A 47,145-nucleotide genomic window follows, 5' to 3' on the forward strand; every position below is an offset into this window, starting at 1 on the left:
CCCCTTGCACCTGGGTGAGGCTGGGAAACCAGGCAGACGCATATTGGCGCGCAGCAACGACTTCGATGGCTACAAGGCTCGTGAAAGCAATCACCGTGATCGAGCCCATGAGGTACCCCATCAGCGGTCCGTGGGAATATACCGGATACCGGATGATCCCTCCGGTTCTTGGCAGAGCAGCACCCAGCTCACAATAGACAATGCCCAGCAGCAGCACAGCAAAGCCACCAATAAGCCAAGACAGAATTCCGGCCGGCCCTGCGATGGAGGACACGTGACTGGCCGCAAAGAGCCAGCCGGAGCCAAAGGTTCCGCCCAACCCTATGAGGGTCAGATCGACAAGTGACAGGTTCCGCTTGAATCTACCCTAAGAAGGCATAGTTATTACCCTTTATAAGTTTTATAGGCAGGTGTTGAAACGCAACGGTGTTATGGTTGCGAGGGCGGCCGATCCGCTGGCCGCTTAGAATCGAGTTATTCGAAAGGGCTTGAGGTTGAGGTCACAAGGCATACCCATCAGCCGCTGACTAAGCAACCGCCCCGTAATGGCAGCCTGGGTAAGACCCAAATGCTGGTTACCAAATGCAAACCCGAGATGGGCATGATCCGGATGTACATCGATGACCGGAAGCGAATCAGGAAGCGTAGGCCGCTTTCCCATCCACTCACTGGCCTGATTGATCAACTCGCTACGGTGTGGAAATAACTGACGGGCATGATGGCGTAATGTTTCGAATCGAGCCGGCTGGGCCGGCAAGGTCAGCCCGCCCAGCTCGCTGATACCGACAACTCTGAAACCGCTATTTAGCGGACTTAAAAACACCCGACGATCAACCGAACAGACTGGGCGATTCAGAAAAGTTTCAGAGCTTTGCACGCTCAGGTGATAGCCCCGTTCAGCCATCAGCGGGACGCTCATGCTTAGCGTTTTTAGCAGTTCACCGCTGCTTGCGCCGGCACAAAGGGCCACCTTGGAGAACATTCGGGTTTCCAGGCCAAGCTGAAGCTCGATATGGTGAGCATCAACTACCCGTATCGCAGCAACTGGCTGCTGCATAAACACGCCGCCTGCTGAGGTATAGGCCTCAAACAGCGCCGCACCCAACCAGGCGGGATCACGTACACGGTAGGCTTCGGGAAAATGCAGGGCATGGCTCATACGGCCCGCTAGATTAGGCTCCATATCGTCCAATTGCTGTCTCCCGATTAGCTCTACAGGCTGATCCCATGCCTGCAGGTGCTTAACCTCGCGGCGAGCAGCCAATAGGCCCGCAGCCGACTCCCAGGCCAGCAGATAGCCGCACCTCACCAACAAATCGGATTGCCCAATGGAGGAAAGGCACGCTTGCCAAGCCGGTACTGCCTGGCGATTCAAGTCGGCCAAGGCTGTTCGGGAAGCATTGACCATGGCGGGACCGGCTGCCCGAGTAAAACGTGCAAGCCAGGGCAAACTGGCAGGAAGGTTCGCCTTGGGAATAACTAATGGCCCATGCCTGTCCAGCAGCAGACGTGGCGCACTTTTGAGTGTGCCCCAAGTGGATAATGGATCAATCGACTCCGTTGCAAGAAACCCGGCATTTCCCCAAGATGCGCCCTCACCCGGCCTGCCAGCATCTATTAACGTGACCTTACGGCCCTGCCGTTGCAGCGCTAGCGCCGTGCAAAATCCAACCAGGCCAGCCCCAATAACCGCACAGCGCAACGAATCTAAAGCCTCCATGATGCGCCTACCTGTTTGCCGATGAACGTTCATAGGCCAGTATGGCGGCAGCCAAGTCCTCCACAGAGGCGCCGACAGACTTGAACAATGTCATTGCAGCATCAGAACTCTCCAGCGCAGCGCGCCCCTTGTGCTTACCGTTGCAGAGGTCGCTGAATTCGGCTTGAATGGACTGCGGTGTGATAACGCCTTGTTTGATGGGGGTGATCAAATCACCCGTTTCGGAAAGTGTACCTTCGCGCGTGTCGACAAAAATTGCACAGCGGCGAACCACATCATCATCTGCCTCACGCATCTGAGGAGTAAAGCTGCCCACCAGATCCACATGCACCCCGGGGCTCAACCATTCGCCCTTAATCACAGGCTCATTAGCAAGCGTTGCACAACTAATGATGTCGGCGGCTACGGCAGCCTGCGCAAGTTCATCCGGCCGTACTGCTTGCGCTACTATTCCCTGCTGGATGAGTTCCTGGGCAAAACGCTCGGCAGAAACCTCGTTTCGATCGTAAATTCTGACCTGCTCGATCTGCCTTACCGAGAGATGGGCAGGAACAAGATAATGTCCCATACGCCCAGCCCCAACCATCAGCAGTGTTTTCGAGTCGGGCCGGGAAAGATACGTTGATGCCAGTGCCGAAGCTGCTGCGGTGCGGCGTGCCGTCAGTTCATTTCCGTCGAACTGACCTAGCGGGAGACCTGTCTTGCCACAGCTGAGCAGGTAATGGCTACTCAAGCCCGGCTTGCCTCGAGCGTTGTTACCAGGAAAGACATTGACCTGCTTGACGCCCACATACTCACCTTCGATCCAGGCGGGCATCAGCAACAACATGGCAGCAGGATCTCCAGGTACTTCGATACGGTGATGATGGCGCACCGGCGAGTGGGCCGTACGCGTGAAGATTCGGGAAAGGGCCTCGATAAGCGCAGGCCAAGGCAAGGCCTCAGCCAACTGTTTTGCGTCTAGATACATAGTAGGTGCTCGACATCAAACGAGCCCCCAGCCTAGTATGCTAATGCAAGCCTATGTTGACCCAGATTATGACAGCCTTGTCTCAAACTATTAGGTTTACGCACTGTGCAGACTTCCTTCCGAACTAATCTCATTGCGACCAGCCGTGGCGTCCATACCCATAGCTATCCCCAGATACTGATTGGTCAACAAGGAGTTATGCATTGTGAGCTGCCTGCCAACAGCGGAGAGGTCGCGCGTGGCGCCATTGGCCTCTTGCCCTGCGATACCGAACACCGGTATCGCGGTGCCTCCGAGCGGTGCCAGTTGCTGGTAATCGACCTCAACGTCGAAGACGCCTTCATCAAGGCCTTTGAGGAGGCCTGCACGGTCTCTATCGAATCGCGACTGCTGAGCGAGCCTGCTCTATTACCTCCAAGTCCGGGTGTGCTAAATCTGCTAAGCTGGACGGACTATCAGGTTCGCCACCTGAACAGCCATACCATGCCGGTACTTCAATATCAGTTGATCTCGGCTTTTCTAGGAGAATTGATACTACAGGGAGCATATACACCCGTTGCCTCTCTGAAATCAGGCAGGCTCGAAAAAGCCCGCCTTGATGATTATATAGATCATCATATGCATCGGCTTATAGAGAACGAAGAACTGGCCAACCTCTGCCATGTCAGCACAAGCCATCTGTATGTGTTGATCAAACAGCTCTCAGGCCTGAGCCCTCAGCAATACATAGCTGCCCGACGCATGCTCAAGGCACAACAGCTGATCAACGAACGAAAGTTTAATTTGATTACTATTGCTCACCGGGTGGGCTTCTCGGACGGCGCCAGTTTCAGCCGGGCCTTTCGCCGCCATTTTGGCCATGCTCCCAGCGCAGCGAATTAATGTAGCAAGGGGCTTTAAAACTGATCTGAGTCAAACATCCAATGTTAGCCAAGACTCCTACAATTAATCCGGCCTTTCCTGTGCGACAGACTTTTTCTGCTAAAGCGAGGCTATTTTGTAGGCAACAAAAAACCCGCCGAAGCGGGTTTTTGCTGACCGTGCTCGATATCCGTATCAAGCTGCCATCCTGGCTTGGTCATCATCCTTGACCTGACTGAGCGCGTCCTGCGCTCCATCCAATATGTGTAGATTAGGACATGACTTAGCTGAGTAATAGCGCTGCTTTTCCCACGCTTGTGTAAGCCTTTTGCTATAGATAAAGCAGCTTGGCCCTACACCAGACTTATGCCGACTAGAGCTCGCTGGCAAAGCGTTTGACTGCTCCCACGACCTGTTTTGCCCCCTCCTGAATCTCGACGATCGCCGTACCGGCTTGTGCAGCCAGATCCAGTCCCCGCGCGGCCTGTTCACGGCTGCTGGCCATGCCGCGTACGGCGGTTTCGGTCATTTTCTGATTCTGCTGCACGACGCCTACAATTTCTTCAGTCGCCGAGCTGGTACGCCCTGCCAGTTGTCGTACTTCATCAGCGACCACGGCAAAGCCTCGCCCCTGCTCGCCGGCACGAGCGGCTTCGATTGCGGCATCAAGCGCCAGCAGATTGGTTTGTGCAGCAATGCCGCCAATTGTCTGGACGATGGAGTTGATCAGCAGTGACTGCCGGTCTAGCGCTTCGATCCCCTCGGCAGCAGCCTGCATTTCAACCGAAATCTGCTGCATGGTTTCGACGGCATTATTCACGACCGCAGCGCCCCGCTGAGCGATGATGTCTGTTTGTCTGGAGATATCAAAGGCTATTCCGGCCGCTTCGCGCACCTCGGCTTCCCGAAGCACCTGATCCGTAACGACCGTTGCGAATTTCACGACCTTGTAAAGCCGGTTATGTGAGTCATAGACCGGGTTATACGTAGCCTCGAGCCAGACTTCGGCACCGTGACTATCGACTCGCCTGAAGCGGCCGGCAACAAATTCGCCCCGGTTCAGCTTGGCCCAGAATGCCTCATACTCTGCAGAGGATGCTTCTTGCTGTGTGCAGAAAATGCGGTGGTGCTTACCTGCTATCTGCGGCTCTGAATACCCCATCGTCCTGAGGAACAAGTCGTTAGCCTTGATCACCGTACCGTCAAGGTTGAATTCAATGACTGCCGTAGAGCGCAGCAATGCGTTGATGAAATGCTCGTTCTCCTTGGCAAGCTCGATGGTTTTGGTCACTTCCTTGCCAAAGCCCTGGATATAGGAAAGCTTATTCTCTTGGTCCCGTACAGGTTGCCAATGGATGTTTAGCCAAGCGAGCGCGCCATCCTTGCGGATATAGCGATATTCGTCACTGACCGGGAGCCCTTTGGCAACGGCTGCACGAAAGTTGTGGAAGCATGGCAACGTCTTCACATAGGGAGGCACAATATCTGCCATTGGACGTCCTATCACTTGGTCAGCCGAGTAGCCCAGCGTCTGAAGAAATTTGCTGTTGGCACTCTGAATACGGAACTCAGGATCAAGGGTCAAGGCGACCATGGAATCGTTCATTCCGTTGATGATCTGACGTAACGCTGTCAGCTCTTCGGCCTGGACTTGCAAGTCCTTTTTCAAGCGAGCATTGAACATGATGCACCGGCTAAACCAAGAAAGGGGTCGATGGTTAACGGCAGGGCTGGAGTATTTCTTGAGTAGCCAAAGGCAACTTTTTTCTTAATATCCAAGGTACATCAAATCGCTCTAGCTGAATGCTTTCAGCATAGAACTCATGAGCAACGGCGGCTAACTTGGTTACCTGTTTACTTTGCTCAAATGTGTCTTTTAAGTATGTACATATATATGGGCTGGTATTATAGCTTGATAAGTCTATTGAATGCGCCGTTGTTGGACGAGGCCACAGCAAAGGCTCTATAAATCGCACCATTGTCAGCGTCCAATGCACAAGAGACAGGCCATGCAGATCGACAGGATCGACCACCTTGTTTTGACCGTTCGCAACCTTGAGCGGACCTGTGACTTCTATACTCGTGTGCTGGGCATGGACGTCATCACATTTGGCGAAGGACGTAAGGCCTTGGCGTTTGGCGAGCAGAAATTCAACCTGCATGAAGCGGGAAAGGAGTTCGAACCCAAAGCCGAGAAGCCGACACCGGGTGCCGTCGACATTTGCCTGATTACCCGTATGCCTATTGAGGATGTCGTGACCCATCTGCATTCGACAGGCGTTACAGTGATTGACGGACCGGTACGGCGTACCGGTGCCACCGGAGCAATCGTCTCGGTTTATTTTCGAGACCCGGACGGTAACCTAATCGAGGTATCGAATTATTAGTTATCTTCAAAGGTAACTTTTACAAAAGCATCCTGGCAGCGAATCGATATCGTCAAAATTCGATTAGCGGCCAGGAGTACTGTAAGAAGATCCGCTTTCGCTACACGGAAGTCTTGGCCGCGTACGCATCCATTACACGGGCTGAATACACCATAGCCGCACCCGCATTGATTGCTACCGCTACGCCCAGCGCTTCGGCAATTTCTTCTTTACTGGCGCCTTTCTTGATAGCGGCATCGGTATGGACCGTGATACAGCCATCGCATTGACGGGTGACGGCAACGGCCAGCGCAATCAACTCACGCGTCTTGGCATCTAGGTGATTGGTCTTGTTACCCGCCTCGCTCAAGAGCGAGTAACCGCGCACAGTATCAGGGCTCAGCTTGCCAATTTCGCCAATGGTGCTAACCAGTTGCTTCTGATAGGTGTTCCAGTCGTACATCATGGTGACTCTCCTGCTATCGGTTGGAGTGATATGTTCCCAGTGTTGAAAAGCAGTATCGGGAACGTCTGTGCCGATAGTAGGAGTGCTTCGAGCGGGTAAACACCGCCATGACGCGATAACACTTTCACTCGATTCGAGAAAATAGTGTTATCAGGCAATACGTTTCGTATCGAGCATGGAATAGGCCTGAATCAGGTCTGCAAATCCCGACCTGAGCCACTCATACAGTAGCCTGACGCCAGGAGAGAATTGCTTGCGGTGCGGGCAAACCATATGCAGCGCACAGCTCTCGCCGGGAATCTCCGGCAGCAGGACCTCCAACCGCCCGGCTAATACATCTGCACTGACATCCAGCCATGACTTGTAGATAATCCCTTCGCCCTCAAGTGCCCACCGGCGAACAATATCAGCATCATCACTCATCAGTGGGCCTTTGACGACGATGGTTTCACGGCGACCGTTGACGTCGGGAAAGACCCAATTGTCATACACCCGACCATTGAGCATATAAAGCAGGCAAGGGTGCTCCGCCAGATCCTTGAGAGAGGCCGGCCGCCCGTGCCGCTCGAGGTAAGCAGGGGACGCGGCCAGCACCCGCCGATTCTCGGGCGCCAGTGGTAAGGCAATAAAGCTTGCGTCCTCCATCATCCCGTAGCGCAAGGCCACATCAACCGGATCGCGAAAGACATTCGCCACCTGATCGGACAGAAACAACCGAAGCGCAAGACGGGGATGCTCGCGGCGAAATGCCGTGAGTCGTGGCAGGAGCACGTTACGTCCCAGGTCTGAAGGTGCAGCCACCTGTATGACGCCCTCTAGTGCAGTGCTTTCCGGTTGAAGCCGCTCACGGCCTTCCCTGAGTGTACTGAGCACATCATTGGCATAGGGCAAGTACCGCTCCCCCTCCCCTGTCAGCCGGAGGCTGCGTGTTGAGCGCGCAAAGAGACGGATATCAAGCTCGCGTTCAAGACGCTGAATTGCAGCATTGACCTGCCCTGGCAAGAGATCCGCCTCTCTGGCCGCCGCCGAAAAACTGCCAAGCGCTGCCGTGCGAACAAACAAGGCCAGATCGTCGAAACGGATCATTTTCACTCCTCCTGAGAAAGTGCTGCTTGATTCTGCGGGTTTTTTTGGAGCTTGGCGACAGTGAAGATGCGGTCATGGCATGCAACGTCCCGATGCGAACGTAGCGACCCATCCCGTTATCCCGACACCACCTCAAGGAATTCTCATGCGCCGCTTACTCAATGAAGATACATCCGCCAAAGCCCAGTTCGAAAAAGACCGCGACACAGCCGAGAAGTGTACAGAGGCGAAGCCGTCATGCCATGACAAGAGCCCAACGCAGCCAACACTCGAAGCGGTAATAGAGCCGCCTTTCTGGATCACCAATGGTCTGCCTTGATCATCCACAAACCCATCCGGTTTCAGAATGGAGATATTCCATGCCCAACACTTCTCGTTTTTCCCTGGCCGCTACAGCGGCATTTGCGTTATCCGCACTGCTTGCTGGCTTTACCCCTCAGGCTCAGGCTGCTAGCAATCCCTTGATTGAGCCTCGTGTGCTGATTGTTGACCCGGCGGCACAAGCTGATGCATCGGTTCAGGCAGCACGCCGATATGGCACTTTCTGGGCCACAGGTAACGAAGGGTTGGCCCGGGAGGCGCTTGCGCCTCAGTTCATGGATCGCACCCTTCCGCCAGGCAGAGCTCAAGGAGTAGAAGGGCCTCTGGCGGCCTCGAAGGCTTTTCGCGCCGCCGTACCGGATCTGGATTGTCAGATCGAGCAGATGATCGTGGCGGGTGATCGGGTTGTTGCGCATCTGCGTTTTACCGGTCACTTCAGCGGGCAATTCCAGGGTATTAAAGGCAAGGGACAGCCGATTGATCTTATCGCGACCGACATCTACCGCATCGCCAATGGCCGCATCCAGGAGAACTGGCACATCGAAGATAACCTGACTCTTTTGCAGCAACTGGGTGTGGTTGGAACATAGCGGCTACACGCCAGACGTCATCTTTTTCCAGCCCCGGCTCCGTCAAGGAAACCGGGGCTTTTTTTTCCTGGAGGGTTCCCTGGCGCGGCGTCAAAGCACACATGCAGTATTGCTTTCCGCTTACTTCACTCCATTTTCACTGCGCCAGTGAAAGTCCTGCCCGTTTCGATGGCTGTTTGCTCCCGTCGTGAATCGCGATGATGGCTCCACGGTTAACGCCCCTGTTCGTATGTTCACTTATGGAGTCCAGCATGAAAGCGATTGCCTATACCCAGCATGGCCTGTCCATCGATGATTCTCGCTCGCTGGTTGATATCGAGCTGCCCACGCCAACCCCTGGTCCACGCGATCTTCTGGTTGAGGTTCAGGCCGTTTCGGTCAATCCTGTCGATACCAAAGTCCGTGGTGGCTCGGCTACTGACACGCCGCGTGTGCTTGGCTGGGATGCGGTAGGCATCGTACGTGAGGTGGGGTCAGAGGTGACACTCTTCCAACCGGGTGATGACGTTTACTATGCCGGCTCGATTACCCGCCCTGGCACCAACAGTGAGTTTCATCTGGTGGATGAGCGTATTGTAGGCCGCAAGCCCGCCTCGCTAGGCGCGGCCGATGCCGCTGCACTCCCTCTGACATCCATAACCGCCTGGGAATTGCTCTTTGATCGACTAGGCATCCCGGAGAATGGTGGCAAAGGCGAAAGTCTTCTGATAGTCGGCGCCGCAGGCGGGGTCGGCTCAATCCTGACGCAACTGGCCCGACAGCTCACCCAACTTACCGTTATCGGTACGGCTTCGCGCTCTGAAACCCAGGAATGGATCCGAGCGCTTGGCGCGCACCATGTGATTGACCATAGCCAGCCACTCACTGAGGAACTGGCTCGCATCGGTCTCAAGGAGGTCAGCCATGTTATCAGCCTGACTCATACCGATAGCCATTTCCCACACCTTATCGAAGTGCTTCGCCCACAAGGGCGCCTCGCGCTGATCGACGATCCCGATACGCTGGACGTAGTACCCATGAAGCGCAAATCCCTGTCATTGCACTGGGAGTTGATGTTTACCCGCCCGATGTTCGAAACACCCGACATGATCCGCCAGCATGAGCTGCTGAACCGGGTAGCGGAGCTTATCGACCAAGGCGTGCTGCGCTCTACGCTAGGAGAGCATTTCGGCCGGATCAATGCGCAAAACCTGCGCCGTGCCCACGCCCTTATCGAGAGCGGGAAGGCCAAAGGCAAGCTTGTCCTGGAAGGCTTTTAGCCTCTGATAAGGAGTAGCCCCATGTCACGTATTGCTGCAGTCAGCACGACAACATCCCTGCTTCCGAAGGACATGCTCGACATCGTGTCCTTCTGGCGGCAGGCAGGTCATGAAACCTGTATGTTCTCGTGCGATGACCAAGCTCCTCTGGCACATATTGACCCTGCCGGATTCGACGCCCTGGTAGTGCTTGGTAGCAGCGATACGCTTTGCCCACTCGGTTACAACGAGTCGCTATGGGATAGCGTGCAAGGCTTCGATGCCATCAAGAAGACGGTTGCTGGCATAGGGACTGGGGCATTGGTATTGGCCCATGCCGGCCTGCTGGTTGGCAAGCGTGCCACCTGCAATCCAACACCCGCTGTGATCGCTGACCTCAAACTACACGGCGCCCTATACAGCAATGAATCACCGGTCGTGGCCGGCTGGATCGTAACAGCGACACGAGGGGGCACTCATTCTTTTGCCGAAGCCGTTTTGGATAACTTAGCCGCCGCCAAGGCACCCCGTTTTCATTTACAAGGAGCCACCCAATGAAACATTTGATTCCCACCCTGCTGGCCGTAACCATTGCCGCCGTGAGTACGTTGTCGTTTGCGGCAGCTCCTGCATCACAGGACCTGCCACATGAGACATCCATTGGCCAGCTGGAACCTGTGTTTGCGTTCTATGACGCCATGCCGACCGGCGTTACGGTTTCCGAGCAAGGCCGCCTCTTTGTCAATTTCCCACAATGGGGTGACAACGCACCCTTCAGCGTTGGCGAAATACGTGACGGCAAGGTAGTCCCCTACCCTGATCAGGCCATCAATACGCCTGACCCAAAGGCACCGGCCAGGCATTTCATCAGCGTGCAAAGCGTTGTGGCAGACGGACAAGGACGCTTGTGGGTACTAGATACTGCTGCGCCGAAGTTCAGTGCTCCTCAACCTGGCGGCGCCAAACTGGTCGCGATCGACCTCAAGAGCAATAAGGTTGTGAAGACGCTGGTTTTCCCTGCCAACGTCATCCTGCCGAGTACGTATGTCAATGACATGCGCTTTGACTTCCGTACCGGGAAGGAAGGTACGGTGTATGTCACCGACTCGTCTGTCAGCGGGCCGGGCGCCATCATTGTCATGGATATCGCCACCGGCAAGGCGACTCGCCGCCTTGATGGAGACGTCTCGACCTCTGCCGACAAGCGTTTTATTCCTACCGTGGAAGGCGAAGCCATGCTGGCACGCGGCGCAGATGGAACCGCTAAACCGTTTGGTGTGGCATCCGATGGTATTGCCCTGTCGCCGGACGGTCAGACGCTCTATTTCAGCCCACTTTCGAGTCGCCACCTTTATGCAGTGCCAACCCGTCTGTTACGGGATGAGCATGTGGCTGAAGCACAGCTATCGGCTGCGGTACTGGATATGGGCGAGAAAGGCGCCTCCGATGGCCTTGAAGCCGATGCCAATGGCGCCGTCTATGCCAGTGACTACGAGCACAACGGTATTCGCAAACGGCTTGCCGACGGCACTTGGCAGACCATCGTCCACGATCCTCGTGCAATCTGGCCTGACACCCTGTCCATCGGGCCGGATGGCTATCTCTATTTCACGGCTAATCAGCTAAATCGCCAGGCTGGCTTTCATGGCGGCAAGGATCTGCGTACCAAGCCTTACAGCCTGTTCCGTGTGAAGATCAACGCCGCTCCGGCGCCAACCCGCTGATACGGGAGAGCTCATCATGCATAATCCGATTCGTATAGGTCATATTGGGCTGAGCTTTCATGCTGCCAGTGCCGCCGTGGTACAACGTATTGTTGAGCGTCATGGTTATCGCGTAGAGAGCGTAGCTGCTCCCCATGAAGCTATGTTCAAGCACTATGGCGCTGGAGAAGTGGACTTTTTGGTATCGGCCTGGCTACCGGCCAGTCATGGGGGCTATCTGGCTCCCTATGCCGAACAGACCCGTACCCTGGGCGTTCTATATCAGCCGTACTGTATCTGGGGCGTGCCGGACTATGTGCCTGCCGAGGCGGTGGCAAGCATCGATGATCTAAAGCGACCTGACGTTGCGGCACATATGAGTCTGCTGATACAGAGCATCAATCCGGGAGCCGGTATCAGCCGCTTTTCGCGTAACATCATTGAGCAGTATGGCCTTGATCAAGTTGGCTATCACTTCGCCAACGGTACGCAAGCCCAATGTTTCGAGCGATTCGAGCAGGCCGTAGAGCATCGCGAATGGATCGTCGTCCCCCTCTGGCACCCTCAGTTCCTGCATTACCGCTACGCCATCCGGGCGCTACACGAACCACACGGCCTTCTGGGCGGCCAGGATGACGCCACGCTGATTGTGCGCGAAGAAACGGCTGCCCATCTGGCACCGGCACTGCTCGATGAGCTTTCTCAGCTCTCGCTGGGAAACGCCACAATCAGCGAACTCGATTACTGGATCTGCCGGGAAGGGCTTTCGCCTCTGGAAGCGGCTGATCGCTGGCTGGCCCAATCTTTCACCTGACCTGAGAGAAGATACCTATGAATCTATCTACATTACTTAGTCAGCGGTACACCACCAAGGCATTCGACCCTTCGCGAAAGATACCGCACACCACGCTTGAAGAACTGCTTGGCTTGCTACGCCAGAGCCCTTCATCCGTAAACTCACAGCCCTGGCATTTCGTGGTTGCCTCAACTGACGAAGGCAAGGCTCGCTTAGCCGTCTCGACACAAGACACGTTTGCCTACAACCAGCCCAAGGTGCTCAATGCGTCCCACGTCATAGTGCTCTGCACACGCACCGATATGACCGAAGAACATCTTGGCGCCATCCTGGAGCAGGAAGATATCGCTGGTCGCTTCCGGTCTGAAGAAGCCAAGGCCACACAGGACAAGAGCCGTCGTCATTACGTGAGTCTGCATCGCTACGACCAGAAGGATTTGCAGCATTGGATGGAAAAACAGACCTACCTGGCCTTGGGAACGCTATTGCTGGGTGCTGCCAGTCTGGGGGTCGATGCCACGCCTATGGAAGGTTTCGACTCTCGCAGACTGGATGAAGAGCTCGGCCTTCGTGAACAGGGCTTCACGAGTCTGGTTCTGGTAAGCCTTGGCTATCGAGCCGATTCGGATTTCAACGCGAGCCTGCCCAAGTCACGCTTGCCAGCTGAGCGCCTGTTCACTTACGTGTGAACAAGCCAGGCGCCAGACAAAGAAACTGTTTGGCGCCTACCCTTTTGGATACAGGCATGAGCAGCTTGCCTTAATCACATATGCCGCTATCGCTCCAGCCAGTCGAATAACGCCTTGTATTGTTGGGTCAGCTTGTGGCCAGGGTCCAGATGGATAAGCGGCTTGCTCTGCTGGTGGGACTCTTTCATCTTGACCGACCCCATAAGGTACGTCGGGATAATCGGCATGTCCGTCTTTTCCAGTTCACCTAACAGCGCTCGGGGAACACCGGCATTGGCCTGGAACTGATTGACGACGATGCCTTCCACACGCAAACGATCACTGAAGTCCTCCTTGATCTCTTCAATATCAAGAAAGAGCTCACGTAACGCATTAAGCGAAAACGTATCGCAATCAAAAGGAATAAGGCAGCGGTCAGCTGCAATCAAGGCCGATACACTATAAAAATTCAGCGCCGGTGGTGTATCGAGATAGATACGATCGTAATCATCGATCAACTTCTCGAGGTATTTTCCCAGCTTCTGGATCTTATATTTGGCTTCGAGCTTCATCTGAATATCTTCCAGCTCGCGGGAAGCCGTTATGATGCTCAGATTATGAAAGGGCGTCTCGAGAATAGAAGCCTTGGCTTTCTTGGCGGAATCAGAAACCGTTTGCTTGAAGAAGTCTGCAATACCGGCCGGAATCTCGTCGCCTATAAAGCCTGTCAGATAATGAGTGGAATTGGCCTGTGGGTCCAGGTCAATCAGAAGTGTGCGAAAGCCCTCAGCTGCGCTGATGGCGGCGAGGTTGCAGGCAATACTGGTCTTGCCCACGCCTCCCTTTTTGTTGAAAACCGCTCTGATCATTTGCTTTGAAAACTGCTCCTTGCATAGTAAGACGGTAGTGAGCACAACACGTTTAAAGCGGCACTCCTTAACCAGAGTCCCGCTTCCGCGTTTTACACTGCCTCGGCCAGACTTTCCCTGGTCAGCCGGACGTCTTGCAGCGCATCAATGCGTGTCGAAAGCTTCTGAGCAAAAGCATCGGCTTCATATTCCGTATAGAACTTGACCGGAATATTATTCAGCCAAACAACCCATGTGGATTCAGCTTGTACTTTTTCTATGCGTATATCCATTTCACATGCTCTAAGCTTTAAAGAAATCGACTTCTCGTTTTTGCGCCTACCTTTTAACCTTCAAGAAATAGATTGTCTATATTTCTATAATAAATAAGTAAGCAAAGCTTAATATTCAGTTGTTTTATTACACTATTATTTCAATAGCATTAAATTTAAGTTTCATTGCGCCTTTATGAGATCATAGTGATATCAACATAGCTATTATAACGCCTTGCTTGATTGGCTTCTGGCACGCCCTTACGTGTATCAGCATTCGCACTTACTCATTGGGTTAAAAAGGTTGTGCCAGACCAGGTTTGCAACTAGGCGGACGGCTCTCGTATAAAAAATACGACAGTGCTCAAGGTCAGCTAGGCAAGCGCGACGATAGGCTCAGACCCAACCGCACCTTACCCGCAGTTAACCTCACTATTTGAAATCCCGGCTCCGGGTATCCAGTCCGTCAAGCAGCTCGCTCAGGTCTGTAAGACGACCCGCGATGAGATGAAGCACTCCTTCCTTTCGTTCAACCGTACCATCAATACGCAGCAGCCTCGACTGCAGCAGTTCGCGTCGTTGCCGCTCGGCAAGGTCACGCCATACGACCACATTGACCATTCCATACTCATCTTCAAGCGTTACAAAGGTGACGCCACTGGCAGTACCAGGGCGCTGCCGACCCACAACGAGGCCGGCAATGCGCGAGAGCTGCCCATGATATCGCTCGGCAAGTTCGCGCGAATCAAGCAGCCGGCGAGTCCTGAGCTCAGCCCTGAGCAGTGCTAATGGATGTGGCCCCAGCGTAGTACCTGTAGCGGCGTAGTCGGTATACAGATCGTCTGCCACAGTAGGCTCTGGTAATTTGACATGTTCCTCGCTCACCACTGCGCCCTCTGTGAAGAGAGGCAACTGCGGCTCGATAGCTGCCATATTCCAGCGGGCCTGATAGCGATGCCCCGCCAGGCTTTTGAGCGCGCCAGCGTCTGCCAGACATTCACGCGCTCTGGCATCGAGCCCTGCTCGCAGACAGAGATCGGCCACACTCAAAAACGGCTGTACCGCACAGGCTTTTTCAATAGCGCGTCCGGCTGATTCCGAAAGCCCTCGAATCATTCGCAAGCCTAATCGGATTGCAGGCTGGTCGGTGTCTGTCTGCTCCAGACTACAGTCCCAATGGCTATGACAGACGTCGATTGAACGCGTTTCAATACCGTGTCGCCGGGCATCCTGCAACACCTGATCAGGGCTATAAAACCCCATGGGCCAGCTATTGATCAGGGCACAGGCAAAAGCAGCCGGCTCATGGCATTTCAACCAGCAACTGGCATAAGTCAGTAACGCAAAGCTGGCTGCATGGGATTCAGGAAACCCATAACTGCCAAAGCCCTGAATCTGCAAAAAGATGCGCTCAGCAAATTCCCACGTATAGCCATTGGCAAGCATGCGTTCGGTCAGTCTTTGCCTATGCGGCTCAAGGCCGCCGTGGCGCTTCCAGGCGGCCATGGAGCGACGCAATTGATCGGCCTCGCCAGGCGTGTAGTCTGCAGCCACAATTGCCAGCTCCATGACCTGCTCCTGAAACAGCGGAACCCCCAAGGTACGCTCGAATACACGCTTCAGGCGGGAGGGATAAGCGATAGGCTCCTCGCCGTTACGGCGGCGCAGATAGGGATGAACCATATCACCCTGGATAGGCCCGGGACGAACGATTGCCACCTCGATGACCAGATCATAAAACGTTTGTGGCTTGAGCCGTGGCAGCATGGCCATCTGGGCCCGTGACTCGATCTGAAAAGTGCCTAGGGTGTCTGCACGACTGATCATGGCGTAGGTCTTTCGGTCTTCCTGAGGAATGGTGGCTAGGGTAAGTTCACGTCCTTTGTAGTGCCGAATCAGATCGAAGCAGCGGCGTAGCGCGCTAAGCATGCCCAGCGCCAAGATATCTACTTTTAGCAGCCCCATGGCGTCCAGATCGTCCTTGTCCCACTGAATAACGGTACGCTCGGCCATGGCTGCATTTTCTACGGGTACAAGCGTCTCCAGTGATTGCTCCGAAATGACGAATCCACCTGGGTGCTGCGAGAGATGCCGTGGAAACCCAATCAACTCACCAGCCAGGAAGAGCACCCGCTTGAGCAACAGACTCTCCGGGTCGAATCCGGCCTCCTGCAGGCGATCCGGAGGCGGTATACGATCGCTCCAGCGACCGCAGCATTCAGCCAGGGCATTGATCTGATCCGCCGGTAAGCCCAGCGCCTTGGCCACGTCACGCACGGCGCCAGTCGCGTGGTAGGTATTGACCACCGCCGTCAGGGCTGCACGTGTGCGCCCGTAACGTTGAAAGACATACTGGATGACCTCTTCACGGCGCTCGTGCTCGAAGTCCACGTCGATGTCTGGCGGCTCGTTTCGCTCATGGGAAATGAACCGCTCGAACAGTAAATTGATTCGCGTCGGGTCAAGCTCGGTAATCCCCAGGGCAAAGCATACCGCCGAGTTGGCTGCTGAGCCCCGACCCTGACAGAGAATGCCTTGCTCTCGTGCAAAGCGGACGATGTCATGCACGGTCAGGAAATAACTCTCGTACCGCTTCTGGCAGATCAGCTCAAGCTCACGATCCAGCTGTTTCGTAACAGTGTCCGGCACACCTTCCGGCCACCGCCAGATACTGCCCTGCTCTACCAACCTGCGTAGCCAGCTAGTGGGCGTATGCCCCTGAGGCACCACCTCCGAAGGATAGTGATACTGTAGTTCGGCAAGCCTGAACCGACAGCGCCGGGCAATCTTCACCGACTCGGCCAGCAACGCTGCCGGATAGCACTCAAACAGTGTCTCCAGGGTACGCAGGTGACGTTCGCCATTGGGGAACAACCGCTGCCCAGCTTCGGCAACCGTTACATGATGCCGGATGGCGGTCATGGTGTCCTGCAAGGCGCGTCGCCCTCGTGCGTGCATATGCACATCGCCACAGGCGACCAGAGGCAAATCCAGGGCGGCGCCTAACGCCTGAAGCCTTACCCATCTTTCGGCATCATCCGGACCATAATGCCGCTCGACACCTACCCATAGGCGCCCGGGAAAGCACTCGCTCAACCAGCTACCCTGCGCATTGTCGTCCGTGTCAGGCAGCCAGATCGCCAGAAGTCCCGAGCAGTGATCGGTAAGGTCCTCCTTGAGCAGACGATAACGGCCCTTTTCCGCACGGCGCCTCGCTCGGGTAATCAGTCGGCACAGATGGTGGTAGCCGCCCAGATCTTCCACCAGCAGCACAACCTTGGGACCTTCACTGATACAGAATTCAGCGCCCACAACCAGAGGTAGGCCATGTGCTTGCGCAGCTTGCCAGGCGCGTACGATACCGGCAAGCGTGCACTCATCCGTGATGGCCAGTGCCTCATATCCCAGGCGTTTGGCCCGTTCAAACAATTCATCGGCACTGGAGGCGCCTCGCTGAAAACTGAAATGGGATAAACAGTGCAGCTCCGCATAACCAGTGCTCATGCAAACCACCCATGCAACCACCAACCCGGCCGCTGTGCGATTGCCTGATAAGCCCAGGCCAGGCGGCCATTGGGAAGCTCCACCAGATAGTAGTCCCGGCGTATATCGCTGCCGTCCCACCAGCCAGACTCGATCCGCTCGGGGCCGGCCAGAATATGGGGTGCCGCCTCGCCCAGTGGAATAGGCTCACGTAACAGCCACGCCGGGCGCTTCCCTTGCGCAAGCATCTGTAGATCACATGATTTGGCATCCTGCCGCCAGGATGCCTCCGGCCGATGATCCCCCTGGCCGCCAACCGCATAGACGGCCGAATCACCAAGGCGTGTTCTGAGGCGTGTTCTGAGGCGTTCGCGTAACTGCTCCCATGACAGCGTCTGCTGCGGTCGCGGTTCAAACAAACTACGGTGCTCCGGTACAAAGGCTGGAAGTTGCTCCGCGACCAGCCGCAACGCCAGAATGGGCGCCGTAACCTGATGGATTTCCAGCCGCCCACGGGCATATTCAAACAACAGGCCCGCATCCCGTTCGGGTGTCAGGAGTCCTACCGTGATCAGGCTATCCGGTTGCGCACGGTGCTCCAGATACAGCATGAAGCGCTGCACACCACTGTCCCTCCCGGCCAGGTACATGGCCAGATCCAACGTCAGGCGACGTAACGGAAACAGGAGTTGTTGGTTCGACTCCACTTCAAAGTTAAACTCTACCCGCGTATCAAAGGTATCAGGCGGCCGGTAGAAGCCCAGCGCCAATGGCCTTCTACCCAGTAACAGATCGAGTTGGTTCAGCAAACCGGCGGGAAAGCGCCTGGCTATTTCGGCTCTGGGCAGATCCATTACCTGCCTGAGTCGTCTGAACCCCATACGGCCAAGCGATTGCACCAGGGCGTTGCCCAGGCCAGCCCGGTCCAGTGGCAAGGGGCCGAGCCTTTGCCGCAACTCCGTATCGTTCGCGATAACCAGGTCATCCGAGACATTGGCCATGATGCGCGCGGATACAGGATTGGGCGCCAGGGTAATACGATGGCTGAAGCCGAGCGCCGCCAACTCGTCACGTAGGCGCCTGGAGAACGCAGGCCAGGGGCCAAACAACGGCATGCTCGATTCAACTTCAAGCAGAAGCGCTCGTGGATAACGCAGACTCACCTGGGCACTGAAGCCATATGCCCAGGCAGCCAAAAGATTCTGGTTGCGCTCGATATCGTCCAGATCGTATTCGGCTGTTGCAAAGCCTGGGCATAAGGTTTGTGCAGCAGCGAGAGTCAACCCTGGCGCCAGCCCCAACGCCCTGGCATGGGCATTGACTGCACGCAGGACGCGCCGTTGTGGCGTACCTCCGAGCAAGACCAGGGGTTCGGTACATTCGGGACGGTGACGCAGTACACCGTCCAGCGCCAGCTGTGGCAGCAGGATACACGCCCATTTCATAGCAGTCCCCTTAGCGCCAGGCAGCCGCAGGAAGAGGCAGTGCTTTCGGTTGACCGCCACGGCACTTGAGGATGCGCAGCTGTAACGGGCTGGGCTCTATCACTAGCCGTAGGGCAGCAGGTGATGGATTGGCAGCCTCTTCAAGGCTACGGTAGACAAACGCCAATGTCTGCCCGGTCTCGGCCGCCACTTGTAGCCTGCGTAGCGCCTTGTCATCCGCACGTTCCGGCCAACACAATACCGCACCACAACTGCCCGAGCGAAGGCATTGCTCTGCAGCCCATAAGGTTTCTCGTCCTTTGGCTTCGACGATACCCACCAAGTCCATATCGACCCCAGCGGCGATCCAGGCCTGGGGATAAGGCACGTAAGGGGGCGCAATCAAGGTGACTCGCTCACCGCTTTGCGTCAGCCGGGCAAGCGTAGGCCAAAGCAGCTTGATATCCCCTATTCCAGTATAGGGCAACAGGATCTCAGTCAAGGCAGCCTCAGGCCAGCCGCCAAAAGGCAATCGCTCATCCAGCTCCGCATATCCGGTTGGCTGAATGCCTGTTCTGACCTGAACGCCGTGGCCCTTCCAGACCCGACGACTATCAAGCAGGCCTTCGAGCGCTACAACATTACTCATGGCATGCCTCCCGCTTTGCGCAGGGCATGGGTCAGCTGGAGATTGTCTCCGGCCAGCGGCTTGAGCAGTAGCCTGAGCAAAGCCAGGCGCGCATGCCGAGCCGAATTAAATGCCTTAAAGCGGGAGATGTGCCGATGGGCCTTTACCAGACCGTTGTAAGTATCAACGAGGACTGGTTTGTTAGACGGCTTATATTGAAGGTGATTGGCCTGCTGGGCTTTTGCTAAAACGCCACGTAACCTATCCAACGTCTCGTTGAGTAAGTGATCATAGCGAAGCAGTAATGATTGTGGCCGGAACAGAATGACTTGCAGATCAAGCGAGTCGATCGCTTCACTGAGCTTGTCCATGTGGCCCTACCTTGAGCACGACAACGTTTTCAGCATCCTTGCAAGCCGCTGGTTGGAATGTGCTCTCGGAAAGCCTGTGCGCCAGATAAAGATAATCTTCCTGCGCCATCCAACAGACAGGGTCGATCTGTTTTTCAGGGCTGAGTCGTCGTAAAAGGGCAATCATGAACATGGGTGAGACCTCCTTTGCTATTACTGTATAAATAAACAGTAATAAGACAAACGGTATCTCGCAATCTTGACTCCGACGAACGGTATATCAAAAGGCCTTTATTTAATGTGTATTCTTCTTACCACATCATTGAACCCATACCATGCTCTACCCTTCAAGACCTGTTCAGACGATTTCCAAGCAGTTCCAGGAAAACCTTTACCCTCAGTGGGATATAACGCCGAGTCGGTAGTAGCGCCCAGATAGACAGCGCCTGCGGCTGTACATCATCCAGGCTGACCTCTACCAACGAACCGGCTGCCAGCGCTTCATGCACATCCCAATAGGTCAGCTGCGCCAGACCCAACCCCTGAAGGCAGGCAGTACGAATACCTTCAAGGCTGCTGCTGGAAAGCCGCCCCTCCACCCGAATCGAGCGCACCTGCTGCCCTGCCATGAAAGGCCAGTGCTGAAGGCCGTTCAACAGGAGACAGGCGTGACGGGACAATTCACTTGAGTTAACAGGCGTGCCGTTGAGCCGCAGGTATTGTGGGGAGGCACATAACACACGTGGATTGACTGCCAGCTGACGTGCGATCAGGTTCGAGTCTCGCAAAGGTGCAATGCGAATGGCTACATCGATACCGCTCCCCACGATATCGACAATGTTATCACTCAGATTCAAATCCACCTTCAAGGCAGGATGCTCTGCCAAGAGCTGGGGTAATAGAGGCGCAATCACCGTGCGGCCAAAAACCGCTGGCGCGGTGATCTTCAGCACACCGCGAGCACCAGAGGCCTCTGGAGAAAGCGTAGCACGTGCAGCTTCCTCAGCCTCCAGCATGGTCTGGGCATACGGTAAAAACGCCTCGCCTTCAGGCGTCAGCGATACGGAGCGGGTCGTGCGGTGAATCAGCCGAACCCGTAATTCACGCTCCAATGCTGCCAGCCGACGTGAAACAGACATAGGTGTCATACCGAGGCGGCGGGCCGCACCTGACAAACTCCCCGCCGCTGCAATAGCTGCCAGGACGCCAACATCTTTCATATCCATGGATTTTAACGCCTGCCGTTATACCGGTTACTCACCTGTGCAGACTACAGAAGCACTCAAGATCTCGCTATCGTAGCCACACGATCTCTCTTCAAGCCTATCGATAAAGGCTTGGCAGACTTCTCTTTGCATTAAAGCCTTTGGAGACATCATCCCATGGTCAAGACACTTTTCACTCATTTCGATATAAACGGCGTATCGTTAAACAACCGCCTCGCCGTAGCGCCCATGACACGTGTCAGTGCCAATGAGGACGGGACCCCGAACGACACCATGAATCGTTACTACGAGCGCTTTGCACGTGGTGGGTTTGGGTTGATCATCACGGAAGGCCTGTATACCGATCAGGCTTACGCTCAGGGTTATGCGTATCAGCCTGGGATGAGCGATAACGAGCAAGCCCAGGCCTGGAAACCTCTTGTGAATACCTTGCATGTCCAAGGCAGCAAGGTCTTTGCCCAACTCATGCATGCCGGCGCACTGACTCAGGGCAATCGGTTCCGCAACGACACCCTCGCCCCCTCTGCCCTCCAACCCAAAGGCGAGCAGATGACGTTCTACCGTGGTCAAGGCCCTTATCCCCTGCCAAAAGCAATGACCGAAGCAGACATCGCTGATGTCATCAGTAGCTTTGCCCAGGCAGCCAAGCGGGCGGTGGAGGTTGCGGGATTCGATGGCATAGAGCTCCATGGCGCTAATGGCTACCTGCTTGATCAGTTCTTTACCGACTACACCAACACGCGTGATGACCGCTGGGGTGGTGATATTCGCCAACGCCTTTCATTGAGCCTTGAAGTGTATAAAGCGGTTCGCTCCGCAGTCGGGGCTAACGTGCCCGTGGGAATCCGCATATCCCAAGGCAAGGTGAACGACTTCGAGCACAAATGGAAAGAAGGCGAAGCCGGAGCAGAAATTGTATTTGGTACGCTGGCCGAAGCGGGTATCGACTTCATCCACGTGACCGAGCACGAAGCATGGCAGCCTGCCTTTGGCGAAGGGCCCAGCCTTGTAGCACTGGCACGCCGCTATGCTCCCACTGTTACAGTCATTGCCAACGGCAAATTGCATGACCCGGAGCGGGCAGCACAGGCGCTGGAAGACGGTGCCGATCTGATTGCCATTGGACGCGGTGCGCTGGCCAACGCCGACTGGCCGCAAAAGGTGGAGAACGCACAAGCACTGGCTGAATTCGATCCTAGCCTGCTAGGCCCGATTGCCCATATCAAGGCATCCGAAACGCTCTGAGGCCTAGGCCTTTACCAAAATAATATTCAAGTAATGCAGCCAAACGGCTAGACATTTGTCTGGCCGTTTTGCTTCAGCTCTACGTGCTACCGCCTTACGCTACTGGACAACAGCTCGCCCTTAACCCTTATTTTTCTGCCTTGAATGTCAATGCGATCAAGCTCTTCGCCCTCTTAATGTATCTTCCCACAAGGTCCTTGTAGCTGGGCCAATCAAAATCCGGTTATTTATGTAAAGCTCGCTTTACATATCTCATAAGATGGTCAATGATGGAAAGGAGACTTTACATCCAGGAGCATTACATGTCCCGGTATCACTATGAGTTAGGCGCTGCACTTCTTCTTTATAGTACCGTTCTGGTCGCATCCCTGATCCTGCTGCGGCATCTTGAAGGCGCTAGTCTGGCAGTACAGACAGTGGTTTCGTTATTGCCCATCGCCCCGGCCGGGTTGATGTGTTGGGCGATCGTCCGGCAGCTTCGCCGCCTTGATGAGATGCACCTGCGCATCCAACTTGAAGCGCTCGGCTTTGCCTTTGCGGCTTCCGCCCTGCTGACCTTCAGTTATGGGTTTCTTGAAAACGTAGGTTTTCCCCATATCAGCTGGCACATGGTGTGGCCAATCATGGGACTCATGTGGATGATAGGGCTGAGAATAGCGACGCTACGTTACCGATGAAAAACAGACTCAAGGAGCTGCGCGCTGAACGTAACTGGTCCCAGGCCGATCTCGCCTCGCAACTCGACGTTTCCCGACAAACCATCAACGCCATCGAAAACGGCCGCTACGACCCTAGCCTGCCACTGGCCTTTCAGATAGCACGGATTTTTGCCTTGCCTATCGAAGCAATCTTTAATGATGAACAATAAGGGTTACTAATACATTCACTTAGTATGGCTCTCCTGCCTCTGCCCGAACGACTTCCACGTATTCCGAGCGCAGCTGGCTGTTGAATTTAATTTAAGGCTAACGCCTATCTGGCTCGCTATACGCAGGATCATGTGATGCGGCAGCTCAAATGGCTTGCTTTTGCTTCTTATGCAACATTACGCTGCCTTATGCAGACATAAATGGCAGGTTTTAGCAGGCCCCCTTACCTAATCAGACAGGGGCTGGTTGGATGAAGGTTGTATCTGCAAATACTGTAATTGCACCAAAATCTCCTTCGAGGATATAGCGATCCTTACAGCATGAAACTGACTCTATTTCCCCAAAAGTGGCGAAACCATCAGATCCAGTTCCATTGAAGTACCTAACACCTGAGTTAAGCCGCGCCACGAAGCGGCGTCGGCTTGGATGAATTTTAGCCCATATCATCGCACTTCAGCAGCCGCCAGTGCCGACTGGATGAAAGGCCCCTTTGCCGCCTGATAGGCGCTCTTATCCGATGGATATTGGGCCGCCAGACTAAGCTTAAGCTCCTGATAGGACGAGCGAAGCGCGCTGTCGGAACGAAGCAGGTTCCGGAACGCCAGATGCTCCATCCAGAAGGCGGAGCCCATTTCTACCGCGTGGACGTGCACGCGCAGCGGGCCAGTGGACTTAACAAAATATCGCTTGTTTGGCAGCTCCCGCTCATATCTTGCGACATACTCGTAGCCGGCGCTTACCAGATCAGGAACTTTCGACTCGATGGCCGTAAGACTCCGGGCGCCCACCAAAATGTCCAAGACGGGCTTCGCGGCCAGGCCCGGCACGGAGGTACTGCCAATATGCTCAATCTCCATAGTGCATGGTGACAGCACGTGCAGCAGCTCTTCGCGGATCGCGCAGAATGCTTTTGGCCACTCAGGAGAATATGGGCTAACTACGACAATGGCCATGCGGGCTAGCGTTCGGCATGAGCGACATGGCTCGGCTTGTCAGGACACATCCACTCGATTGAGAGGCTAAGTAACACGTACTGGATTTGGCGCTTCATGACTTCTTCTTTGCTTTTGTCAGGACGCCGCTCTCATACCTGGCGTCTAGCATGGCTGAGAACTCCTGAAAGTCGTGTGCGGACTCAGGTGCCACGTACATCAGTTCCCCGAAGGTTTTTGCATAGTCTTCCAAGTACAAGCCTTCGTCTCCGTAGTACTTGTTGGCAAATGAGCTACCCTCGTCACTTAGATCTTTATCAATGAACTTGCCATCACAGTATTTGAAGAAGAACTCGGTAGCAGATAAATCGCCGTTGATTACGGCTTGAACCGCTTTTGGTTTCCCTTCTGTGTGCAGTTCGCCTGCCCATCCTTTGATAAAGCACCACTTGAGAAAGAGTGCAATGTGTGTTCCACCATTCTCTTGGGGCTGATCCGCGGGAAAATCTCCACCGTAGTGCCACTTTGCGTCGTCGTATTTCATATTCGTCCTTGCGGCGCTTAACGTTTGGTTGAGGGTCGCGCTTTAATCAGTCTCAGCGAACGAAGCAAACCATCTAAACCACTCGTTAGGCCTCGCGCAAAATGGAAACCACGAACTCCTCTTTTGCATTAGTGTAAGCCTCCCGATCTGTGGAGTGCATGATGGCGAGCTTGGTCTTTAGCTCTGCATATCTTGCTGCGTACTCGGAATTAGACCGTAGCTTATCTCTGAATTTTAGTCGTTCATGCCAGATTTTACTGCCATGGACAACAAGATGAAGATGATGCGTTCGATGCCCGTTTGCCCAACGCATGAACCACTTTCGATCTGACAATGACTCGTTGAACTCAGCAGAAGTGTTATAGCCCGATTCACACAATGGCAACGCAAGTCGTTCGGCAATTGATATGGACTCAACGCCGGCAATAATATCGATGATTGGTTTGGAAGTAAGACCAGGAATTGCGGTGCTTCCGATGTGCTGAATGTCTATAAAGACATCTTGGAACAGAGACATGAGACGTTCTCGCTCAGCTTCAAACACCTTAGGCCAAGAGGAATCATACGAGTGCAACTCCACGTTTTCGTTGATAGCAGCGAGAAGCGACTCTTCTTCAGTCATGTTTGTTTTTCTTCTAAGTCTGACATTTAAAGTAACTGGCAGCCGGAACGCGCAGTCCACTTGACTGCAAGGTTAGCCATTATGACGCTCCAGAATAGGGTTGAAAACGGTAAGGACGATAGCCTTTCCGACGACATGGGACGCTTCAGAAACAACAATCTCGCGGTTCCGCCACAGCGTGTTCGGATAGACCTCGGGGGTAATAAACCACACGTTTGCTCGACATTCGCCGCCAGGCGCCAGTTCAGCAATATCAAGCAGCTCTATTCTCACCGATGTAAGGTAGTCATCGCGAATGGCAAAGTTAGGCAAATACCCAGAGCTGATCGACCATGTCTTTCCTCCTACATCAGTAGGGATCAGGCGAAGGATGACTTCTGCGTCGGCAGGGCGGTTCATTTGCTTGGCTAACCTATGAGTTCAGCGGCCCGCTTTGGCGAATCTGCTACAGTAATTAGTTGGTGATAAACACCATGTCGTTAGGAAAAAACGACTCATACACAACACCTACTTTATATAAAACAGCTCTTGATCGAAAGGCAATGGCGTTTGAGCTTTCATTTACTTCTGGCAACGCATCGCTTGGAATTTTTTCCATACATTGACGATAAACGCGACTTGTTCTGGGATAGCCAAAGAGCAATTTTGCCTTTTGCGATTTTGTCATCGAGATCTGTTGGGTCCATGTAACCTGCATTTGACGCTAGGTTAAGAAGCGGGTTTTAACCCGCCCCAAGCCGAACCACATTGAACTGCTCCTCCGGTGTTGGCGGCGCAAAGTAGGCCAATAGGGCATCAAACGTGGCGTCATCTTGCAGCGGGTCACCGCCATTAATGGACCGGCGTTCCCTAAGCTGCCGTCTGCATGTGTCGTTCGATACATCAAGGTAGTGCAGTTGATGGTGCGCACCTGAGCTTTCAATGAGTTCCCGGAACCAGGCCCGCTGATTCACAGTATTACCGGGAAAGTCCAAGACAACAGATATACCCTGACGTAGCAGCGCATGGATATGGCCAGTCAAAGTGTTCTTGATGCGGCCGGACAGCGTCATGTAGCTGCCTAGATCGGTGACCTCGCCGGGATAGAGGCCACGCAGCAGATCGTCTTCTGATAGGAGAACCGCACCTGAGGACTCTGCGAGCAATTTGGCGAAAGTAGACTTACCAGCGCCCATTTTTCCGCACATGAAGTGAATGGTTGCTCTCTCAATCACTCAAAATCTCCTAAGTGCACCTAACATTTGTTAAGGGGCGGGCTTTAGCCCGTCCCAGTGAACGAAGCGAACGGTTTTAACCAACTGTTAGGTTTTTGCTGGCTTTCTGGCCATAAACTGATTGAATTTCTCACTTAGTACGAAAACGTACTCGCAAATAGCTTCAGCAAAATCTAGTAAATCTTTAGCATCTTCTTTTGATATTTTTTCTTCTGAAGCATGTGCGCCAATATTTCTATGCTTCCTAAGCTCATCGCTCCATCGATAGAGCCTCTCGTCAATTACGCCCTTTGATTTTAGTTCTTCCAAACCTTTTGCGAGCGTTCTGCTTGTCGTGTTTTGATATTTACAAACGGCCTCTAAGGTGCGCCCACTCATTACTACTGAAGCACTATAGGCTCTGGCTTTATAGCAAAGTCTTGCTTCAGTTAGGGAGTTTCGTGCGATATCAGGAATGCTCCAGTCAATATGGCTGTCTTGTTTAGGCCACAGTCTGAATGCGTCAGACCACTCGTGTTTATCCCAGCCGGTTTGAATAAGTTCTGCCCCGCCGAGTAGAGAGTTGTTGCAAATTGGGCATTGGAGGAGAACTGCCTTAAATGGAAAAGGATCTTCATTAGGGTCGTATGACTCGTGCTCACCCTTAACGATTCCATCGACCTTTGATTCGCAATATGGGCACTCAATAATCATGGTTTCAACCTAACGTTGTGGCTTTGCGGCGTGCCGAAGCGTAGCGTAGGTGCGTCCGCAACAGCCAATTGTTATAGCATGATTTCTGCGAATACTGATCGCGCTTCTTGCAATGACTTCTCCACTCTTGGGAACTTGCGCCCCCTTTCAGAGAGGTATTGCTCTATCACTGAAAAACAACCATCAAGATTCGACAAGTCTCTGTCTGTAAACGTAATAGTATTTATCCTAAATTTAGAAAAATAATCATTACGCTTGCTCATCTCCTTAGCCCAATCATCACGTAGTGCTTTATTCATTTCTACTTTAGTGACATCACGAATCCTATCCACTTTCATATGCGTAGATGCCGGGCTTAATTCAAAGCCTGTTTTACTCATCGTATAAGGATTTAGTACCGCATAATCAAGTCGATACTCGTGATTTTTATCTTTACCGGCTAATCGCAACTCAGGAATAAGAAAGGGTTCTTCATATGGGTTTGAGGATTTACTCAAATAGGAAAGATAGCGATCCGCTATCCCTTTCTCATATTGAGAATTGGAGACCCGTTTCAAGATACTCCGATAGAATTGCGAGAACTGCTTCGGAGAATCGAATGCCACTGGCTCATCTGATTCAAGGTCTATTAGACCTGAATGCATTACATGCCGCACTGTCCAATAGTTAAAGTCGACCCGGCGCATTTCAGATTTATCATTTACCCATTCATCGCTTCTCATCTCGGGAGAGATGAGCAATCCCCACACTAGGTTTCCAGATCCAAACCAAACTGACCATAAATTCTCGTCGGGCTTGTTGCGTACACGTTCTTTGAAATTGCGATAGAAGTTTCTGGTTAGGAACAGGAACACGTACTCAGTGAGAAGATCGTCCTTTAACGCGCACATCAGAAAATATTCACGGCCAACGCGTCCATAGTAGTTTGGTTTTAGACGACCTTGACTGGCTTGGCTCTGTACGCGCTCCGTAAGCCCTTGAAGCCACTGTGAGATAAAATCTTTTGGATCAAGAAATGCGGTTCGGACACTGTCGACATAAACGTTATTGTTGGAACCGAGCATCGCGTGAAACGAATGTATCGATCGGTTTCCCGTAATGTCCTCAAAGCGATCCAAAGCGTCTGGCTGCAGTTGCCGAATACGCTCAGTCAGTTGCTGCTCTTGCTTCTCAAGAAAGCGCTTGTCGAGCCCACGAACATCCATCAGGTAAAGGTACTCTTATAACGTTTGGTTAAAGGGCGGGCTTTAGCCCGTCCCAGTGAGCGAAGCGAGCGGCTTGAAGGCTGTAATGGACTCTCCCTGCACCACATTTCTTCTATAACACAGTGGTGACTGTTCGCTGGGAGAGGTGCAATGAAACGCATAGCGGTTGATTTGGCCAAGTCCGTTTACCAGGTTGCCGAGAGTGTTCAGGTCGGTCGGGTGGATCGGCGCAAGCGGCTCGACTCCAGGACATTTGCGCAATATGTACAGGAGCAGCTCGAGCCTGTCGAGTGGGTGATGGAAGCCTGTGGCACCGCTCACCATTGGGGTCGGTTGATGCAAGAGAAAGGACATCGTGTCGTGCTCTTACACCCTCGTTACGTGCGCCCGTATCGGCGACGCAACAAGACAGACCGCAACGACTGTGACGCCATTCTGGAAGCAGCGCGCTGCCAGGAAATCCGCCCGGTTCCGGTCAAGAGTATGCAGCAACAGCAGGTGCAGCAACTCCACAAGCTGCGCGAGGGTTGGAAGAAATCCCGTGTTCAACGCATCAACCTGTTGCGCGGTATCCTGCGTGAGGCAGGGGTTGACGCACCGAACAGCATCAAGCCTTTTCTGCGCCAGGCGTGCGAGCTGATCGAGCGGGCCGAAGTATGTGCCTTGCGCGGAGCGCTGCAAGTGGTGCTGGCCTCTATGAACAGTCATGCGCGAGTGCGAGGAGCAACTGGCACGCTGGCATGCCGATGATGAAATAGTCCATAAGCTCGACGAAGTCAGTGGCATTGGCCTGCTGACAGCCAGTGCGTTGAAGACCGCCGTTGGCAAACCTGAACGTTTCGCCAGCGGCCGACACCTCAGCGTCTGGCTAGGCATGACGCCGAACGAATACAGCAGTGGGGAACGTCGCAGGCTTGGACGGATCAGTTGCAAAGGCAACGTCTACGTTCGTACTTTGCTGATTCATGGTGCGCGAGCCGCGCTATTGGCAGCTAAACGCTGCAAGGCGCGAACACCTGAGCGGCTGACTCAACTGCAGCGTTGGGCCTTGGACACCGCTGAACGCATCGGCCATAACAAGGCCGCCGTGGCATTAGCCAACAAGTTGGTAAGGATCTGCTGGGCGGTGTGGTGCCATGAGCGGCAGTTCAGCGGTAACTGGCACAGCATAAAGCCCACCTGACGGCGGGATTAACAATGAAGTGAGTTTCTAGTGGTTGTGGTGAGAAGCGAGACTGTCGGAACAGGCGAGTCCTGCAGCAGAGCAAGGTCGATAACAATGATGATCTTTGTGATCGCTTGAACGCTTGGCCCCTGATGCGCGAACTACAGAATGGCCAGGGCAGTGCCCAGTAAAGGCCGGATATACGAATGCAACCGCGCTGACGACAGGATCGAAAAAGCTATCCTCACTGCTTGTGGGGAGAGTCCATATACAGTTGTTAGGCTTTATCGTGGTATACATTTTTCCGCTAGCCTGAGTAGTGTTGCCTTTTCACTGCTAGGAAACAATGTAAGCAGCTGCTCATAACTTACCGAGCCAAGGCTCCCATATTCTTGGCGAATACTGTGCGCTGCTGAGAAACAGCCTCCGGGAAGGGCGCGAACTAACTCTAATGCTTCGTAATACAGGTCGTTTTCTGGAGTTTTTATGGTGTCGAGGAGAAATTTTTCTTGAGCGTATATAGAGAACTCAACAGCAGCACCTTCTTCCAAAAAATTTGTATATCCAACAATTGGATTCAACAGATGAACTGTTTCATGAGCCATCTCATATAAAGTTGTAGGCCAGTAGCTCTTGCTGTTATTTCCCAAGCTTACAAATGCACCGTCTAGTGATGGAGTATTGTAGATATAGGGGCCGTCAACACTGAATGTAGGTTGATAGATCTTTTTGGATTGATCGCGTTTTCCAAAATGGCTTTCAGCCAATTCAAGCAAATAGCTCTGCAATGACCAAAGAGACTGTGGGTCACGTTCTGGGATTGAGGTTGGTAGCTGCATGGGAAGCCTAACGTTTGGTTAAGGGGCCGGCTTTGGCCGGTCCCGAGTGAGCGAAGCGAGCGGCTTGAACCATTTGTTATAGGTTCTGCTCAGCAGTGTATCGAGATTCAAGATTTTCTAGGAAGAACTCTATTGTTGATAATATCTCATCGATGTAGGATTTCGATATTTTTATGTGGTCTCTTTCTAGTTTTACGCCAGGTATGTCTTTGATTGTCTTTTGTATCTTTGATTTGGCTTCTTTGTTTGTTGCAACTCCATTGGAGTGCACTAGGAAGTTCCTGATTTCGCTCAATTTTACGAGCTCTTCCCATTCTTTGTTTAGTTCGTCTAGGTTAAGAAGCAAAACCTTTGAAAGATAAGTCTTGCTTCTAAAAATTCCACTGCCATAAATCTCTTTTGGTGAGATTTGGCGCTTGTCGTATTCGTTAATTTTTTTGCAAAAATCGTCAAGAAAGAACTCAAGGTATGTGTAGATCGACACTATTGCTGATTTGGTAAATATTTCAATGTGTCTTCCATATCCTAGCCGAAGGGATATGTTGCGAAAAAAAGTGCCTGCGTCTTTTTCCTCGTCTGTTTTGTAGATTTCTTTATCGTGCCTTTCTTCTATCTTGTATTTTTGACTTTCTAGATAGTTTTCAATTTTATCCGTGTAGGCTCGAAGGTCTTTTAATCCGTTGCGTATTTGGGTTTTAAAATACACGGACAGGATTTTTTTGTTAATGGAGTTGTCCATGGTTTTACCTATAACGTTTGGTTAAGGGGCCGGCTTTAGCCCGTCCCGAGTGAGCGAAGCGAACGACTTGAGCCAATTGTTAGATTGCCCAGCCGTACGCCGCAAGTGAGGCCAGCACTGCGCTTGACCGACGGAGCGCACGGTGTGTCGGATTTGGCCCGGAAAGTTATTTGTGCTGTGCACATTCTTTGAAAGCAACTCCTTTGCTGGCCACAAATAACCGCCTCTACAGTCAGGCGACCATTCGATTCAGGCGCACCGCGCTGATGCGGTGATTGTGTTTCCTGACTCGGTGCTGAATAACCAATTTTGCCCTTGCGCCTAACGTTTGAGCTAACCGGCGAGCAAAAGCGTAGCCTTTGCGAGTCCAGCGAACGAAGTAAGCGAGGTTGAGCGAGTAGTTAGAGGATTCACTGCGGAATGTACCTTAGCATTTTCTTGGCTTTTTCATTTGCAACGGCTAGTTGCGCCGGATCGTTTCTTAAACTTTCAACGAAGTCCAGCGATCCTTCCATGAAGGAGAAAATAAGCTCTTTAACGTTGACTAACTTCGCAGTGCCAATTGCCGTTGGGTCTGGTGTTGCTTGGCCAGAATAATAGTAAATGCTGCAAGCCTTTCCGCTTTTTACATCTCTTGCCTCTGCGTTTCCCATATGTAGCAGGCCATTCCGAGCGGCCCATAAATCATCGGCATCACAGTTAACCCTGCCCGCGGGCAGAATGTAACTTGTAACCCAGTCTTTAAAGTCTTTGGGGGTTACATCATCTGCCGATGTTGAGAGCCATGCCATGTGATCAACGTACGCATACCAGAGGGTTATCGCGCCTTCGAGATAGCCTTCGGAAAATAGTTTCTCCATGGCGCCGACACAGCGAATTAGGTGTTTATGGATGTTTGCTGTTGAGCTCATGGCCATCCTCTAACGTTTGGTTAAGGGGGCCGGCTTTAGCCGGTCCCGAGCGAGCGAAGTGAGCGCCTTGAACCATGTGTTAGGCACAGGCTGCACCGACGAATTAACGCTTGGTGACTTTGCTAGATAAACCTTCCTCTTGCATTTCAGGAAGTTCCTGTATTGCTTCCGATAGTAGCTCTACAATTGCATAGGCTTTTTTATGAAACTCAACTAGCTCGGTAACGGTGAAAGAGATAAAGCTTTTCCTATGCTTATTTCCCTCAGGAATGCCACCACAGAAATTTGTGCCAAATATCTGCTCGTCATTACTTCGTGACCAGCAGAAATGAGCGAATTTATTTCTAGTAGATCTAAGTGGTATAATCTGGTTGTTTATTTCTTGAATATGTTTGATTTGATCTTCGTTTACCAGCTTGTACCTATATCGATATCTATGTATTTCACAAGCTTCTCTGATGGCCTCTTGACGCTTCGCTCCGGACATATGGTCAGTGTAGGTGCGTGCTAAGAAAGTCGGTGTAACCAATAGACGAGAAAGTAGCTCCCCAAGTAGAAATTCAATGTTCGACCACTCAACCGTGAGCTTGCCGATAGCTTGGAAATGCTCGTCAGTTAGTTCTGCATACTGCGATGAGTGATTTAACGGCATTCTATTTCCTGAGCCTAACGTTTGGTTAAGGGGCGGGCTTTAGCCCGTCCCAGTGAGCGCAGCGAACGGTTTGAACCATTTGTTAGCCGAGCTCTCATGTCTTGCTAGAAATAACATGGATGATTAATTCAAGCGAGCTGTCTGCCAGCAATGATGGATCGTCTCGGCTTGAGTGAGTGAGGGAAAACAAAGCACCCGGTTGTGTGTCAGATGGCATTGAGAAGTAGGTGTAGAGGTGGTTTTTTATAGACTCGGAGTAATTTATGTAAATCTCCGATTCTATAATTTCTATGGTGGCGAGCTTGCCATGACACCTGGTGTGCAGTGTGGAAAAAAAGGAGGTTGAGCTGCAAAGATCAAAGGATGCTGACGCGCCGTGCCTGCCTTTATGAATTGATCTAGCGACTGCATTGAGCTCAGCTGTGTTGCCGTAAAGATGCAGTTCCTTGTTTTTAACTCCGCAAACATGATTGCTCTCTGGCCGTGGATCTTAAGGTCTTTGGCGGCTAACGTTTGGTTAAGGGGCCAGCTTTAGCCGGTCCAGTGAGCGAAGCGAAGAGCTTGAACCACTTGTCAGCACCTAGCTCTGGTTTAACAAATTAAGCAAATTTTCATATTCTTCAGTTTGTATATCCGTAAGAAGTTCTTTTAACTTAACTGTCATTGTTGTTTGGATTTCTCGACCATTCTGTTTGTCTACATGCTTAACTACGTTAGGGGTGAAGCATTTAATTATTTCAATGAGGCCATTGTCATCTGTAATAAAGTTTGACCTGAGGTACGCACCGGCTCCATTACGTCCTAGTTGCTCAATCTCAAGCTTGATGCCTGCAAACCTAGTTATTAGCATAATGTCTGCTAAAGCGTTTTCGGCATCAAAATTCTGAGGATCAGCTTTGAATTTCATCAGCTTATTTGCAGCAGGGTTTCCGTAAAGGCACGCAAGCCCAATAGCAGCAATTGGGTGTTGCCTACTAAAATTGAAACGATTTGTTTGTTCTAAGATGTTTTTAGCTGTATTTAATCGTTGCTTAGATGATACAGGGTTGCCTAGTTTAAATTGGTCGTTTAAAACCCTTAAAAAACCCAAGTAATTATGTCGTTTTTCTTCAATGGGGTTACCTCTCAGCGCCCTGAGGAATTCCAAAACAAACTCATTGGATTCATATACGCGAGCATTCTTGAAGAAATCTCTCATGGCGGTAAGGTCAGATAGTATTTTTCTCTCTAATTCTTCGTCTGTATCAATGCCGCGCGAATCGCTGACCTTCTCCATTAATGCAAAAAGGTATGAAAAACAGTTGCTGGGTCTATCTAATTCACGAAGATATTTAACGACATTGGCTTTTCGAGGATTCCTCTCGAGGGAAGTGCTTGGGAGTTTTGTCGCGCTTACAACGCAAATATCTAGCAGGTATAAAGTAGGAATGCTTAGTGACCACTCCCTCATCATGCTGTGTTGTTCTGGTGTGAGCTGCATTTTAAGTGTTATTGAATCCCCTCCAGCAAACTCTTTAACTGTGTCTTCGCTGTCCATTTCTCACCTACAGACTTGCAGATTAATAGGGGCTAACGTTTGGTTAAGGGGCGGGCTTTAGCCCGTCCCAGTGAGCGAAGCGAACAGTTTGAACCATTTGTTAGGGCTTTATTGCTGAGGTAAAGGAACAGCAAGGGCGAAATGGTATAGCTGTTCAGGCCTTAGCAAAAGAGCGGCATTTATTTGCCAGTCGCACTCGTCATTAGAATTTGAACCGATATAAATTCGAAGGAAAATATGATTTTCGAATTCAGGCTCTGAGCTGACTGTAAAGCGCAGATCTTGGCAAGATGAGAGCCATTCGAGTGACTGACCTGTTTTTACAGACGCCGCATTAGCAAGAAAGTGTGCTAACTGGCCTGACTCTTCTGCAGACGGCTCATTTCCAGTCGTGATTTCGGCATGAAATTTAGTACCTTCAAGCCTGACGCTGATTATTTCATTTCCTGATTCTTGGCAAGAAGTAATGCTCAGAACTAAGCCATCCTCCTGCGCAACTATAGCTTCCATGACTAGCCCTAACGCTTGGTTATCGGACGGGCTTTAGCCCGTCCCAGTGAGCGTAGCGAACGATTTGAACCAGTTGTTAGGGCGTTAATCACTGCTGCTCCCTAGGAAAATCCAACGCTTACCTTGTGAGTGAATGTCAAATGAGAAATCCCAGTAAACTGGATATGCAGGGTGCCCCTCTGTGAAAGAAAAGGAGCAGACAATGCTTGCCTCATGTAGGCCTGCGCGAGAAAACAACACGTTAGAAAGCTCTATTACTTCTTGCTGTTTTTCTGCCAGATTTATTGGGCCAGAACTGCTGTCGCCTAGGTAACATAAAGACTCTAGGATTTCAGATCTTGCATTATTTGGCGTTAAAGTCTGAATATTTGCGATTTTAGCGCTTTTAGATATGTGCTTCTGTATGACTTGCTCAATGCTTAAGTCTGTGTCCAATGGGCCATACAGATTTAACCAAACCGCATAGTTAGCTCCGTATAACAGATGTTCGATTCTTAGAATCTCGTCAGCCCTGTTATCGTGCACAATTTTCATGGCAAACCCTAACTACTATTAGACGTCACGTGACGCATAACATACTGAACACATCTGACGCCTAACCTTCCTTGTCATTTCCATTTTCCTTTCTAGAGCGGGGCTTTCCAGGGAGCAGTGACGGTATAAGCGAGTTATACGTCATGCACAGGGCGGCACGGCTGCGGGAGCAAATCGAGCTCAGACATTACTCGATTCGCATGGAGCGCGTCTATTACAGGTAGGTTTAATTTTCAAGCAGAAGAAACGAGATTCAGTTCATACCCCTTCGCTTACACAGATGCTTATGCCAACGCTCCATGTCATAAGCATGCAGCATCTAAAGCCACTATTTGGCTTTTTCCAGCTTGGCTCAAAGCCCCAGTAGGGGTATCAACCAGCCGCTCGCCTATAGGTAAGTCATGCCGACTGGCGGTGTGAACTGTTTTTTAAAAGCCTGAGGGTAGACTTAAGGCGGAGGTCAAATCATCCATAAGGCGGGTGTCTCCCCTCTTCCCAGCCGCTACCTTGGCGCACATTTTTAGTTTGGAAAAGTGTGCGTCTACACATGAAATCGAAAGCCTTTCTGTATCTGGCTGTGCTGTGGCTAGCCGCCTGCAAACCTGAAGCGCCTACCCAGCCACCTGCAGCACCGCCGGTTGAGGTGGCAGTGGTAACGCTGAAGTCACAACCTGTCCCCCTGGTTGCCGAGCTTAACGGCAGAACCGTGGCCCATATGGAGGCTGAGGTTCGTCCACAGGTGTCAGGCATCATTACACAGCGCACCTTTGAAGAGGGAACACTCGTCAAGGCAGGGCAGGTGCTTTACCGAATCGAACAGGCGCCCTACCGTGCCTCGCTAAACCAGGCCAAGGCCTCGCTGGCGAATGCTCAGGCCACGTTGCAGGCCGCCAAGCTTAAAGCCGAACGTTACAGCGATCTGATCAAGATCGAAGCCGTCTCCCAGCAGGAAGCAGACGATGCCAAGGCCAGCTATCAGCAAGCTCTGGCTACCATTGCCGAGCGCAAGGCGGCGGTTGAGTCTGCACAGATCGACCTGAATTTCACGCAGATTACGGCGCCTATTGCTGGGCGGATCAGCAAGAGCAGCATCACCCCGGGTGCTCTGGTAACAGCCAATCAGGAGACCGCGTTGGCAGTTATCCGTACGCTGGACCCTATCTATGTGGACATCACTCAATCCAGCGCCGCGCTGCTCAGGCTCAAGAAGGCCTTGGGCAATGGCGTCGCCGCTGGCAGCACTGATGTCAGCCTTCGCTTGGAGGACGGCTCGCTCTATCAACATTCGGGAGTGTTGAAATTTGCAGAGGTTGCCGTGGATCAGGAGACCGGCTCTGTCACGCTTCGCGCGCTTTTCCCTAACGCTGAAGGGCTTCTTCTGCCCGGCATGTATGTGAGAGCCCTCTTGCAGGAGGCCGTTGCGCCTCAGGGACTCCTTGCGCCTCAACGAGGCATTACCCGAGATGCGAAAGGCAATGGCATGGCCCTGGTTGTAAACGCCAACAACACGGTTGAAGCACGTGAAGTGGTTACAACCCAGGCTATTGGTAGCAGTTGGCTGATTCAAAGCGGATTGGCGGAAGGCGATCGCCTCATCGTTGAAGGCACCGGCAAGGTCAAGGCAGGGGCGACGGTGCATGCGGTTGAGTTCAAACCGGCAGGTTCCGGTGAGGCTCGCGCCACGCAGCAGGGACAGTAACCGATGTTTGCACATTTCTTTATCAAGCGTCCGGTCTTCGCCTGGGTTATCAGTATCGTCATCATGCTTTTTGGCCTCTTGGCGATACGTACTCTGCCTATCGCCCAATACCCGGATGTGGCTCCCCCAGCCATTTCAGTCAGTGCCTCCTACTCCGGCGCCTCGGCCGAGACCATGGAGAACAGCGTTACGCAAATCCTTGAACAGCAACTCAAGGGGCTGGATGGCCTTCAGTCATTTTCCTCCAGCAGCAGCTCCACAGGACGAACCAGCATTACGGTGACCTTCAACCAGGGCATCGATCCCGATAACGCCCAGATCCAGGTCCAGAACAAGGTTCAGCAGGCACTTACGCGTCTTCCCTCCGAGGTGCAGCGGCAAGGCGTCTCGGTGACCAAGGCGCAGAATGATTTCCTGCTCATCATGGCCCTGTACGACGACACGGATCGTTCATCCTCTACGGATATTTCCGACTACATGGCCAGCAACCTGCAGGACCCTATCTCACGGGTTGCTGGTGTAGGCGATGTGCAAATATTCGGCTCTGAATATGCCATGCGCATATGGCTTGATCCTTCGAAGCTGGCCACCTATGGATTGATGCCCTCTGACATCACTGCCGCTGTGCAGGCACAGAACACTCAGGTTTCTGCTGGGCAGATTGGCGGATTGCCTTCTCCACCGGATCAGGAGCTCAACGCCACCGTCACCGCACAATCGCGACTGCGTACACCCCAGCAGTTCCGGGACATCATCTTGAAGAGCGATTCGTCAGGCGCGCATGTGCATTTGGGCGATGTGGCTCGGGTGGAGCTGGGCAGTGAGAGTTACGGCATTGTCACTCGCTTGAACGGCCATGCTGCTGCAGGACTTGCAGTGAAGCTTGCACCTGGAAGCAATGCACTTTCTACAGCCGAAGGCGTAAAGGCGCTGGCACAGGAGCTGTCCAGTAACTTTCCTGAAGGCTACCACCTGGAATTCCCGCTCGACAGCACGGAATTTATCAAGCTTTCAGTTCATGAGGTCATCAAGACACTCTTCGAGGCCATTGCCCTTGTCGTCGTGGTGATGTTCATTTTCCTGCAGAGCTGGCGCGCAACCCTTATCCCGGCGATTTCCGTTCCGGTGGTGCTGTTGGGCACATTCGGCGTGCTATGGATTGCAGGATATTCCATCAATACGCTCACCCTGTTTGGCGTGGTGCTGTCCATTGGCCTTCTGGTAGACGACACTATTGTGGTGGTGGAAAACGTTGAGCGCTTGATGACGGAGCGCAAGCTGTCTGCCCTTGACGCCACCATGGAGTCAATGACGGAGATCAACAGTGCGTTGATCGGGATTGCCATGGTGCTGTCTGCCGTTTTTCTACCCATGGCTTTCTTTGGCGGGTCGACAGGGGTTATCTATCGGCAGTTTTCCATCACTATCGTAGCGTCTATGGTGCTGTCGGTGTTTATTGCACTGACACTCACACCCGCCCTGTGCGCAACATTACTCAAGCCAGCCGAGCATCAGGCGCAGTCTGGTTTCTTTGGCTGGTTCAACCGCACCTTCAACAAGAACCTCAACCGCTATGAGCATGGGGTAACGGGCGTACTCAAACGCCCGGTACGGTTCATGCTCATTTATGGATGCCTGGGTGCTGTGCTGGTTGTGCTGTATCTGCGTTTACCCAGCGGCTTTCTACCTACCGAAGACCAGGGCTCGAACATGGTGCAGTTTACCTTGCCGGTCGGCGCCTCCCAGAAGCGCAGTCTGGAGGTTGGCAAGACCATTGAGCGCCACTATCTGGAAACCGAAAAGGACAACACCAAAGCAATTTTTACCATTGTCGGATTTGGCTTTGGCGGAAGCGGCCAGAACACAGGCCTTGCGTTTGTTGCCCTTAAAGATTGGAGCGAGCGCACCGATGAAAAAGACCGGGCCGATAGTATTTCCAACCGCGCCATGGCCACCTTTTACCGTTCCCGCGATGCGCAGATCTACGCCCTGACGCCACCTGCGATCCAGGGCCTGGGCCAATCGGCTGGCTTCACGTTCCAGCTACAGGCATCAGCCACAACGGACCGTGCTCAGCTCCTGGGCTTTCGTAATCAGCTGTTAGGGCTGGCCGCAGCAGAGCCGTCCCTGGCAGCCGTTCGCCCAAGCGGCCTGGAAGAAACTCCACAGCTCAAAATCGACATTGATCAATCCAAGGCGGTTTCCAGCGGGCTAGCGTTGAGTGATATCAACTCGACGTTAAGTGCCGCCTGGGGCAGTACCTATATCAATGACTTTATCGACCGGGGTCGCGTCAAGCGGGTGTACATGCAGGGTGACGCCCCGTTTCGCTCGCAGCCTGATGATTTGTACCAGTGGTATGTGCGTGGTCAGTCCAACGCGATGACACCTTTCTCGGCCTTTGCCACTACGCATTGGGAGCGCGGCCCGGACAACCTTGAACGCTTTAACGGCCTTGCCTCATACGCGATTCAGGGTCAGGGTGCTCCGGGTGTCAGCTCGGGTGAAGCCATGGACACCATGGAGCGTTTGGCCAGCCAGTTGCCCCAGGGTACGACCTTTGCCTGGAGTGACCTGTCCTACCAGGAGCGCGAATCCAGTGGACAGGCCATTCGCCTCTATGCCCTGTCCATCCTGATTGTCTTTCTCTGTCTGGCGGCCCTGTATAACAGCTGGTCGATTCCCTTCTCGGTGCTCATGGTCATTCCGCTGGGTATTGTCGGCACCATTCTCGCGGCTACCTTGCGAGGGCTGGAAAACGATGTGTTTTTCCAGGTTGCGCTCATTACCACCATTGGCCTGGCTTCCAAGAACGCTATTCTGATCGTCGAGTTTGCCGAGGCGGCCGAGCAGCGCGGGCTTTCTATTTGGAATGCTGCGCTTGAGGGTGCTCGCTTGAGACTTCGCCCGATTGTCATGACCTCGCTGGCCTTCATGGCAGGTGTGCTGCCCCTGGCCGTTGCTACCGGTGCAGGCGCCAACAGCCGCATCTCCATCGGCACCGGCATCATTGGCGGCACGCTTACTGCAACGGTGCTTGCGATCTTTTTCGTACCGCTGTTTTTCGTGCTCGTCCGCGGCCTCGCTATCCGCTTCCAGAAGAGCAAGACCCCATCCACTTAGCAGGAGACACCGTGATGCGCCTAAGATGTTTAGCGCTGCTCATACCGATGGCTCTGCTTGGCTGCACTCTCGCTCCCACTTATGAGCGCCCCGCCGCCCCGGTTCCTTCGACGTGGCCGCAGGGAACTGGCCACACGCCCTCTGTGCAAGCCTTTGTGCCAACCACCTGGGAAGCGCTTGTGCTGGATGCCGATCTACGATCCGTTATAACACTTGCGCTAGCCAATAACCGGGACCTGCGCAAAGCGGCGGCCAATATCGAGTCGGCTCGGGCGCAATATCGTCTGCAGCGCTCCGAACTCTGGCCCCATTTAAACGCCAGCGCCAATGCTTCACGCTCCCGTACTCAGGTTGAAACGTTGGGCCAAAAACAGACCGTCTATAGCAAAAGTGTTTCGGCAAGCGTTGGGCTTAGCGCCTACGAGCTGGATTTGTTTGGACGCGTGCGGAGCCTGTCCGAATCAGCGCAGCAGAGTTTGCTGGCTACAGAAGAGGCTTCCCGCGCCACCTATATCAGTTTGACTGCCGAAACAGCCAATGCCTACCTGACGCTCGCGTCTGACCGGGCGCAACTGAGGATCTCGGAGGAAACGCTGGAAAGTGCCGGCCGCACGGTCAACCTGATCCAGGGGAGACTCTCGGTAGGCATCGCCTCCCGCGTAGACTTGCGGCAGGCCCAGACGATCTATGAACAGGCACGCGCGGATATTGCTAACTACCGGACGCTTGTCGCTCAGGACCGCAATGCACTGGAACTGCTGGTCGGACAGACCCTGGACGATGCGGTGCTACCCCAACCCTTGGAAGCAGATAAACCCCTGTTTGCAGAGGTCTCGCCTGGACTGTCTTCCGATGTCCTGCTCAGGCGCCCGGATGTGCTTCAGGCCGAACACAACCTGTTGGCAGCCAATGCCAATATCGGGGCTGCTCGGGCAGCATTCTTTCCGCAGCTGAGCCTTACCTCCTCCGTAGGCTTGAGCAGTAACGGGCTGTCATCGCTGTTTTCAAGCGCCAACAAGGTCTGGTCGTTCATGCCCTCTGTTAGCATCCCGATCTTTACCGGTGGCGCCAACACAGCCAACCTGAACTACAGCAAGGCCCAGCGGGACTATTACGTCGCTGACTATGAGCAAAGCATCCAGACCGCTTTTCGTGAAGTGGCTGACGCGCTGGCCAGGCGCGGCACCCTGGAGGAACAGCTTTCTGCGCAGGCGGCCCTGCTGGAGGCTGCCAGCGAAAGCTATCAGCTCTCCGATGCACGCTATAGACGGGGCATTGACACCTTTCTGAATGCGCTTGATGCGCAACGTACGCTCTACAACGCCCAGAAATCGCTGATCAATGCCCGTCAAATCGCGGAGGAAAATCGCATCGAGTTGTACAGAGTGTTGGGTGGTATCTGATAAACAAAGGCCCGGCCGAATACCGGGCTGGGCCTTTACTAGACTGCGCTTTCAGGACCCATGATGCGCCATCAATCCTTGCTTCCAGGCGAAGGCAACGGCTTCTGTACGATCAGCCAAGTCGAGTTTGGAGAGCAGGCTGCTAATATGGGACTTCACTGTTTTCTCACTAATATTCAGTGCAGTAGCAATGCGCACGTTACTGCCCCCTGAAGCAAGCTCGCGAAGCACATCAAGTTCACGCTCGGTCAGTTCCTTGAAGGGATCAACCTTGGGCTCGCGAATTCCCCTGACCACCTTGAGAAGCTTCGAGGCGATAAAGGGATGAATAATGACCTCACCTCGCGCGATCCGGCGGATCATATCAATCAGCTCATCACCCAGCATCGTCTTGACCAGAAAGGACTGAGCGCCTGCCTCGATGGCAGCAAAGGCCAACTCATCTTCTTCGGTAGAACTCAGGACAGCTATCTGGCTACCCGGACTTACCTCCAGCAGTCGCTTGATGGTTTCCACACCGCTCAACCCTGGCATCATCAAATCCAGCAAGACAAGCTCAGGCTTGGACGCCTGAGCGAGCTCAATCGCTGTCTGCCCATCTCCCGCCTCGCCTATCACATCGAACTCGCCGGTAATGTCGAGCAGACTGCGGATACCCTGTCTGACAATGGCATGGTCATCAACCAGCAACACGGTGGTTTTCATCATTACCCTTCTGTGGGCTTAAAGGAGACTTCAACGGTGGTTCCCTGGCCGGGCTCGCTGCGAATATCAATACGCCCTTCCAAAAGCCAATGGGCTCTTTGACGCATATTGCCTAGGCCCATTCCCGAGCTGGTGTGCCCTGGATGAAAGCCTTGACCATCGTCCTCGATTTTAAGAACAAACCGCTCCTCCTGACGAACGAGGGATATCCATAGATGCGAGGCGTTGGCATGTCGAAGTGTGTTGGTTGCCCCTTCGCTGGCAATCAGGAGCAGCTCAGTTGCAACCGCATCTTCTTCCTGTAGCCGGTGCATCACCTCTTCTTGAATATCGACAGACCACTCAATGGTGCTGCCTTCAAGGAGGTTTGCCAGATTCTGCTTCAAGGCGCTATCCAGACCTAGCTCAGCCACCGTAGGCGCCGAGAGGCGATGGATGACATCGCGCATGTCTCGTTGAAGATGCTCAACAAGCTTGAGTGATGAGTTGGCCAGCTTGCTCTGCTCGGGATGGGTACTGCACAGGCGGCGTAAGAGGCTGAGCTGCAGCCCTAGGGCGAAGCACCGCTGCTTTGCGGTATCGTGCAGTTCGCGGGCCAACCGACTGCGCTCATCCTGCGCAGCGATAGCCTGCTTGACCTCAATCACACCTGCTACCGCATCAGCCATATGATCGAATCGCTGGGCCAGCCGGCCAAATTCATCATGTCCCTCATCGTTGATACGCATATCGAGTTGGCCCTGAGCCCAAGTATTGGCTACCTGCTCGGCATGACGAATTCTATTTAGCAGGAAGAAAGCCAGCAGCAGGGCCGTGCAGCAATTGCTGATCAGCATGTAGGGCCAAAGCCAACCGAACTGACGGCTCGTATCCGCCCAGAAGGCCTTCCATGGATCAAACCCTTCCATACCCAGAACAAGCCTATCCGCCTCTTGTGGTATCTGAGCAACCGCCGTGCTAAACCAGATATCACTGGCCGTACGCGTCTCATCGCTTTCAACCTTGATACTGTTACCCTGGCGGCTAACTGTCTGCATTCTGGCTTGAAGCGGCTCCGTCAGTTTGGCGGGGTAATGACATTGCAGCCCCTGCTCATTGCGGTACAGCGCTGCAAGACGCCCCTTCCCAAGAGACTGGCTAAAACTATTACCAGCCTTGCCTGTTAATACACCAGAACCAAAGACACGATGGACCAACAATTCAAGCAGTGCCTGGCAGCGTTCAGGCGTAGCGGCGGCTTGCAACAGCTCAGCCACCACCCTGCCCTCTACCGCAACACGGTCGTGCAATTTATCTTCACTTAGCGCCTCTTTAAGCTCAACCTGACTTTTCCAGGTACCGAAGCCGATGATTGCAACTGTAGAAGAACCAGAGATCACGAACAGACTGACAAAAAATTTGATGAACAGTCCGCCCAGCCATCGCTTGGGCGTGAATAACGAGGCGAGCCTGGAGAGAGTAAGCAAGGAGGGCGTGAATCCTGATCATCGGGTTATATGATCATTTTGCCATGAACCCTTCGACAGCGCCTGCGGCCTATCAGCTGCACAGTGAAGATTGGAGAATCTCCTCGCGTTAAGACGTCAGGCTTTGCCTTTAGGGATGGAAGTAGGCAAGACTCTATTTTTCTATCTACTGCGTAGGAAACCATGAAGATTTTCCTGTCTGGATTAATGACTCTTGGCTTGGCGTGCCAAGTTGCTCAGGCGGCCTGCCAGCGAGAGGCCACTGATTTTAATTATCCGTCTCAGCGTTTGGATGAAGCATTACAGCAGCTGGCTCATAGTACCGGTTGCCCTGTCACGGTGGACCTTGCCCCTTTCGCAGACCGGAAGGTGCCTGCACTGCATGGCCGCTATACACCTGAAGAAGCGCTGTGGCAGCTAATAAAAGGAACAGGACTCGAAGGTTACCCTACGGCTGATGGGCTGGAAGCGAATACCCAGGAACAGGATGCCGTCGGGGCCAAGGCACAGGCTGTACGTAGCCTTATCAATACCCAAAAAGGCTCGATTACCAAGGCCAAACAGCAGCATTACGAACAGCAAATCAAGGAAGTGGAAACCAACGTAGCAGCCCTGGCTCGCCAGCAAGGCTTCATCAGTGCCGGGGAGCGCAGCTCGTTTCATCGCAGCCTGGACGAGATGCTCAACGAACTGAAGCGCTAGGTCATCTAGCCTATCCAGGTCGCTTTGAGAGCAGGCAGCTGACTTCTATTTCAGACGCCTGCGGGCCTATAGGGAGAGAAGGCTGCCTAGGACTTTTTACCCAGGTAGCCTTTGATCAACCTGCCAAGACGCTATCGACCAGTGCTTTGGCCTCTTCCTGGATGCGCTTGAGGTGCGCTTCGCCCTCAAAGCTCTCAGCATAGATTTTGTAGACGTCTTCAGTACCGGAAGGACGTGCAGCAAACCAGCCTTTTTCAGTCACAACTTTGAGGCCACCGATCGCTGCACCATTGCCAGGCGCCTCGGTCAGGATCTGTGTAATCGGCTGACCGGCCAGCTCGCTGGCAGTTACCTGTGAAGCGGAGAGCTTGCCTAGCTTGGCTTTCTGCTCGCGATCAGCTGCAGCATCGATACGCTGATACACCGGCGAACCAAACCGCTCGGTCAGGGCCTGATAACGCTCACCAGGATCCTTGCCAGTAACCGCCGTGATTTCAGCCGCCAGCAGTCCCAGGATGATGCCGTCCTTATCGGTCGACCACGCACCGCCAGTCTTGCGCAGGAAGGATGCGCCTGCGGACTCCTCACCACCAAAACCAAGGCTTCCATCCATGAGGCCATCCACGAACCACTTGAAGCCCACTGGCACCTCGACGACCTTCCGATCGATACCCTGAGCCACACGGTCGATCATGGAAGACGACACCAGTGTTTTACCGATACCCGCGTGAGCGCTCCACTCGGGACGGTGAGTAAAGAGGTATTCGATCGCTACCGCCAAGTAATGGTTGGGATTGAGCAGCCCGGTCGAACGCGACACGATACCGTGGCGGTCATGGTCGGTATCACAGGCAAAGGACACATCGAAACGGTCCTTGTTTTCAATCAATCCAGCCATTGCATGGGGCGAGCTGCAGTCCATACGGATCTTGCCATCCCAATCCAGGCGCATGAAGCGGAAGGTAGGATCGATACGGGTCGACAGGACTTCAAGCGGCAAACCAAAACGCTCGGCAATGCGCGTCCAGTAGTGCACGCCTGCCCCGCCCAGAGGATCCACGCCAAACTTAAGGCCCGAATGCTTGATGGCTTCGATATCGATGACCTGATCAAGGCCACCCACATAGCTTTCGATAAAGTCGAATCGCTGCGTCGTTGGCGCTTTCAACGCACGGGCATAGTCCATGCGCTCCACGCCCTTCAATCCTGCCTTGAGCAGCGCATTCGCACGCTCCTGAATCCACTTGGTTACGTTGGTATCGGCCGGACCACCATTGGTGGGGTTGTATTTGAATCCACCATCGGCAGGCGGATTGTGTGAAGGCGTAATGACAATACCGTCAGCCAGGCCGCTGGTGCGGCCTTTGTTGTATTCGAGAATGGCATTGGAGATGGCGGGCGTTGGCGTATAGCCGGGCTCGCCCTGGGTCTCAGCACAGCCTGCATCGATACTGGTCTCAACACCATTGGCAGCCAGCACTTCCAGTGCTGAAACAAAGGCAGGTTCGGACAGTGCATGGGTATCCATGCCGACAAAGAGCGGACCATTTACGACCTGCTCTTTTCGGTAATCACAAATAGCCTGGGTAGTTGCCAGGATGTGCCACTCATTGAAGCTGACCTTCAGCGATGAACCGCGATGCCCGGATGTACCAAATGAAACCTGCTGCGCCGGATCATCAGGGTTGGGCCGTTCACTGTAATAGCGCGACACCAGGCGCGGTAGGTTGACCAGGGTATGCTCATCGGGCAGGCGTCCTGCGTTAAGGTCGATGCTCATCTGACGTTCCTTTGATGGATTGAAATTACTGCCTCAAGTAAACCATGCGGCGATTCAAGAAGCATTCGAAAGCGGTATGACACTGGTGGGTGTCATTCATTCGCGCTTCGACCCAAGCACTACCACCTAGGGTTCCCTTTTCGTTTCGCTTATGTGCTGCGGTGCTCGGAAATAAGCAGTGAAAACGGCTCGCCAAAAGAAAACCCGGCATTAGCCGGGTTTTCGATAACTGTGTTGCGTTACAGCGGATGATCTACCTCATCATCACCAAGCGGATTATCAGGAATGATATCGGGACGCAGTGGATCGAATACGTCACTGCCAATGCCCGCATCGTCCGGCACCACAGGATCAGAGCCTTGTGCAGTTAAAGGCGTATTGCTCATACAGACTCCTCCATTTATAGCCATTAGCACCAGGCTTTGGAGGTATAAATCCACCCGTTGTTTATGCCGGTCATCCGAACCTTTTACAGCAGATTAAAGGTGGGTATAGATGTAACGGGCCGTCATCACAAGCGCTGTCACTCCAACCATAATCCCGATAAGGCCAGACAATGCCAGTGCCGAAAAATGATAGAGATGACTCGGTGCACTGGCCACGATCAGTATCGTCGAAACACTGATCAACGAAACGATAGGCCCCACTGTCAGATAGCGTTTGAACACTGCCATGAACATGCCTCCCCAAGCAGCTCTGCAGACAGGCATCGTTGATAACACGGAATTATGAAGGCTATAAGTCATCACCAGACGGTTTGCCACTCGCGCCGGTCGTCAAACGACGAAAGGTATAAAGTTTTTCTGATCCCGACCGACAACGCAGCCACATCAGTCAAGTAGATCCCTATGAAAAAGGTCAGCCAAACCTTGCGGACTCAAGCGTCCATCATCGAGGCCTATTGCGTTTTGGAAGAGGAAGCTCGTCAGCATCCCGAGCTACGCGTATTCCTGCCTGAACTGCTTGATCTAAACGAACAGGCCTGCACGCTCATTGAGCGCTATATGGCCAAGGCAGCCGTTAAGGAAGGTCTGAAGTAG

The 47,145-nt window shown here is 53.2% G+C and carries 51 protein-coding genes and 2 pseudogenes (1 of these 53 cut by a window edge); 18 read left to right on the forward strand and 35 right to left on the reverse strand.

The window, feature by feature from the left end:
• The 3 genes from B3729_RS01225 to B3729_RS01235 all read right to left on the reverse strand — a co-directional run.
• Positions 1-349, reverse strand: partial view of an APC family permease gene (locus B3729_RS01225; RefSeq protein ID WP_286786865.1) — the beginning only. 1,256 nt of this gene lie to the left of the window's left edge; only the first 349 of its 1,605 coding nucleotides appear in the window; it begins with the start codon at positions 347-349; its stop codon lies off the left edge, out of view.
• A gap of 114 nt (positions 350-463) precedes the next feature.
• Positions 464-1,720, reverse strand: coding sequence for an NAD(P)/FAD-dependent oxidoreductase (locus tag B3729_RS01230; RefSeq protein ID WP_286786820.1), 1,257 nt, complete (start codon positions 1,718-1,720; stop codon positions 464-466).
• A gap of 7 nt (positions 1,721-1,727) precedes the next feature.
• Positions 1,728-2,690 (reverse strand): ornithine cyclodeaminase family protein, encoded by a 963-nt coding sequence (locus B3729_RS01235; protein WP_125889183.1) that lies wholly within the window; start codon positions 2,688-2,690, stop codon positions 1,728-1,730.
• 105 nt (positions 2,691-2,795) lie between these two features.
• Between B3729_RS01235 and B3729_RS01240 the strand changes: the two genes are divergently transcribed.
• Positions 2,796-3,572: an AraC family transcriptional regulator gene (locus B3729_RS01240; RefSeq protein ID WP_125889184.1), complete on the forward strand. Its 777-nt coding sequence runs from the start codon at positions 2,796-2,798 to the stop codon at positions 3,570-3,572.
• Positions 3,573-3,924: 352 nt separating this feature from the next.
• Here B3729_RS01240 and B3729_RS24670 read toward each other — a convergent pair whose 3' ends face one another.
• Together B3729_RS24670 and B3729_RS24675 are read right to left on the reverse strand one after the other, a co-directional pair.
• Positions 3,925-4,494 carry a methyl-accepting chemotaxis protein gene (locus tag B3729_RS24670; protein WP_409438659.1) on the reverse strand — a complete coding sequence of 190 codons (570 nt, stop codon included), beginning with the start codon at positions 4,492-4,494 and terminating at the stop codon, positions 3,925-3,927.
• Positions 4,474-5,235: pseudogene (locus B3729_RS24675) on the reverse strand (PAS domain-containing protein); the annotation flags it as partial. The gene B3729_RS24670 and the pseudogene B3729_RS24675, both read right to left, overlap by 21 nt.
• A gap of 325 nt (positions 5,236-5,560) precedes the next feature.
• On the opposite strand from B3729_RS24675, the gene B3729_RS01250 reads away from it, so the two are divergent.
• Complete coding sequence (locus B3729_RS01250; protein ID WP_286786822.1) at positions 5,561-5,938, forward strand: VOC family protein; 378 nt, start codon at positions 5,561-5,563, stop codon at positions 5,936-5,938.
• Between the two features lie 100 nt (positions 5,939-6,038).
• On the opposite strand, the gene B3729_RS01255 is transcribed toward B3729_RS01250, so the two are convergent.
• The gene (locus tag B3729_RS01255) at positions 6,039-6,380 is read right to left on the reverse strand and encodes a carboxymuconolactone decarboxylase family protein (protein WP_026003721.1); all 342 of its coding nucleotides are present in this window, start codon (positions 6,378-6,380) and stop codon (positions 6,039-6,041) included.
• Between the two features lie 153 nt (positions 6,381-6,533).
• On the reverse strand, positions 6,534-7,469 hold the full coding sequence (locus B3729_RS01260) for a LysR family transcriptional regulator (RefSeq protein WP_286786823.1): 936 nt from the start codon (positions 7,467-7,469) through the stop codon (positions 6,534-6,536).
• A gap of 145 nt (positions 7,470-7,614) precedes the next feature.
• Between B3729_RS01260 and B3729_RS01265 the strand changes: the two genes are divergently transcribed.
• The 7 genes from B3729_RS01265 (at position 7,615) to nfsB (ending at position 12,806) form a co-directional block, all read left to right on the forward strand.
• Positions 7,615-7,788, forward strand: coding sequence for a hypothetical protein (locus B3729_RS01265; RefSeq protein ID WP_286786824.1), 174 nt, complete (start codon positions 7,615-7,617; stop codon positions 7,786-7,788).
• Positions 7,789-7,828: 40 nt separating this feature from the next.
• Positions 7,829-8,380, forward strand: a complete 552-nt coding sequence (locus B3729_RS01270) for an ester cyclase (protein WP_286786825.1) — start codon at positions 7,829-7,831, stop codon at positions 8,378-8,380.
• A 251-nt stretch (positions 8,381-8,631) separates the two neighbouring features.
• Entirely contained in the window at positions 8,632-9,639 is a 1,008-nt protein-coding gene (locus B3729_RS01275) for a zinc-binding alcohol dehydrogenase family protein (protein WP_286786826.1), read from the forward strand.
• Between the two features lie 21 nt (positions 9,640-9,660).
• Positions 9,661-10,176 carry a DJ-1/PfpI family protein gene (locus B3729_RS01280; RefSeq protein ID WP_286786827.1) on the forward strand — a complete coding sequence of 172 codons (516 nt, stop codon included), beginning with the start codon at positions 9,661-9,663 and terminating at the stop codon, positions 10,174-10,176.
• Positions 10,173-11,342, forward strand: a complete 1,170-nt coding sequence (locus tag B3729_RS01285; protein WP_286786828.1) for an L-dopachrome tautomerase-related protein — start codon at positions 10,173-10,175, stop codon at positions 11,340-11,342. Before B3729_RS01280 ends, B3729_RS01285 begins: the two co-directional genes overlap by 4 nt.
• Positions 11,343-11,358: 16 nt before the next feature.
• Entirely contained in the window at positions 11,359-12,135 is a 777-nt protein-coding gene (locus tag B3729_RS01290; protein WP_286786829.1) for a glycine betaine ABC transporter substrate-binding protein, read from the forward strand.
• A 17-nt stretch (positions 12,136-12,152) separates the two neighbouring features.
• Entirely contained in the window at positions 12,153-12,806 is a 654-nt protein-coding gene (gene nfsB, locus B3729_RS01295; protein ID WP_286786830.1) for an oxygen-insensitive NAD(P)H nitroreductase, read from the forward strand.
• Positions 12,807-12,892: 86 nt separating this feature from the next.
• Here the strand turns inward: nfsB and B3729_RS01300 are convergent, their stop codons facing one another.
• The 8 genes from B3729_RS01300 to B3729_RS01335 all read right to left on the reverse strand — a co-directional run bounded on the left by B3729_RS01300 (position 12,893) and on the right by B3729_RS01335 (position 21,016).
• Positions 12,893-13,654: a ParA family protein gene (locus B3729_RS01300; RefSeq protein ID WP_010798654.1), complete on the reverse strand. Its 762-nt coding sequence runs from the start codon at positions 13,652-13,654 to the stop codon at positions 12,893-12,895.
• Positions 13,655-13,746: 92 nt separating this feature from the next.
• The gene (locus B3729_RS01305) at positions 13,747-13,926 is read right to left on the reverse strand and encodes a hypothetical protein (protein ID WP_074829264.1); all 180 of its coding nucleotides are present in this window, start codon (positions 13,924-13,926) and stop codon (positions 13,747-13,749) included.
• Positions 13,927-14,337: 411 nt separating this feature from the next.
• Positions 14,338-17,430 (reverse strand): error-prone DNA polymerase, encoded by a 3,093-nt coding sequence (locus tag B3729_RS01310; RefSeq protein ID WP_286786831.1) that lies wholly within the window; start codon positions 17,428-17,430, stop codon positions 14,338-14,340.
• Entirely contained in the window at positions 17,406-18,833 is a 1,428-nt protein-coding gene (locus B3729_RS01315; protein ID WP_286786832.1) for a Y-family DNA polymerase, read from the reverse strand. The genes B3729_RS01310 and B3729_RS01315 overlap by 25 nt, the downstream gene beginning before the upstream one ends.
• A 10-nt stretch (positions 18,834-18,843) precedes the next feature.
• Entirely contained in the window at positions 18,844-19,461 is a 618-nt protein-coding gene (gene imuA, locus B3729_RS01320) for a translesion DNA synthesis-associated protein ImuA (protein ID WP_286786833.1), read from the reverse strand.
• On the reverse strand, positions 19,458-19,811 hold the full coding sequence (locus tag B3729_RS01325; RefSeq protein WP_286786834.1) for a hypothetical protein: 354 nt from the start codon (positions 19,809-19,811) through the stop codon (positions 19,458-19,460). Before B3729_RS01325 ends, imuA begins: the two co-directional genes overlap by 4 nt.
• Positions 19,795-19,983, reverse strand: coding sequence for a hypothetical protein (locus tag B3729_RS01330; protein WP_286786835.1), 189 nt, complete (start codon positions 19,981-19,983; stop codon positions 19,795-19,797). The genes B3729_RS01325 and B3729_RS01330 overlap by 17 nt, the downstream gene beginning before the upstream one ends.
• Before the next feature lie 154 nt (positions 19,984-20,137).
• The gene (locus B3729_RS01335) at positions 20,138-21,016 is read right to left on the reverse strand and encodes a LysR substrate-binding domain-containing protein (protein ID WP_286786836.1); all 879 of its coding nucleotides are present in this window, start codon (positions 21,014-21,016) and stop codon (positions 20,138-20,140) included.
• Between the two features lie 156 nt (positions 21,017-21,172).
• Between B3729_RS01335 and B3729_RS01340 the strand changes: the two genes are divergently transcribed.
• The 3 genes from B3729_RS01340 (at position 21,173) to B3729_RS01350 (ending at position 23,129) form a co-directional block, all read left to right on the forward strand.
• Complete coding sequence (locus B3729_RS01340) at positions 21,173-22,261, forward strand: NADH:flavin oxidoreductase (protein WP_286786837.1); 1,089 nt, start codon at positions 21,173-21,175, stop codon at positions 22,259-22,261.
• Between the two features lie 302 nt (positions 22,262-22,563).
• Complete coding sequence (locus tag B3729_RS01345) at positions 22,564-22,938, forward strand: hypothetical protein (RefSeq protein WP_074829237.1); 375 nt, start codon at positions 22,564-22,566, stop codon at positions 22,936-22,938.
• Positions 22,935-23,129 carry a helix-turn-helix transcriptional regulator gene (locus B3729_RS01350; protein WP_286786838.1) on the forward strand — a complete coding sequence of 65 codons (195 nt, stop codon included), beginning with the start codon at positions 22,935-22,937 and terminating at the stop codon, positions 23,127-23,129. Before B3729_RS01345 ends, B3729_RS01350 begins: the two co-directional genes overlap by 4 nt.
• A gap of 444 nt (positions 23,130-23,573) precedes the next feature.
• On the opposite strand, the gene B3729_RS01355 is transcribed toward B3729_RS01350, so the two are convergent.
• From B3729_RS01355 to B3729_RS01390, 8 genes are all read right to left on the reverse strand, one after another.
• A complete protein-coding gene (locus tag B3729_RS01355) occupies positions 23,574-24,083 on the reverse strand; it encodes a GrpB family protein (protein ID WP_286786839.1) in 510 nt (169 codons plus the stop codon).
• A gap of 94 nt (positions 24,084-24,177) precedes the next feature.
• Entirely contained in the window at positions 24,178-24,606 is a 429-nt protein-coding gene (locus tag B3729_RS01360; RefSeq protein ID WP_286786840.1) for a hypothetical protein, read from the reverse strand.
• A gap of 85 nt (positions 24,607-24,691) precedes the next feature.
• Complete coding sequence (locus tag B3729_RS01365; RefSeq protein ID WP_286786841.1) at positions 24,692-25,228, reverse strand: GrpB family protein; 537 nt, start codon at positions 25,226-25,228, stop codon at positions 24,692-24,694.
• A 72-nt stretch (positions 25,229-25,300) separates the two neighbouring features.
• Complete coding sequence (locus B3729_RS01370; protein ID WP_286786842.1) at positions 25,301-25,627, reverse strand: hypothetical protein; 327 nt, start codon at positions 25,625-25,627, stop codon at positions 25,301-25,303.
• Positions 25,628-25,682: 55 nt separating this feature from the next.
• Entirely contained in the window at positions 25,683-25,895 is a 213-nt protein-coding gene (locus B3729_RS01375) for a hypothetical protein (RefSeq protein WP_286786843.1), read from the reverse strand.
• Positions 25,896-25,950: 55 nt separating this feature from the next.
• Positions 25,951-26,442 (reverse strand): AAA family ATPase, encoded by a 492-nt coding sequence (locus tag B3729_RS01380; protein ID WP_286786844.1) that lies wholly within the window; start codon positions 26,440-26,442, stop codon positions 25,951-25,953.
• 87 nt (positions 26,443-26,529) lie between these two features.
• A complete protein-coding gene (locus B3729_RS01385) occupies positions 26,530-27,135 on the reverse strand; it encodes a DUF4145 domain-containing protein (protein WP_286786845.1) in 606 nt (201 codons plus the stop codon).
• 71 nt (positions 27,136-27,206) lie between these two features.
• Positions 27,207-28,340: a hypothetical protein gene (locus tag B3729_RS01390; RefSeq protein ID WP_286786846.1), complete on the reverse strand. Its 1,134-nt coding sequence runs from the start codon at positions 28,338-28,340 to the stop codon at positions 27,207-27,209.
• A 150-nt stretch (positions 28,341-28,490) separates the two neighbouring features.
• On the opposite strand from B3729_RS01390, the pseudogene B3729_RS01395 reads away from it, so the two are divergent.
• Positions 28,491-29,523: pseudogene (locus B3729_RS01395) on the forward strand (IS110 family transposase).
• Positions 29,524-29,789: 266 nt separating this feature from the next.
• On the opposite strand, the gene B3729_RS01400 reads toward B3729_RS01395, so the two are convergent.
• From B3729_RS01400 to B3729_RS01430, 7 genes are all read right to left on the reverse strand, one after another.
• A complete protein-coding gene (locus B3729_RS01400) occupies positions 29,790-30,344 on the reverse strand; it encodes a hypothetical protein (protein WP_286786847.1) in 555 nt (184 codons plus the stop codon).
• Positions 30,345-30,420: 76 nt separating this feature from the next.
• The gene (locus tag B3729_RS01405; RefSeq protein ID WP_286786848.1) at positions 30,421-31,083 is read right to left on the reverse strand and encodes a hypothetical protein; all 663 of its coding nucleotides are present in this window, start codon (positions 31,081-31,083) and stop codon (positions 30,421-30,423) included.
• Positions 31,084-31,493: 410 nt separating this feature from the next.
• On the reverse strand, positions 31,494-31,994 hold the full coding sequence (locus tag B3729_RS01410) for a hypothetical protein (RefSeq protein ID WP_286786849.1): 501 nt from the start codon (positions 31,992-31,994) through the stop codon (positions 31,494-31,496).
• A gap of 103 nt (positions 31,995-32,097) precedes the next feature.
• Positions 32,098-32,646 carry a hypothetical protein gene (locus B3729_RS01415; protein WP_286786850.1) on the reverse strand — a complete coding sequence of 183 codons (549 nt, stop codon included), beginning with the start codon at positions 32,644-32,646 and terminating at the stop codon, positions 32,098-32,100.
• A gap of 580 nt (positions 32,647-33,226) precedes the next feature.
• On the reverse strand, positions 33,227-34,183 hold the full coding sequence (locus tag B3729_RS01420; protein WP_286786851.1) for a hypothetical protein: 957 nt from the start codon (positions 34,181-34,183) through the stop codon (positions 33,227-33,229).
• Between the two features lie 108 nt (positions 34,184-34,291).
• Positions 34,292-34,693, reverse strand: coding sequence for a hypothetical protein (locus tag B3729_RS01425; RefSeq protein WP_286786852.1), 402 nt, complete (start codon positions 34,691-34,693; stop codon positions 34,292-34,294).
• An 84-nt stretch (positions 34,694-34,777) separates the two neighbouring features.
• Entirely contained in the window at positions 34,778-35,227 is a 450-nt protein-coding gene (locus B3729_RS01430) for a hypothetical protein (RefSeq protein ID WP_286786853.1), read from the reverse strand.
• A 547-nt stretch (positions 35,228-35,774) separates the two neighbouring features.
• Between B3729_RS01430 and B3729_RS01435 the strand changes: the two genes are divergently transcribed.
• The 3 genes from B3729_RS01435 to B3729_RS01445 are packed head-to-tail and all read left to right on the forward strand — an operon-like array spanning position 35,775 to position 41,452.
• Positions 35,775-36,926: an efflux RND transporter periplasmic adaptor subunit gene (locus B3729_RS01435; RefSeq protein ID WP_286786854.1), complete on the forward strand. Its 1,152-nt coding sequence runs from the start codon at positions 35,775-35,777 to the stop codon at positions 36,924-36,926.
• Between the two features lie 3 nt (positions 36,927-36,929).
• Entirely contained in the window at positions 36,930-40,049 is a 3,120-nt protein-coding gene (locus B3729_RS01440) for an efflux RND transporter permease subunit (protein WP_286786855.1), read from the forward strand.
• Between the two features lie 14 nt (positions 40,050-40,063).
• Positions 40,064-41,452 (forward strand): efflux transporter outer membrane subunit, encoded by a 1,389-nt coding sequence (locus tag B3729_RS01445; protein WP_286786856.1) that lies wholly within the window; start codon positions 40,064-40,066, stop codon positions 41,450-41,452.
• 51 nt (positions 41,453-41,503) lie between these two features.
• Here the strand turns inward: B3729_RS01445 and B3729_RS01450 are convergent, their stop codons facing one another.
• The gene (locus tag B3729_RS01450) at positions 41,504-42,157 is read right to left on the reverse strand and encodes a response regulator (RefSeq protein WP_286786857.1); all 654 of its coding nucleotides are present in this window, start codon (positions 42,155-42,157) and stop codon (positions 41,504-41,506) included.
• Positions 42,158-42,159: 2 nt separating this feature from the next.
• Positions 42,160-43,623 (reverse strand): HAMP domain-containing sensor histidine kinase, encoded by a 1,464-nt coding sequence (locus tag B3729_RS01455; RefSeq protein WP_286786858.1) that lies wholly within the window; start codon positions 43,621-43,623, stop codon positions 42,160-42,162.
• 183 nt (positions 43,624-43,806) lie between these two features.
• Here B3729_RS01455 and B3729_RS01460 point away from each other — a divergent pair, with 183 nt between their 5' ends.
• Complete coding sequence (locus tag B3729_RS01460) at positions 43,807-44,325, forward strand: STN domain-containing protein (protein ID WP_286786859.1); 519 nt, start codon at positions 43,807-43,809, stop codon at positions 44,323-44,325.
• A gap of 115 nt (positions 44,326-44,440) precedes the next feature.
• Here B3729_RS01460 and pgm read toward each other — a convergent pair whose 3' ends face one another.
• The 3 genes from pgm to B3729_RS01475 form a co-directional block, all read right to left on the reverse strand.
• Complete coding sequence (gene pgm, locus B3729_RS01465; RefSeq protein WP_286786860.1) at positions 44,441-46,105, reverse strand: phosphoglucomutase (alpha-D-glucose-1,6-bisphosphate-dependent); 1,665 nt, start codon at positions 46,103-46,105, stop codon at positions 44,441-44,443.
• Positions 46,106-46,344: 239 nt separating this feature from the next.
• Entirely contained in the window at positions 46,345-46,491 is a 147-nt protein-coding gene (locus tag B3729_RS01470; protein WP_167517187.1) for a hypothetical protein, read from the reverse strand.
• Positions 46,492-46,584: 93 nt separating this feature from the next.
• Positions 46,585-46,779 (reverse strand): hypothetical protein, encoded by a 195-nt coding sequence (locus tag B3729_RS01475; RefSeq protein WP_286786861.1) that lies wholly within the window; start codon positions 46,777-46,779, stop codon positions 46,585-46,587.
• Positions 46,780-46,953: 174 nt separating this feature from the next.
• Between B3729_RS01475 and B3729_RS01480 the strand changes: the two genes are divergently transcribed.
• Entirely contained in the window at positions 46,954-47,145 is a 192-nt protein-coding gene (locus B3729_RS01480) for a hypothetical protein (protein WP_286786862.1), read from the forward strand.

This window comes from Pseudomonas sp. UBA3149 (assembly GCF_002364655.1).
Taxonomy (GTDB): domain Bacteria; phylum Pseudomonadota; class Gammaproteobacteria; order Pseudomonadales; family Pseudomonadaceae; genus Chryseomonas; species Chryseomonas luteola.

What these genes read in the sequence shown, in the direction of transcription:
- B3729_RS01230 (WP_286786820.1), bottom strand. Translation starts at nt 1,720, where the DNA reads ATGGAGGCTTTAGATTCGTTGCGCTGTGCGGTTATTGGGGCTGGCCTG.
- B3729_RS01235 (WP_125889183.1), bottom strand. Translation starts at nt 2,690, where the DNA reads ATGTATCTAGACGCAAAACAGTTGGCTGAGGCCTTGCCTTGGCCTGCG.
- B3729_RS01250 (WP_286786822.1), top strand. Translation starts at nt 5,561, where the DNA reads ATGCAGATCGACAGGATCGACCACCTTGTTTTGACCGTTCGCAACCTT.
- B3729_RS01255 (WP_026003721.1), bottom strand. Translation starts at nt 6,380, where the DNA reads ATGTACGACTGGAACACCTATCAGAAGCAACTGGTTAGCACCATTGGC.
- B3729_RS01260 (WP_286786823.1), bottom strand. Translation starts at nt 7,469, where the DNA reads ATGATCCGTTTCGACGATCTGGCCTTGTTTGTTCGCACGGCAGCGCTT.
- B3729_RS01265 (WP_286786824.1), top strand. Translation starts at nt 7,615, where the DNA reads ATGCGCCGCTTACTCAATGAAGATACATCCGCCAAAGCCCAGTTCGAA.
- B3729_RS01270 (WP_286786825.1), top strand. Translation starts at nt 7,829, where the DNA reads ATGCCCAACACTTCTCGTTTTTCCCTGGCCGCTACAGCGGCATTTGCG.
- B3729_RS01275 (WP_286786826.1), top strand. Translation starts at nt 8,632, where the DNA reads ATGAAAGCGATTGCCTATACCCAGCATGGCCTGTCCATCGATGATTCT.
- B3729_RS01280 (WP_286786827.1), top strand. Translation starts at nt 9,661, where the DNA reads ATGTCACGTATTGCTGCAGTCAGCACGACAACATCCCTGCTTCCGAAG.
- B3729_RS01285 (WP_286786828.1), top strand. Translation starts at nt 10,173, where the DNA reads ATGAAACATTTGATTCCCACCCTGCTGGCCGTAACCATTGCCGCCGTG.
- B3729_RS01290 (WP_286786829.1), top strand. Translation starts at nt 11,359, where the DNA reads ATGCATAATCCGATTCGTATAGGTCATATTGGGCTGAGCTTTCATGCT.
- nfsB (WP_286786830.1), top strand. Translation starts at nt 12,153, where the DNA reads ATGAATCTATCTACATTACTTAGTCAGCGGTACACCACCAAGGCATTC.
- B3729_RS01300 (WP_010798654.1), bottom strand. Translation starts at nt 13,654, where the DNA reads ATGATCAGAGCGGTTTTCAACAAAAAGGGAGGCGTGGGCAAGACCAGT.
- B3729_RS01305 (WP_074829264.1), bottom strand. Translation starts at nt 13,926, where the DNA reads ATGGATATACGCATAGAAAAAGTACAAGCTGAATCCACATGGGTTGTT.
- B3729_RS01315 (WP_286786832.1), bottom strand. Translation starts at nt 18,833, where the DNA reads ATGAAATGGGCGTGTATCCTGCTGCCACAGCTGGCGCTGGACGGTGTA.
- imuA (WP_286786833.1), bottom strand. Translation starts at nt 19,461, where the DNA reads ATGAGTAATGTTGTAGCGCTCGAAGGCCTGCTTGATAGTCGTCGGGTC.
- B3729_RS01325 (WP_286786834.1), bottom strand. Translation starts at nt 19,811, where the DNA reads ATGGACAAGCTCAGTGAAGCGATCGACTCGCTTGATCTGCAAGTCATT.
- B3729_RS01330 (WP_286786835.1), bottom strand. Translation starts at nt 19,983, where the DNA reads ATGTTCATGATTGCCCTTTTACGACGACTCAGCCCTGAAAAACAGATC.
- B3729_RS01335 (WP_286786836.1), bottom strand. Translation starts at nt 21,016, where the DNA reads ATGGATATGAAAGATGTTGGCGTCCTGGCAGCTATTGCAGCGGCGGGG.
- B3729_RS01340 (WP_286786837.1), top strand. Translation starts at nt 21,173, where the DNA reads ATGGTCAAGACACTTTTCACTCATTTCGATATAAACGGCGTATCGTTA.
- B3729_RS01345 (WP_074829237.1), top strand. Translation starts at nt 22,564, where the DNA reads ATGTCCCGGTATCACTATGAGTTAGGCGCTGCACTTCTTCTTTATAGT.
- B3729_RS01350 (WP_286786838.1), top strand. Translation starts at nt 22,935, where the DNA reads ATGAAAAACAGACTCAAGGAGCTGCGCGCTGAACGTAACTGGTCCCAG.
- B3729_RS01355 (WP_286786839.1), bottom strand. Translation starts at nt 24,083, where the DNA reads ATGGCCATTGTCGTAGTTAGCCCATATTCTCCTGAGTGGCCAAAAGCA.
- B3729_RS01360 (WP_286786840.1), bottom strand. Translation starts at nt 24,606, where the DNA reads ATGAAATACGACGACGCAAAGTGGCACTACGGTGGAGATTTTCCCGCG.
- B3729_RS01365 (WP_286786841.1), bottom strand. Translation starts at nt 25,228, where the DNA reads ATGACTGAAGAAGAGTCGCTTCTCGCTGCTATCAACGAAAACGTGGAG.
- B3729_RS01370 (WP_286786842.1), bottom strand. Translation starts at nt 25,627, where the DNA reads ATGAACCGCCCTGCCGACGCAGAAGTCATCCTTCGCCTGATCCCTACT.
- B3729_RS01375 (WP_286786843.1), bottom strand. Translation starts at nt 25,895, where the DNA reads ATGACAAAATCGCAAAAGGCAAAATTGCTCTTTGGCTATCCCAGAACA.
- B3729_RS01385 (WP_286786845.1), bottom strand. Translation starts at nt 27,135, where the DNA reads ATGATTATTGAGTGCCCATATTGCGAATCAAAGGTCGATGGAATCGTT.
- B3729_RS01390 (WP_286786846.1), bottom strand. Translation starts at nt 28,340, where the DNA reads ATGGATGTTCGTGGGCTCGACAAGCGCTTTCTTGAGAAGCAAGAGCAG.
- B3729_RS01400 (WP_286786847.1), bottom strand. Translation starts at nt 30,344, where the DNA reads ATGCAGCTACCAACCTCAATCCCAGAACGTGACCCACAGTCTCTTTGG.
- B3729_RS01405 (WP_286786848.1), bottom strand. Translation starts at nt 31,083, where the DNA reads ATGGACAACTCCATTAACAAAAAAATCCTGTCCGTGTATTTTAAAACC.
- B3729_RS01410 (WP_286786849.1), bottom strand. Translation starts at nt 31,994, where the DNA reads ATGAGCTCAACAGCAAACATCCATAAACACCTAATTCGCTGTGTCGGC.
- B3729_RS01415 (WP_286786850.1), bottom strand. Translation starts at nt 32,646, where the DNA reads ATGCCGTTAAATCACTCATCGCAGTATGCAGAACTAACTGACGAGCAT.
- B3729_RS01420 (WP_286786851.1), bottom strand. Translation starts at nt 34,183, where the DNA reads ATGGACAGCGAAGACACAGTTAAAGAGTTTGCTGGAGGGGATTCAATA.
- B3729_RS01425 (WP_286786852.1), bottom strand. Translation starts at nt 34,693, where the DNA reads ATGGAAGCTATAGTTGCGCAGGAGGATGGCTTAGTTCTGAGCATTACT.
- B3729_RS01430 (WP_286786853.1), bottom strand. Translation starts at nt 35,227, where the DNA reads ATGAAAATTGTGCACGATAACAGGGCTGACGAGATTCTAAGAATCGAA.
- B3729_RS01435 (WP_286786854.1), top strand. Translation starts at nt 35,775, where the DNA reads ATGAAATCGAAAGCCTTTCTGTATCTGGCTGTGCTGTGGCTAGCCGCC.
- B3729_RS01440 (WP_286786855.1), top strand. Translation starts at nt 36,930, where the DNA reads ATGTTTGCACATTTCTTTATCAAGCGTCCGGTCTTCGCCTGGGTTATC.
- B3729_RS01445 (WP_286786856.1), top strand. Translation starts at nt 40,064, where the DNA reads ATGCGCCTAAGATGTTTAGCGCTGCTCATACCGATGGCTCTGCTTGGC.
- B3729_RS01450 (WP_286786857.1), bottom strand. Translation starts at nt 42,157, where the DNA reads ATGAAAACCACCGTGTTGCTGGTTGATGACCATGCCATTGTCAGACAG.
- B3729_RS01460 (WP_286786859.1), top strand. Translation starts at nt 43,807, where the DNA reads ATGAAGATTTTCCTGTCTGGATTAATGACTCTTGGCTTGGCGTGCCAA.
- pgm (WP_286786860.1), bottom strand. Translation starts at nt 46,105, where the DNA reads ATGAGCATCGACCTTAACGCAGGACGCCTGCCCGATGAGCATACCCTG.
- B3729_RS01470 (WP_167517187.1), bottom strand. Translation starts at nt 46,491, where the DNA reads ATGAGCAATACGCCTTTAACTGCACAAGGCTCTGATCCTGTGGTGCCG.
- B3729_RS01475 (WP_286786861.1), bottom strand. Translation starts at nt 46,779, where the DNA reads ATGGCAGTGTTCAAACGCTATCTGACAGTGGGGCCTATCGTTTCGTTG.
- B3729_RS01480 (WP_286786862.1), top strand. Translation starts at nt 46,954, where the DNA reads ATGAAAAAGGTCAGCCAAACCTTGCGGACTCAAGCGTCCATCATCGAG.